We start from the raw sequence: 54,396 nt of genomic DNA on the forward strand, positions 1-54,396 counted from the left end.
GAGGAAGCCTTCGACATGCTGCAGGCCATGAACACCGGCCACGAAGGCTCGATGACGACCATCCACGCCAACAATCCACGCGACGCGATCTCGCGCCTGGAGCAGATGGTCGGCATGGCCGGAATGCCAATGAGCCAGATGAGCATCCGTGGGCAGATCGCCTCGGCGATCACGCTGATCGTTCAGGTGGAGCGCTTACATGACGGGTCGCGCAAGCTGGTGTCGGTGTCTGAAATCACCGGCATGGAAGGCGACGTGGTCCAGATGCAGGAGCTCATGAAGTTCCAGAAGATGGGCGTGGACGAGCATGGCCGGGTCAAGGGGCTGTTCCGGTCCACCGGCATCCGGCCCCGCTTCCTGGAGCGGATCGCGGAGCTCGGCTTCGAGATACCAGGCGAGATCTTCGACCCCTCGCGACCCCTGGCATAGGCTTGTCCGATGGACCTCTTCCTGCTCTATGCCGCTGTGTTCATGGCTGGGCTGATCCTGTTCGATCGGCTGATCCGCTCTGTCTTCTCGTTTTCCAGCCGCGGCCGGTCGCTGAACCGCAGACTGCGCCTCCTCGAAGCCAGCGACGACCAGCGCGCCGTCTATCAGGCGATGCTGCGCGAGCGCGCGATCACCTCCGTCGCGCAGTCGCCGGGAATGACCGGGTGGCTCAGGCGCAGCTTCTCCCAGTCGGGGATCCGATGGGACCCGCTGCGCATGGCGCTCTACGCAGCCGTCGGCGCGATCGTGCTCTGGTTTCTGCTGGGCTTTGTCATCTCCTCTTCCCTCATCCGGCTGCTGACGAACCTGCTCCTGGCGGGGGTCGTTCCCTTCTTTGTGGTCATGCGGGCGCGCTCACAGCGGATGTCCAAATACATGATGCAGCTTCCCAATGCGCTCGACGTGATCAATCGCAGCCTGTCGTCCGGCCATCCGCTGCCGACTGCGATCGCGCTCGTCTCGCGCGAGATGCCGGACCCGGTCGGCACCGAGTTCGGCATCCTCAGCGATGAGTTGACCTACGGCACCGATCTGGACCACGCCATGCTCAACATGGTCGAGCGGGTCGGCGCCGAGGACCTCAAGCTGCTCGCCGTCTCCATGAGCGTGCAGCGCGGCACGGGCGGGAACTTCGTGGAGATCCTCGAAAACCTGTCCAATGTCATTCGCGAACGGGCGATGCTGAAGGCCAAGGTGAGGGCGCTTTCCGCCGAAGGGCGCATCACGGCGCTGGTGATGTCCGCCTTCCCCTTCGGGCTCTTCTTCATGATCAACGCGCTTTCGCCGACCTATTTCGACCCGGTCTGGGACAGCGGCTACGCAAACCACGTCGTTGCCGCCGCCATCGTCATCATGCTGATCGGCAACTACGTCCTCTACAAGCTGGTCCATTTCGACTTCTAGGTGGAGAACATGGGCGAAAACCTCATCCTTGCAGCCACGTTCGTTGCTGTCCTTCTGGTCTCGACGATTTCGCTCAGCTTCGTCGTAAGCCGCCGCGAGATCAGTTCCAGGTTGGCCGAGGCCGGGGGCAAGCTGACCGAAAGCGGCCTGTTCGTGGACCAGGACCTCTCCGGGCTGTCGAAGCGCGACAGCGCGCGCATCAAGCATTATTTCGACGTCATCCGGAACGACACCAATTCGGACTCGCTGCCCAACCGCCTCTTGCGCGCGGGGTTCTTCTCTCCGAATAGCCTGTCCTATTTCCAGATCGTCAGAGCCGGCATCGGCTTCGGCGTGAGCGTGCTCGCCTATTTCCTGCTGCAGACTTATGTGCCTTCGGCTTCGAATGTGCTGGCTCTCGTCATCGCGCTGATGGCCGGCGCCTTCTCCTTCTTCATCGCCAATATCGTGCTGGAGCGGATGGGGGTCAGCAAGGAGAGGCAGTATCGCAGGCTGTTCCCCGACTATATGGACATGATGATCGTCTGCGTCGATGCGGGCCTCAGCATCGAGGCGGCTGCCGACCGCGTGGCGCGGGAGTTCTCCCCCACCCATCCGGGCTTCGGCATCCACCTCTCCATCATGATGCTCGAGGTGCGCGGCGGACGGCGGCTGCGCGAGGCGCTGGCGAACCTTGCAGATCGTCTGCGCATCGACGAAGCCCGCACGCTGGCCGTGCTCTTCCGCCAGTCGGAGGAACTGGGCTCGAGCGTGACGAAGAGTCTGCGCGTCTATAGCAGGGAGATGCGCCAGCACCGCATCCTGAAGGCCGAGGAGAAGGCCAACGCTTTGCCGATCAAGATGCTGTTTCCGCTCGCGACCTTCCTGTTCCCGATGAGCCTTCTCATCGTGCTGGTGCCGATCGTGATGCGGGTGGTGTCGATGCTGACCGGCCTGTCTCCGGGGGGATGACTGCCGGCTCGGAAGGGAATGTCCAGGCAGATTTCTTTGACGTTGGAAATGCGGGGGCGCCGCGGGAGAGAGGCGCATCATTGTGAAGGGACAAAGCCTTGGTTCGACCCTGTTCGCTCTGCTTGCCGCCACCGAACTCGCCCTGTCGAAGCCGCCGGACGACTTCGCACGGCCGCCGCCCGCTGCCTGCCTGGCCACGCTTGCCACGTCCGGGGATTACCGCGGAGCGGCCAAATGCGAGGCCCGTCGACAAGGCCTGCCGCCGGAGGTCGCACTGGCGGTCATGGAGATCGAAAGTAATTTCGATCCGGGCGCCAAGGGGGCGGCAGGCGAGGTTGGCTTGATGCAGATTATGCCGGCCACGGCGCGGATGCTGGGCTTTGCAGGAGACGACGCACTGCTTGCCGATCCAGCGGTCAACATTCGGCTTGGGTTGCAGTATCTCGCCAAGGCGCACAGGCTCGCTGACGGCGATCTCTGCACAACGCTCATGAAGTACCGCGCAGGCCACAGTCAGACGCGCTTTTCCGCCCGCTCTGTCGAGTATTGCAAGCGGGCGAGAAAAATCCTTTCGAGCGCAGGCTATAGGGTGACGGGCGGGATTCCGACCCTGGCTCCTGCCTCGGCAGATCCCTCACCCAAAGCGCCCGCCCGCGCAGGACCGGACGGCACGGACCGGAACTGCGTTAGCAGGAGCTTCGAGTCCGGCCCGAGATTTCGTCACTGCATCACGTTCGGGAAGATCACGGTGACGCGGCTCAAGGTGACGCCCGCCGAACAATAGCGGTGTAAGACTACGCTCCGAGACAGCGAAGATGGCCGGAGGGCGGCAGCGACCGGTTAGAATTGTCGCCGCGAGATCACGGCTTTGATGGCGCGCTACTGTTCCGACGGTACCACGTAGCCGCGTGTGACCGTCTTGTGCCGGTCATGTCGCGTGACCTGGACCATGCGGTTGGCGGTCGGGCGGCCCTGGCTATCGTAGAGAACCGCGCCCCTTTCATCCCTGCCGGCCGGCTTAATCTGGCCCGGCACGACACTGCCAGTTGCCATCAGATCCAGTTCAACGGTTTCGCAGTGCCCGGTGACATGACGCTGCGGCGTCTGCAGGCGCGCGAGCACGGACTTTAACCCGTCACGGCACTCCTCGATCGAGGCAAAGCCGTTGACGCTGCGAACTTCGCGGCACGTGCTGGAATCCTGGGCGCAGACGAGCAGCACGATGACGGCGGCGGTTGCGGAATCCACAGCTTGGGCTCCCTTTCGCCAGACAACCCGACCCGGCCGGTTCGGTTCCACGCTATCGCACGGCTGTTCGACACTCCCGCCGACCGGGGGCGAGCGTACACGATCCAGTACCCGAAACGGAGTTCCAAGAGCACCGTCGCGTGGCGGCCGAAAACCCAAATCCAGGGCTTTTGAGGCCGCTAATTCGAAGCCGAGGCGATTTGGCGGGTGGGATGCCCCTGATGGCGCGTCGCCGCGCGTGGATGAAGCCGAACTCGACTGGCGCCAAGCGGGATCGTCCGGGTGAAGCACGATACCGCGTTCTTCCAGAGCCCCGATCAAGGGTCAGATGAAGCGTTTCTCCGCCGCGCATCTTGGCCGCCTCGGAGCGGCTGAGGTCATCGAGGACGGCAATCGCCCTTTGATAGAGCCCCAGATCATCGTCGCTCATGCCGAGCCCGTCCGGCCCCACGATGCCACGAGAACCCGCTCAGCAGTTTCAAAGGGTTGATCTGAGAGTGGCACGCCCAAGGGGAATCGAACCCCTGTTTGCGCCGTGAGAGGGCGCCGTCCTGACCGCTAGACGATGGGCGCTGACCAGTGGCCCGTACTTAGGATGCCTCGATTCAAAAAGCAACCGGGTTTGATCAGGTTTGCGATCGTTCGTGTTCGATGGCGCTGACCGCGGCTTTTGTGCAACCGAATCCAGTATCGGTGCCGGGCGGGCCCTCAGACGGCAAACTCGCGAGTCGTCGTGCGCGGCGCGGCCGAGTCGTCGTGCGCGGCGCGGCAAAGTGCGCCTTACGGTCCTTACGAGCACCTAAACTTTCGAAGGGCAGGCTTGCCGGGCGGGTTCAATCAGATCCCACAGATTGCCGTAAAGGTCGGAGAATACGGCGACCGTGCCATAGGGTTCCTGACGCGGGGCTTCGTGAAAGCGGACGCCCGAGCCTAGCAGTGCCGCATGGTCGCGTGCGAAATCGTCGGTCTCGAGGAACAGGAAGACGCGCCCGCCGGCCTGGTCGCCGATCCGCGTCTCCTGGTGCGCGTCGGCGGCCCGGGCCAGCAAGAGGCGCGTGCCGCCGCCTGGCGGCGAAACGGTCACCCAGCGCTTGCCGCCGCCAAGGTCCGTATTCTCCACGAGTTCGAAGCCGAGCGATCCTGTGTACCATTCGATTGCCTCGTCATAGTCGCGCACGACCAACGCGACCGTGGCGATGGAGCGGGCAGGACGACGCGGACGTTGGGCCGTCACTGTGCGACGACGGAAAAGCGCGCCACCACGCGCCGCTCGGCAATATCGTAGACGTGAATGGCGCGGCCGCCGCTCGTCAGTTCGATTTCCAGGGCCAGGCGATTGCCCGAGAGCGACTGCGAGACGATGCGCGCGCCGGCCGGAAGCGGGATTTCGCCCTCCAGCACCGCGCCGGGCGGCACCGGAATTTCGCTGATGGGCAGTTCGGCAGCGGGAGGCGCCGCGCTGCGGGTCTTGTAGACAATCGCCCCCACCACCGCCATAAGCGCCACCAGAAGGATGCCGAGATTGATGGCGACGAACCGGACAAGTTTTTTCCGCACATTCTCGACCGCGGGGTCGAGCGGCTTGTCTTCCTCGTCTTCGAAGGTCGGCCTTGCCATGTATCCATTTCCGGGCTGTAGCGATGGGCGACCCTGATAACGGAGCGGGCGGCACCTGGAAAGAGTTGACAGCCGGGCCGGAATCCGCCGGGCAGCGGCTCGACCATTGGCTGGCTGGCGCATTCAACGGGGAATTCTCCCGCAGCCGCATCCAGACGCTCATCCGCACTGGCGCGGTGCGCGTCCGCGGCAAGGCCGTGGTCGAGCCCAAGCGGAAGCTTTCCGGCGGCGAGCGGATCGAGATGGAAGTCCCGGAGGCGCAACCCGCCGAGCCGAAGGGCGAGAACATTCCGCTCGACATCCTCTACGAGGACGCCGAACTGATCGTCATCAACAAGCCGCCTGGATTGGTCGTGCATCCCGCCGCCGGGAACTGGACGGGTACGCTTGTGAACGCGCTGATCCATCATTGTGGCGACAGCCTCTCCGGGATCGGCGGCGTGCGCAGGCCCGGCATCGTGCACAGGCTCGACAAGGACACCAGCGGCGTGCTGGTGGTGGCCAAGACCGATCGGGCCCATATGGGGCTGTCGGAGGCCTTTGCCGACCATGGCCGCAGCGGCGACCTGGAGCGCGGTTACTTGGCGCTCGTCTGGAACATTCCGTCGCGCCTGAGCGGAACGGTCGAGGCGCATCTGGGAAGGGCGGCCGACCGCGTGCGCCGGGCCGTCGTGCCCGAAGGGCGCGAGGATGCAAGGCATGCGGTGACGCATTACAAGGTGCTGGAACGGTTCGGTGAGGGACGCGTTGACGTCGCGCAGGCCGCCTTGTTGGAGTGCCGCCTGGAGACCGGACGGACGCATCAGATCCGGGTGCACATGGCCCATATCGGCCACTCGCTGATCGGCGATCGCGACTACGGACAGGCGTTCCGGACCAAGGCCAAGCGGCTGCCCGAGCCGCTTCGTTCAACCGTCGAGCACTTTCCGCGGCAGGCGCTGCACGCTTGGCTGCTCGGGTTCCAACACCCGACCACGGGCGAACAGATGCGTTTCGAGGCTCCGGCTCCTGCCGATTTTGCTGGACTCCTGGAGTCGTTTCGCGGTATCTAATGGATACCTACTCACCGACGTTCACTTTCAGGTGACAAGCGGTGTTCGGCCGAACAAATCGTGTTCTTTCTCGATTTGTTCCTATATATGAGAGTTCGGCGCGGTCGGGCGAAATGCAGCCGCGTCAAATGCCCGCCTTGTTCAGGGGGCAGACTGAAGAGAGGAGGGTGCTTCAATGGCCCAGACACTACCAAGCATTGTTTCCGGAGAAGGGGGGCTTTCCCGCTATCTGGAGGAAATCCGCCGTTTCCCGATGCTCGAGCCGCAGGAAGAGTACATGCTCGCCAAGCGGTATCACGAGCATGAGGATACTGGCGCCGCCCACAAGCTCGTCACCAGCCATCTCAGGCTCGTCGCCAAGATCGCGATGGGATATCGCGGCTACGGCCTGCCGATCGGCGAGGTGATCTCGGAGGGCAATGTCGGCCTGATGCAGGCCGTAAAGAAGTTCGAGCCGGAGCGCGGCTTCCGGCTGGCCACCTACGCCATGTGGTGGATCAAGGCCTCGATCCAGGAATACATCCTGCGCTCCTGGAGCCTGGTGAAGATGGGAACGACCGCCAACCAGAAGCGGCTGTTCTTCAATCTGCGCAAGGTCAAGGGCAAGATCCAGGCGCTGGACGATGGCGACCTCAGGCCGGAGCAGATCGCCGAGATCGCCACCCGACTGAACGTCAGCGAGGAAGAGGTGGTTTCCATGAACCGCCGCCTGTCAGGCGACGCTTCGCTGAACGCGCCGATCCGCGCGACGGAAGGCGAGTCCGGCGAATGGCAGGACTGGCTCGTGGACGAGCATGAGAGCCAGGAACAGGTGCTGATGGAGCAGGATGAACTGGAGAGCCGCCGCGCTCTGCTCAGCGGCGCCATGTCGGTGCTGAACGATCGCGAGAAGCGCATCTTCGAGGCGCGCCGCCTGTCCGAGGATCCGCTGACGCTGGAGGATCTCTCCGGCGAGTTCGGCATCTCGCGCGAACGCGTGCGCCAGATCGAGGTTCGCGCCTTCGAGAAGGTGCAAGACGCCGTCAAGGCCGCGGCAAAGCGGCAGGCACAGTCTCTGCGCACCATAGAAGCTCAACCGGCGGCATAAGCCGCCGGTTCTTTTTTTGGAGTTTACTGTCCCTTTGGGGTGCGTCCTTCGAGGCTCGCCCACTCCTTACATTGCAGCAATATCATCTACATCGACGGGCGATCCTCGAAGGACGCACCTTCTGTCGCTCACGTGCGGTGTTTTCCGCTTCTCCGCGCTTCAATCTTCTCTATCCACTCGGCGCCGATACCCAGCTCGCGGATGATTGGCAGCGGGTCCTGCCAATCCAGCCGCGAGCAGAGTCGGTAAACTTCCAGTGTGTCGGCGCTCATGTCGCCGCGCATGTGGAAGAACATGGCTGCGGCATAGCGGGCTCGGCCGGACCAAGGCTCGCCAAGCGGTGCATCGACGAGAGCCCCTTGCTCGTTCAGCGCGTCGTCGCCGGACATCTCAGAACCGTCCCGGCGGGGTCGCTATACGACGGGGGAGCTTTATGAAGGGGCGCGGGACGATCTTCGCCCGCTTCATCATCTTGATGTATTGCAGTTCGCGCATGGCATAGATCTCCACCCAGAGATCGGCTGTGCCCGGCCGACCATAGCGCCTGTCCAGGCTGGCAATCGCTATGTTGCGCTTCGCCGTGGGCGACCATATGGCGGCGGAGACGAGGCCGACCTCGCGCTTGGCGTTGTGATAGACAATGGCATGCTCGGCTGGGACGTTGCCTTCGATCTCCAGTCCGACCAACAGCTGCGCCGGACCGCCATTCGCCCGCGACTTCTCGATCGCGCGGCGCCCGTTGAAGTAACCCTTCTTCAGATCGACCATGAAGCCCAGCCCGATCGCGTCGGGCATCCTGACGCGGTCGGACCGCAGGGCGTGCTCGGCCGTGACGAAGTCGGCATTGGCGACGATGAATCCCGCCTCGATGCGGGCCCGGTTCAGGGCGGCATAGCCGATGGCGCGGATGCCGAAGAGCTTTCCGGCCTCGAACAGCCGGTCCCAGAGCGACAAGGCGTGTCCTGCATTGACGAAGATCTCGTAGCCGAGGTCACCGGTAAAGCCGGTTCGGGAGATGGTGACCTCTTCGCCCTCGTGCGCGAAGGTGCCGATGTCGAATGGTTTCAGGCGTTCGGTGCCCGGACAGCCGGCAGCTTCGAGCACCGACCACGAGGTCGGCCCCTGCAGCGCGAGTGCGGCGATCTCTTCGGTCTCCTCCTCGATCTCGACCCCGAAGCCGATGGCGCTATCGAGAAGCCACGGCAGATGCCGCTCCTGGCAGCACAGGCGGAACCGGGTGTCGGAGAGCCGGAAGAGGGTGCCGTCGTCGAGCACATGCCCATCGTCGTCGCACCAGGCCGTGTAGTGCACGCGACCGGGGCGAAGCTTCGTGACGTCGCGCAAGGTGAGACGGTCGAGGAAGCCTTCCGCGTCCGGCCCCTCGATGCGGTATTTCACCATCGGCGAGATGTCGAAGACGGCGGCCTGGCTGCGAATCGCGAAATATTCCAATTCCTCGTCCCACAGTACGCTAGGTGCCTTATAGCCCGCCCAGTCGTACCATTCCTGGCGGCTGCTCAAGGCCTCGACGCGCGGCTGGAAGGGCGTGCCCAGCCGCAGCGTGCGGAAGTGGGGCTGGAGGGCGAGGCGATGGGCGATTTCTGTAGGTTTCGTACCCACGGTCATGTCGGCGTTCATTCGCGCCCCCCTCTGGCCTGCCGGCCATCTCCCCCACAAGGGGGGAGATCAGGCTGGCCGCGGGGCCTTCGCCATTCGCCAACGTGAGGGTTTGGTTGCCGAGATCGGGGCTGCCGATCTCTCCCCTCGTAGGGGAGATGGCCGGCAGGCCAGAGGGGGGCAACGTGGAGCGCGACCTTTGAGCGCTCAGAGGAACTATCTCGGACAAAGATCACGCTCTGCCTCCCAGCACCCTTCTCGCCGCGTTCATGCCGGGCACGCCGAAAATGCCGCCGCCGGGATGCGAGCCAGAGCCCGCCAGAAAGAGGCCGGGGAGAGGTGTGTGGTAACCCTCGGCCCCGAACACCGGGCGCGACATCAGCATCTGGTCGGCCTGGAGCTCGCCGTGATGCCAGTGGCCGCCTGGCATGCGGTACCGCGCCTCGATGTCGGCCGGCGTCAGCAGTTCGGAATGGAGGATGGTCTTGCGGATGCCGGGCGCGTGGCGCTCCAGGACCGAGAGTACCGCCTCCAGCAGCTTCGGCTTGCCGGCCACCCAGCCTTCCTTGAGCAAGTAGGGTGCATACTGGATCGTTGCGGATAGCACGGAGGCGCCTGTCGGCGCGAGCGACGGATCGCCGATCGACGGCAGCGTGATCTCCATCGCCGGTTCGGGGGAGAACTCGCCATGCTTCGCGGGGTTGAATGCCCGCTCCACGTAGTCGGTCGATGACGCGATCACGAGGCGCGCGTTACGGTACTGCTGAGGCAGGCCGTTGAATGCCGGGATACGCTCAAGAGCGAGGTGCAGCTTCGCGGCGTCGCCCTTCATGCGGATGTTGCTCACGCGCCGAACGAACCCGGTGTCGAGGTGTTGGGGGCCGACCAGTTCAAGAAACGTGGTCGCCGGGTTCAGCGCCGAGATCACCTTGCCCGCCCTGATATCCTCGCCGCTATCGAGCATCACCCCGGTGGCCCGGCCTTTCTCGACAAACACCTTCGCTGCCACGGCGCTGGTTCGGATCGTGACGCCCGCCGCTTCCGCCGCCTTGCGCACAGCCGCCATGACCGCGCCCGTCCCGCCTGCCGGAACGAGCTGCGCGCCGGGAGCGCCGCCCAGTTCGCCGGCCAGGCGATAATAAAGGCCGAGCAGCGAGGTTGGCGAACGCGGGCCGAGATGGCTGCCCAGCACCGCATCGAAGGCAAGCAGCCCCTTCAGCCGATCGTCTTGAAGGCCCTCGTCGCAGAAATCGGCGACGTTCATCAACAGCACGCGCAGGAAGTCGCGCATGTCCTCCCGACCGAGCCGCTTCAGCGACAGGCCCGTCATCGCCCAGGCGGAGGACGCCGCCAGATCCATGCCGTCGAGCGAAGGCGGGCGGCGCGCAAGCAGCGGCTTCAGGATGTCGGCGTAGCGGAAGAGCTGGGCGCGAACTTCGGCCCAGGCCTGCTTTTCGGATGCATCGGCGCCTTCAAGTCCCTCGCCATAGGCGCCGGTGAGGATCAGCGGCTTGCCTTCCGAAGAGAGCGCCACCGTCGGCACCTGGTGGGCGGGGGAGAGGTCGAGGCCGTGCTTCTCCAGCTCCAGCGCCTTGACCACTTCGGGGTGCAGCCGGTTCAGGAGGTGCGCCATCGACACGCGAAAACCGGGAGCGAATTCGTGCGTGCGGCCCGCGCCGCCTATTTGCTCTTCCGCTTCCAGCACCAGGACCTTGCGACCGACCCTGCCCAGGAAAGCGGCGCACACCAGTCCGTTATGGCCGCCGCCGATGACGACGGCATCCCATCTGGTTTCGTCAGATGACGTCATGGGCCGGGCTCATGTGGCTGGTGCCGCGTTTCAGGTCGCGCAGGATTTCGAGGGCGGCGTTGCGCCCGGGTGCGCCCATGACGCCGCCGCCGGGGTGCGTGGACGAGCCGCAGATGTAGAGGCCGCCGATCGGCGAACGGTATTGCGCGTAGCCGGGCACCGGGCGGTTGAAGAGAAGCTGGTCGAAGGTGAGCTCGCCCTGGAAGATATTGCCCTCGGTGAGGCCGACCTCGGCCTCCAACTCGCGTGGCGTCCTCACCTCCATGTGGACGATGCGATCGCGAAAGCCCGGCGAATAGTCGACGATCTGCGAGATCACGGTCTCGGCGAAGGCGTCGCGGTCGGCATCCGTCCACTCGCGGCCCTCCACCTTCGGCGGGCAGTACTGGACGAAGACGCTCATGAAGTGCTTGCCGGGCGGTGCCATGGTGGGATCGAGCGTGGTCGGAATGACCACGTCGAGGAACGGGTCGGCCGACCAGCGGCCCGCCTTCCAGTCGTCGTAGGCGCGTTCCATGCGCTCCACCGTATCGGTGAAATGCAGGTCGGCCCGCACGCAGGGCGAATCCGGCGGCAGGGCCGGGAACTCCGGCATGGAATCGAGCGCGATGTTCAGCTTGCCGGAGGAGCCGCGCATGCGGAAGTTGCGGACGCGGCGCAGGAAAATCTCCGGCAGCTCACGTTCATCTACGAGCTTCAGGAAGGTGCGCTTCACGTCGGCATTTGAGATCACCATCCTGCCGTGGATTTCCTCGCCGTCGCTGAGCACGACGCCGGCCGCCTGGCCCTTCTTCACCAGGATCTCTTCGACCTCGGCTTGCGTGCGGATCGTGCCGCCAGAGGCGCGGAACGAGTCGGCAAGTGCCTGCGTGACCGCGCCCATTCCACCGCGCGCATAGCCCCAGGCGCCGACTGACCCGTCGACCTCGCCCATATAGTGGTGCAGGAGCACGTAGGCCGTGCCCGGAGACATAGGCCCAAGAGCGGTGCCGATGATCCCGGAGAGCGAGAGGTTGGCCTTGATGACGTCCGTTTCGAAATACTCGTCCAGAAAGTCGGAGATGGACATGGTCCAGAAGCGCATCGTATCGGCCATCTCGCGCGCGCCGAGACCCGCGAATTTCCTGGCCAAGTAGACGAGTTCGCCGATGTCGCGCGGCTTCAGGCTGGTCGGATCGGGGGCGGTGCGCATCAGCAGCGGCTGGATGAACCGGCACTGGCGCGTCACGTCGCGCGCGTAGCGGTCGTAGGCCTCGGCGTCCTTCTTCGAGAAGCGCGCGAACTCGCGGCGGTGTGCATGGTGGTCGCGGTAGTTGGCGAGATAATCCCCGTCCCGCGTGAAGACGGCGCCGCCCTCGTACGAGATCACCTGCAGGCCGAAGCGCGGCAGATCGAGATCGCGCATGATCTCCGGCCGGAACAACGAGCAGACATAGGAGCAGTTCGAATAGAGGAAGCCCGGCGTCAGCGAGCGGCTGACCGCGGCGCCGCCGATCCACTTGTTCTTCTCGACCACGAGAACATCGAGGCCGGCCCGCTGCAGGTAGCAAGCGTTGACCAGGCCGTTGTGGCCCGCGCCGACGACGATGGCATCCCATGTCTTCATTGGCGGCAAACCCCTCCCTTGCCCGCCAGTCTGGCATGCCGATTCGAGGGCTGTCCAGCCGTATTGAATGAATGTTCAACAAGCGGCCTTGTGTTTCGCCAATGTTGTTATAGGCTTTCGCTTACATCCGGCGCTCTTGCTTCAGTTCGAGACGACGAACGCATGACGACAGTCGGCCACTCAGGCGAACCGGAATACGACGACACGGCGATCCGGTTCCTGGAGGCGCTGTGGGGGGAGGGGTATCTCTCGCCGGGCGGTCCGGACGAAGTCGACCGGGTTCTGGAGGGGATCTCCCTGCACGGTAAGTCGGCGCTGGACATCGGCTGCGGTTCGGGTGGCATTGCCCTGCATCTGCTGGAGCGCCATGGCGCCGCCCATGTGACCGGGTTCGACGTAGAGCAGCCCGTTGTCGAGCAGGCACGCAAGCGGGCGGCCGAGAGGGGCCTCTCCGTGCGTGCGGAATTCGTCCAGGCACCGCCCGGGCGACTGCCATTCAAGGACCGGTCCTTTGACGTGGTCTTCTCCAAGGACGCGCTCCTCCATGTCCCCGACAAGGACGCGCTTTTTGCGGACATCTTCCGGGTGCTCAGGCGGGGTGGCATATTCGCTGCAAGCGACTGGATGATCTCGCATGACGGGGAGCCGTCGGCGGACATGAAGGCCTATGTCGCGGCCGAGGGCCTGAGTTTCTCGATGGCCTCGCCGGAGCGCTATCGGCAGGCGATGGAGCGCGCGGGCTTCGAGGACGTGCGGATCGTCGATCGCAATCCCTGGTACAGGGAGGTGGCGCGCGGGGAACTCGCCCGGCTCAAAGGGCCGCTTTATGCGAAAGCGGCCGCCGCGGTCGGAAACGCTTATGTCGACAAGAACATACGGACCTGGGAGGCGATGCAGAAGGTGCTTGACTCGGGGGAGCACCGTCCCACTCATCTGCGTGGCAGGAAGCCGGACAAGGACTGACCGGCATGTGGAGCGTCGCATCCGCCATGAAGACCCCCGAAAAGGACGCTCCAGCGGATGAGAGGCGTGGCCGCAAGGCCTCGAAGGAGACGCGGCGCCAGCAGTTGATCGATGCGACGATCGATTCGCTCGCCAAGCGCGGCTATGCCGAAACCACGATGGCGGATGTAGCCGAGGGTGCGGGGCTGTCGCGCGGCATCGTCAATTTCCATTTCGAGAGTAAGGAAAAGCTCCTCGTCGCCACGCTTCAGTACATGGCCGACGAATATGCCGCGCACTGGCGTGCGGCGCTGGTGAAGGCGGGCGAGGACCCGGCGCGTCAACTCGGAGCGCTCGTCGCGGCCGATTTCGACCGGTCGATCTGCAACAAGCGCAAGCTCGCCGCCTGGTGCGCGTTCTGGGGCGAGGCGAAATCGCGGCCGACCTATCAGGTATTGTGTGGCGCGCGCGACGCAGCCTACCAAAACGTCATCGTCGACCTCTGCCGGCGTCTGAAGGAGGAGGGCGGATACGATTTCGAGCCGTTTTCGACGGCGCTCGGCGTGAGCGCCATGCTCGAAGGACTTTGGCTGAGATTGATGATGGGGCCCGACGAGGTGACGCGCGAGGCCGCGCATGCCTCGGCAAGGGACGTGCTCGCCTCTATCTTTCCCCGCCACTTCGAACGGGCCATGCGGCGGGACCGAAAAATCGCTTGAACAGGATGGGAGGGGAACGATGACTAATCTGAAACGCAGACTGATCACGGTGGCGGCTGCGGCCGCGCTCACCGCCTCGGCTTCGGCCATCGCGGTCGCCGACGACAGCGAGCTCACGATCTTCGAGTGGTCGGGCTACGAAGCACCCGAGTTCCATCCGCGCTACGTCGAAAAATACGGAACATCGCCGACATTCACCTTCTTTGGCGACGAGGATGAGGCATTCGAGAAGCTGCGGTCGGGATTCAAGGCCGACCTCGCCCATCCCTGCTCGCAGAGCGTGGTGAAATGGCGCGAGGCCGGGCTGCTGCAGCCGCTGGACACCTCGAAGATCGCTGGGTGGAACGACCTCCTTCCCGGCATCATGGCGATGAAGGATCTTGCCACCACCGAGGATGGAACTGCTTGGTTTATGCCCTGGGATTGGGGCAATACCCTGATGACCTACAACTCCGAGAAAGTGAAGGAGGAGGAGGTCCAGTCGCTCAAGGCCTTCGCCGACCCGAAGTTCAAGGACCGCGTTTCGATCGGCGACAATGTCGACGATGCCTATGCCCTGGCCTCGCTCGCCATCGGGCTGACGGACTGGACGAAGATGACCGACGATCAGTTCAAGGAAGCTTCGGACTTCCTGCGCGCCGTGCACAAAAACGTGCGTCTCTACTGGACCGACAACACCGACATCGTCCAGGCGATGAGCGGCGGAGAGGTGGATCTTGCCTGGGCCTGGAACGATGCCAGCGTCCAGGCCGCGCTCGCAGGCGCGCCGGTCAAGGCCAAGAAGGACACCGATGAAGGCCTGTCGACCTGGGTTTGCGGCTATGTGCGCCTGAAGGACGCTCCCGGCAGCGCGGAAAAGGCGTACGACTTCCTCGGCATGGTCAACGAAGATCCCAAGGTCGCGCAGTATCTGCTCGGCGACTGGGGCTATGGCCACGCCAACGCCAAGGCTCTGGCGAGCATCGATCAGAAGGTCCTGGATGAAAAGGGCTACGGTGACGTGACGAAGTTCGTCGACAAGACGCTCTTCCAGGCCCCGATTCCCGCCGAGCTCAAGCTGAAAATGATTGCGGAGTTCGAGAAGATCAAAGCCGGCTATTGATTCTTTCGACAGCCGCCTTCGGGCGGCCGCTCGTCCAGCGAAAACGTTCACAATCGGGATCCGGGCGCCACTTCCCGGGTCGCTCGGTCGGATGCGTGCTTCTTGGCGCGCTCGGCGGCGCGTTCGCAGGTCTTTCGCAGTTCCTCGACCTCCGCCTCGGTAAGGTGCTCGATCCCGATGAAAGCGTCCTTCGCTTTCGACACTCGGATCAGTTCATCCAGCTTGGCCTGGATTGCGACTCCGTCGCGATTCTGGGTGTTCTGGATCAGGAAGACCATCAGGAACGTGACGATCGTCGTTCCCGTGTTGATGATCAACTGCCACGTGTCCGAAAAACCGAATATCGGGCCGGTTACCGCCCACACCAGAATCAACAATACACAAAGCATGAAGGTGCTCGGTCTCCCGGATGCGCTGGAGACCTCGGTCGCTATCTTGGAAAACATTCGTTCCACTTGAACGCCTCCTCGCGGTGCTGCCACGACCGACTCCCAACTGTTGCGCGTGCCTCGCTGCATGCGCGGCAGTCTGTCTTCAACAAAGCACAATGCGGGAAGTTCCCGCAGTGTTCCTGTGGAAACGCTTACGGATGGGGCCGCGTTTCATCTCAGGCGAGGGGTAAGACCGTAAGCCGCACCTGCCCGGGCGCGTCCCTCAGTCGGCCATCGCCACGAGGGCGTCGGGATCATAGGCAAGCCGGATCGTAGCGCCGATCGGCAGGTCGTCGGCGCCGAAATCGTTGGTCTCGGTCACCGATAGCGGCTTCTCCATCCCGGGAACGTCCACGACCAGGTGGGTGATCTCGCCGAAATAGTGCCTTTCGATCACCGTGCCTGCCACCTCATGTTGCGCGGTCGCGCCATCCCATAGGACGCGCAGGCGCTCGGGGCGGATGCCGACCGTCGCGTGCAGACCCTTGCGGACCAAACCCTGCGGACGCTCGGTGGTCACGCGGCCGAATCCCTCCGTGTCGACGACGATCGACACGCCCGTCTCGTCGACGACCTCCGCCTTTACGAAATTCATTCCGCCAAGGAAGTCGGCGACTTGGCGATTGACCGGCCTCTGGTAGATCTCCTTGGGCGCGGCGACCTGCGCGATCCCGCCCCCGAACATCACTGCGATGCGATCGGACATGGCGAGCGCCTCGTACTGGTCATGCGTCACCAGCACGAAAGTGATGCCGACGGCCTGCTGAAGCCGGCGAAGCTCGACCTGCATCTGCTCGCGCAGCTTCTTGTCCAGCGCGGAAAGCGGCTCATCGAGCAGCAGAACCTTAGGCCGCATTACCAGGGCGCGGGCGAGGGCAACGCGCTGCCGTTGCCCGCCGGACAGTTCGTTCGCGCCGCGGCGGCCAAGCCCGGAAAGCGACACCATCGACAATGCTTCCTCGACCCGCCGCTTCTCCTCTTCGGCGCCGAGCCTTAGGCGCTTCAGGCCATAGGCGACGTTCTGCTCGACATTGAGATGTGGAAAGATCGCATAGCTCTGGAAGACCATGTTGGTCGGACGCCGGTTCGCGGGGATTCCGTCCATCGACTGGCCGTCGAGGAAAATCGAGCCGCTGGTCGGCGTGTCGAGGCCCCCGATCATGCGCAGCAGCGTGGTCTTGCCGCAGCCTGAGGGGCCGAGAAGCGAGAAGAACTCGCCCTCTTTGATCGAGAGCGACACGTCGTCCAGTGCCCGGAACGCGCCGTAGCTGCGGCCGACATTGCGGATGTCGATCATGGAGTCAGGCAAGTGTCACCCCGGCGCTCTGCACCCGCTGCTCGGCTCGCCGCCGGATCATCTCGGCGAGCGTGAGAAGCAGGAAGGACCCGACGAGAAGCAGCGTGCCCAGCGCAAGCACACCCGGAAGCTTGGCGGCGAAGCGAAGCTGGCCCCAGATGTAGATCGGCAGGGTCGCCTGGGTGCCGCCGAGGAAGAAGGCGATGATGAAGTCGTCCAGCGAGATGGTGAAGCAGACGAGCAGCGAGGAGATGATCGCTGGCGTCACCATCGGCAGCGTGACCCGCCGGAACGTGCCGAAGGCGGTTTCCCCGAGATCGGCCGACGCCTCTTCCAGGCTGCGATCAAAGCCCTCGAAGCCGGAGGTGAGGACGCTCATGGAATAGGGCAGGCAGATGAGAACGTGGCCGAGAACGATGGTGAACAGCGACAGGTCCAGGCCGAGGCGCAGCAGCACGAGCAGCAGCGACACCGCCAGGATGATCTCGGGGAGAACCAGCGGGGCCATGATCAGCCCGTTGATCGGCCGCCGCCCCGGGAAGCGGTAGCGGGTGATGGCACGCGCAGCGCAGATTCCGAGCAATGTCGAAAGCAGCGCGGCTGCGACGCCCACAAGGAGGCTGTTCCGTGCCGCGTCGATGAGAGCGGCGTTGCGGGGAAGCTCCTCGTACCATCTGAGCGTGTAGCCCGAGAGCGGGAATTGCGGGGTGGGCGCGGTGTTGATCGAGAAGATCGGCAGGAACAGGACAGGCAGATAGAGGAAGGCGATGTAGAGCGCCGCGTAGGCTGGCAGCCAGCGGCCAGGCATGCGCTTCATCGGGCCCACCTCACCGCCAGGCGGAGCAGCAGAACCGAAGCCGCGGCCATCGCCGAGACGACCAGCATCGTCGAGACGGAGAGCGCGGCGCCGAGCGGCCAATTTGCGGCCTTTCCGAATTGCGCCTGGATCGCAGTGGCGATCATCACGCCGTACTTGCCGCCAACCAGCTTCGGCGTAACGTAATCGCCAACGGTCGGGATCATCACGATGAGCAGCGCGGAGATCACGCCGGGCATTGAGAGCGGGAGCGTCACGCGCAGGAAGCGCCGGACCGGCCCGTCGCCGAGGTCGGCCGCCGCCTCGATCAGCGTGCGATCGACCTTCTGCAGGGAAACGTAGATCGGCAGGATGGCGAAGGCCGCCCAGGCATGCGTGAGCGTGATGACGACCGCGCTGGAATTGTAGAGGAAGGCGGTCGACGGCTCGTCGATGATGCCCAGCGCCAGCAGCCCGGAATTCAGGACGCCATTGTAGCCGAGGATGACCTTCCACGACATCACCCGCAGCAGATAGCTGGTCCAGAAGGGGATCGTGATCAGGAACAGCCAGAGGTTCTTGCGGTCGCCGCCGTGAAACGAAATGAAGTAGGCGACCGGATAGGCGAGCACGACTGTGGCGACACTGACCGCGAACGAGATCAACAGCGAGCGGAGAAGCAGGTCCCGGAAGATGGGCTCGGTCAGCGCGATCCGGTACTGCTCGAACGTAAAGGTCCGATCGATCGTCAGGTAGTTCTGCGTCCAGAAGCTGTGCGCCAGAACCACGAGGATCGGTAGGACGAGCAGGACGAGCGCGAAGAGGAAGGTGGGGCTTACCAGCGCAAAACCTTGCGCGGCTTCCGATTGCAGAAGGGGCTTGGCGCCCGTGCGCGCCTGGCGGATAGCCTGCGACCCTTCCACGGCGGCCGTCATCGCGGCGGCGCGCCTTTCGTCGGATCGACCTTGCGTCCCATTTCCGCTCCGGTCGGCCTTTGACTGGCCGGTTGTTCTGTTCCCGCCGACATCATGCGCAACAGGCGATTGAAATCAAGCGAAATTTCCGGCTATATTGATTGAACGAACATTCAAAATGCGGACGATTTAGTTAGCTTTTTCAGTGGCTTGTAGCGCTACGGATCGTGCATCTGAGGAGAGAATAAAATGGCGTCGATCAGGAAGGCAAGTGCAGGGCCCTCCAAGTATGAGGTCTCGGCCGAGGCCGCGGTCGACCTCGCGAAGCGACACCTCATCCAGCCTTGGCCCTATTCCGGCTCGATCGGCACCGAGGCGCGCAGCCTGATCGGCAGCGGCGACGGCATCTACATCCATGACGGCGAAGGGCGGCGGCTGATCGACGGGCCAGCCGGCATGTGGTGCGTGAACGCCGGCCATCGCCGCGAGGAACTGGCGCGCGTCATGTACGACCAGGCGATGGAACTCTCCTACAACACGCCCTGGTACACGATGAACTCGCCGTCCGCCGTACTCGCCGAGCGGATCGCCGGCCATGCGCCGGGGGACTTGCGGCACGTTTTCTTCACCACGGGAGGCTCGTCTGCGGTCGAGAGCGCGCTGCGCTTCATGCAGTTCTACAACAATGTGCGCGGGCGCTCGGAGAAGAAGCTAATCATATCGCGCGGCGGCGCCTATCATGGCTCGACCTATCTTTCCGCCTCGCTGAACGGCCGTCCCCGCGATCGTGACTGGATGGACATCGCCGGCGGCCTGGTCGTCAAGCTGACGTCGCCCGATCCGTTCCGGCGCCCGGCAGCGATGACGATCGAGGCCTTCTCGGACTTCCTGGTCTCAGAATTCGAGGAAACGGTCGAGCGTCTCGGCGCCGACAAGATCGGGGCTTTCGTGGCCGAGCCGATCCAGGCTTCCGGCGGCGTGATCGTCTCGCCGCCGAACTATCTGCCGCGCATCAGGCAGATCTGCAGGGCGAACGACATCCTTTACATCTCGGACGAGGTGGTGACCGGCTTCGGGCGGCTCGGCGAAATCTTCGCTTCGGAAAGCGTGTTCGGCCTTTCGCCCGACATCATCACCTTCGCCAAGGGAGTCACGTCGGGCTATTTTCCGCTCGGCGGGATGATCGTCTCGGATCGCCTGCTCGCGGACTTGCGCCGCTCGAACCATCCGGACGCCATGTATGCACATGGACTGACCTACAGCAGCCACCCGGTCGGATGCGCCGTCGCACTGGCCAATCTCGATCTGCTCGAGAACGGCATCCTCGACCACGCCCGAGATGTGGCGCCCTACTTCATCGAGGAGATGAAGACGCTCGAAGACCTCCCGCTGGTCGGCGAGGTACGTGGTATCGGGCTCATGGCCTGCGTCGAATGTGTCGCTGACCGGGAAAGCAACAATCCGCTGCAACTCGACATCGAGGTCGGCAAGCGCATCGACGCGCACTGCTATGCGCTCGGCCTGCTTGTGAGGCCGTTGATCCACATGTGCGTCATGTCGCCCCCGCTGATCATCACGCGCGAGCAGATCGACGACATGGTCGCGATCCTGCGTGAGGGCATTTCCCGCACCATGGAGGATCTCCGGCGCGAGGGCGTGTGGCGGAATTAATGCGGCCGACCGCCGGCGGCGATGCCTGCCGCAGCGGCGGTGCCGATCATGCCCGCGACAGCAGGGCCTCGTTAAGGTTCGACATCTCCTTCTCATCGGGCACGGTCTCGAGACGGAGGACCGGAAGAACCCGGCGCAGATGGTCGTGGTGCGTTCGCACCCCGTATTCCAGGTCCGAAAGAAAGAAGCCCGAGAAGGCGTCCGACAGCATGGATTCGTTCGACCAGATGGTCAGTTGGATGTCCTCGGACGTGGTTTCCCGGTCGATGCGGCGCGCCAGATAGCGAGCCGCTCGCTGGCGGCGGTTCTCGTTGGGGTAGCGATAGATCGCACCGCGCAGCAGGGTCTCCCCGGTGGAGAGCGGAAATTCCTGATAGAACTGCGCGCTCTCAGGCGTCGCGGCGATGACCATATTCGGAAAGATGCCGTAATAGACCCACGCCTTCTTCAGATCGTCGGGAAGGTGATCCGCCTCCGTTGCAATCCGTACGTAGTTGCGCACGCTCCAGCGGCGGCCGGCGTGGGGACTGTAGGTCGAGAAGGAGCGCGACACGCCCTTCACATACGGCTCGTCGAAATAGTCGGCGCCATAGAGGTCCTGCAGCGCCGGATGGGCCATGGCGACGTGATAGCCCTCATTGTCGACGTCCCGCACCGATTTCCAGTTCACCGGGATCTTCTGCGACCAGAAGCCGTCGGAGAGAACCATCTCGCCGATCCGGTAGTGGGCGATCTCGTCGGTCATGGGCCGCATCAGTTCCGCGACGGAGGGCTGAGGGCCCTTCCGGAACCGCACGAAGATCAGGCCCATCCAGATCTCCAGGTCGAGAGGGATCAGCCCGAAATCGACCTTGTCGAGTTCCGGGAAGGAGCGGGGGCGGGCGGCGCCTCGAAGCGTCCCGTCGAGATTGTAGACCCATCCGTGGAAGGGACAGACGAGCGCGTTCTTGCAATGGCCCCTGTCGTCGGCCACCACGCGCGAGCCGCGATGCCGGCACAGATTGTGGAAGGCCCTGACGACGCCGTCCTGTCCCCGGACGACCAGAGCTCGCTCTCCCACGATGTCGATGGCCAGATAGTCGCCCGGGCTCGGCATGTCGGAGACATGTCCGACGATCTGCCAATGGGTTCGGAAGACGTGCTCCTTCTCGAGGTCAAGAAGCGCCTGGCTGTGATAGCTCCAGCCCGGCAGTCCCCGCCTGTCCCATCCCTCCGGCACGGTCACGTCATGGCGGTGCAGGTTCATGGCGGCGCTCGCTGGATATTGAACGGGCATTCAATATAGCTCGTTTTCTCGATTACAAGCAATCTTTTACCTGAAACGGTGGCTCTCGTTACGCTGTTTGCAGGACGCGGCAGAGGCCGAAACATCCGTGATCTCCGATGCTTAGGAGAGTGTTGCGGCCAGCGCTGGACAGGACTGAAAGCGCCCCGGAGGAGAAAGCTGTGAGCTATGGGGGTACCATCAACTGCCCCATGGGGCGCTCAGGCTTTGTGGCGCGGCGAAGAGAGTGCGTGTGCTCGATGCCCGATTCTGTTGCGCTTTGCTGATACGAATCTCAAAACGTGCAGCATCGGTCAGATACGGAGCCGAGCTACTACGTCTCGATCAACCAAACATTCAACCAAGATCGGGCCGACGACGATGTTCCGCTCCGCCGTGAATGCCAATTCCAGTCAGCCGAAATCGAGCTTTTTGAAACTGCCCCGCCTTGTGCTTCGCCGGCGATCGGCAGAGCACCCGATGGCGATGTTCGCGATCGCGGTCGGCATCTGCTTCCTGTCGATGGCGCTGGTGCCAAATGTGGGCTCCGCACTTGCCAACCGCGACGAGCCGCTGCGGGTGAGCGGGAATGGCGGCACTTTCACCGACACAACCCGGCAGGAGTTGAGCGAGACCGAGATCGCCTGCAGGGGGCAGGCCTGGGGCTCGGAGAGCGACCAATGCCTTATCGAGATCGCGCAGCACTCAGGCCTCGGTGAGCGCAAGGTCCGCAGGCTTAAGGCCGCCGCTCCCAATGCCTCGACGCCGAACGTGTTCTAGATATCCTCCCAGCGCCCGTCTCAGGCGCATGGGCTCCTGCGGCTGGTCTCAGTTGCAGGAGCCGTCCGACTATCGCGGGACCGCGAGTTTCTCGTTGACCGCAGCCAGGACGCTACGGACATCGAGCGTGCTGAACGGCTTCTCGAGGATGTGCGGACGATGTTCGGCCGGCAGTTGCTCGACCTGTGCGCGTGCCCCGATCATGTCACCTGTCACCAGAACGAAGCGATTGGCGAGTTCTGGCCGCTTCTGCGTGAGTTCCTCAAAGATCATCAGACCGTCTGCGCCGGGCATCCTGAGATCGCTGAAGACGATGTCGATCTCCTCACCGCCCAGCACCTCCTCGGCTGACGTCCAGGCCGGAACGGTGCGGGACTTGACGCCCATCAGCAGGAGGAGGTCTGCCAGCGCCCCGGCCACATCGGGCTCGTCGTCGATGATCAGGGCATGACCGATGCCGGTCGCCTGGGCGGGACCGACCGCAAAGCTGTCGGCGCCGCCGTTCATGGCGGGAAGCTCCACCACGAAGCGAGCGCCGTTCGGAAGGGCTGGCTCATGCCAGACGCGACCCTTGCAGCGCTCTATGATGGATTTTGAGATCGATAAGCCGATGCCAGTGCCGACACCAACCGGCTTGGTGGTAAAATAGGATTCGAAGATCCGGTGCCGGACATGCATCGGAACGCCAGGCCCGTTGTCTTCCACGGTGAAACCGCATTTGCCGTCGTCGCGCCGGAAGGTGCGTACCTTTATGCGCTTTTCGCCATTGATCGCAGCAAGCGCGTGCTGGCTGTTGACCAGCAGGTTGGCAACGACCTGGGTGATGTGATCCGGATCGGCAAGCACCGAGAGCGATCCCTTGACGAAGTCTGTCTCGATCTGGATGCCGCTGGAACGGGCGCCGTAGGCGGTCACCTCCAGTGCGGCCCGCACGGCGTTGTTCAAGTCCATCTCGCCCTGGCTCGGCGGATGCAGCCTCACCATTCCGAGGAAGCTCTTAACGATGCGGCCACAACGTTCGGCCGCTGCCCGCACCTTTTCTGCCCTAAGCTTGGTCTGTGGATCGGGGGCGAACTCGTGGAGCAGGGTCGATTGGGCGACGACGACCGCCAGCGGATTGTTGAGCTCGTGCGAAACGCCCGCCAGCAGCGAGCCCATAGCCGCCATCTTCTCGTTCTGGTGGAGGCGCTCGCGCTGCCGGTTGATCTCTTCCTCGGCGCGATGCTTCTCGCGCAGGTCGCGGACCGAGCCGAAGATCAGCCGGCGGTCGGCCACCTTGATCTCGGTGGCCGTTAACTCGATCGGAAAGACCTCGCCGGCAGAGTTCTGGGTGATGGTCTCCATGCGCTGGCCGATCATTGGTGCGCCGCGGCCGGCCATGTATTCCGCCCCATTGGAGTAGCCTTGGCGGAACTTGGCGGGGACGACCGTGTCGAGCAGGTCGTGGCCGAGAATCTCGTTACGCGTGTAGCCGAACATCTTCTCGGCGGCCGGATTGAACTCGATGATGCTGCCGGTCTCGTCCATGACGATGATGGCATCGAGCGAGGCTTGGATCATCGTCCGCCGGACGATATCGCTGACATGCGCCTCGGTGAAGGAGCGCTCGATGGCATCGCCGATCGCCAGCGCGACCATCTCCATCGCCGCGATCTCGTTCTCCGCCCAGCCGCGCTCGCGGCAGCAGTCGTTGACGGCGAGGCTGCCCCACAGATGTCCGTGCGCGAAGACGGACACCGAGAGGAAGGATTTGATGTGCTGCTGTTCGAAGTCGTCGCGGAGGAAACCGTTCAGGTTGCTCGTCAATCCCGCGAAAATCTTGCCTTGGCGAAGCTCCGTCGACAGCCGGGCAAGGAAGGGATCGGACTCCATGACGTCCTGGGAGATGGTCGTCGGCGACGCGGCAACTCCCGCGACCGTCGCATCGACCCAATAAGAGGCGATCGATTGCGCGAAGCCCTTGCCGGGCAGTTCACGCAAGCGGAACAGGACGGCGCGGTGGCAGTCGAGCTTGCGGCCGAGGGTCTCCAGCACCTCCGGCACGGTCTGCTGCCAGTCGGGCGCCTGGCGCAGCAGGCGCATCATGCGCAACGCCGCCACCGCCGAGCCGCCCCGTGCGAACTCGGCCACCGAGGCCATGATCATGTCCTGCGTCATTGCGTGTCCCCGCGACGCTTGTCGGTCAGGTTGAGTTCGTCAGTGGTTCAGTTTGCTTCGTCAGGCAGCGCGAAGATGTAGCCTTCGCCACGCACGGTGCGCAGGAAGCGCGGATTTGCCGGGTCCGCTTCGATCTTCTTGCGCAGCCGCATGATCCTGATGTCGACGGCCCGCGAGGTCTCAGGCTCCTCGCTCAAACCTATCGCCTCCGAGAGTGCCATGCGCGTGAGCAGGCGATTCGGCCTTGTCAGGAACGCCTCCAGCACGTCGAACTCGCTCTTGGCCATGTCGATGACGGTGCCATCCGAACGGGTAAGAATTCGTCCGTCGAGATCGGCGTTGAAATCGGCGAAGGAGACGCAACGGCGACTGTCCTCGTGCCGCCCGTTGCGTTGAGCATGCGTTTCTTCGGGCGAGGGCACGCGGCGCAGCACGCTGCGCACCCGGGCGAGCAACTCTCGAAGCTCGTAGGGCTTCACCAGATAATCGTCGGCGCCCAGTTCCAGGCCGACGATCCGGTCGATGGCCGTTCCGGCCGCGGTGGCATAGATGAGGCCGACCGGCATTTGCGATCGCAGCCAGCGCCCGAGCGAAAGGCCGTCCTCGCCGGGCATGGCGATATCGAGAATCACGAGATTGAACGGCGTCCTCTCCGCCGCCTCCCGCATAGCCTCCGCGCTGTCCAGCGCAGTCACGTCATAGCCGTTCGCGCCGAGATACTCGGCGACGGCCTCCCTAAGGTCGGGCTCGTCCTCGACGATGGCAATCCTGGCGCGCAGTGTGATCCAGTCTCCAAATTCGCTGGAAAGTAGATTAGGAAGAAACATGATGTCCAGACCATTCGAATAGGGGTTGGAACGGCAATGGCTCGAAGACCAATGATTGGACTTGCCTGCCTCGCCGACGCTGATCATGTGGCGGACTATCTCGAGCGGCGCGGATACGACGTCGCCCGCGCCGACGAGGACTGGGAACTTCGCCCTCTGCTGACAAGTTCTCTCGACGTCATCGTGCTTGGCGAGAGGCTGCCAACTGTTGCTACCCAGGTGCTTTTGCGCCGGCTACAGGGGGAGAACGCCCCGAGCGTCGTGGTTCTGCGCCCCAGGACCGAACTGGTGGAGACCGTGCTCGCCCTCGAACTCGGCGCAGCCGACGTCGTGGATGCCCCGGTGAATACCCGCGAACTGGCGGCGCGGATCGCCGGCCTGCTCGCGCGGAAGGGCAAGGCGGCTCCGGAACTCGTCACACTCGAGAATTCCACGATTGACCTCAGATCGGCTCTGGTGATGCACAAATCGGGCGAGGAGGAGCAGCTTTCGCCGGGGCAGGTGGCTCTGCTCAGACTTTTCCTCGCTCACCCGCGCAAGGTTCTGACGCGGGACAACATCATTGCGGCTGCACCGGCGGAGAGTACGGAAGCGTTCGACCGGTCGATCGACTCACGAATCGTCAGGCTGCGACGAAAACTCGACACCGAGTCGATCGTGACCATCCGCGGTGCCGGCTACCGGTTCGATCCGCCGGAACGCCAGCACGACTGAGCCGCGGCTTACAGCCGGACGCCAGCCTCGGACGACGAGGGTACGCTGGTCCCGATCGCCACGCTCTGCGGCTCGTCACGGTCGCGGATGAAGACCGTGGCCGCTCCGGCGAAGCACAGGAGGACCTGGGCATAGACCAGGACTCTCAAGATGCCTGCTGCGAAATCGGACTTCATGACTTATCCCCGTAACCTCATCCCACCAGCACCGGCCGACTTGGTCAGCCGGCGTTCGCGCCGCGTCCCCGGACGCGATGGAGCATCGATGCTGCCCTAACGCGCCGGGGCGGAGAAGGTTCGATGCGGAAACGCCAGCCTCCCTTCCGTGGCCGGATGCGGCCGCTCGACAGGGTCCGGGGCAGAGCGAACAACATGGCCGCATGGGTTGCAAACTGCACATCCGCGGATGCTGCGCGCCCGCTATCGGCCAGCAGTGCGACGGCCGCCAATGCCGTCGTCGCAATGAAGACCTTGGTGAGCCAGTTCATCATGCCCATGCTTTCGTTTTCATTTTCGCAAGGCGACATATTCTCCTCCCGCGTATCCGAACGATGACGTTCGGCTTCCGCTTTGTTGCGTTGCTGTTTCCGGCCCGGAAAGCCCAGGAATCCGGTGATCAACTACTTCCGATGTCAGGCAAATGCGCATACGGGTCGAACTGACATGCGACTGGTCGCGCCCGTATGTTTCGGCGAATTAATACAACATCGGGCACAAACGGTCAAGAGAAGTTGGGAAAACGAAACATATCGATCCAATAACGAAATCGAGACGAAACATGCCTCTGCGATGTGGCACTCACCGCCAATGAGCGACCGAATGGAGGGGGCAATGAAAAGGGTACTTGCCGCCACGTTGATCGATATCGCGGTTGCCGCCGTGCTCACGGCGTCCTCGTTCCTGCAGGCCGTCTCTGTGCATGCATCCGGCGACGAACGGATATCTATCGTCGAGGCATGGGGCAGAAGCTCAGAAATGCACCGCGTTTAGGTTGCATCGTAGCTATGCAACAACCGCATTGCCGGCATGCGCGAGTGGCTATTCAAATCGGTTTGAGACACCCCTATCTGAGCGGGGTAAGAAGAACATCGGCACTAGCAAGAACAAAGAGAGAGTACCATGAACCTGCTGCGTAACTATCGGAATTGGCGCCGTTATCGCGAGACCGTGAACGAGCTGAGCCGCCTTTCCAACCGTGAGCTCGCCGACCTCGGCATCAGCCGCGCCGACATCTACCTCGTGGCCGCCAAGGGCCGCCAGTAATCCGTTTCCCGCCGCGGCCTTCCTCCTCCCAGCTGCGGCGGCACGGACCGGCATCCCCTCCTCCCGAAGCCGGTCCACCTATGAAGCCCGTCGGCTCAGCCGACGGGCTTTTTTTCATTTCAGTCGTCGTTGGTCGCGTTGAGCTCTTCGGGCCTTTTCCCCGGGTCGTCCATGCCGGCCGCCTTCACCATCTCGCGCAATGCCGAGTTGATGCGCTCCTGCCAGCCGGGCCCTTCTGCCTGGAAGTGATCGAGTACGTCACGGTCCAGCTTGAGGGTCACAGTCTCCCGCGCGGCCGCCAAGATTGGCTCTCGCCTGGCTTCGGCCGCCGGCTTCGGCGCTGGCCTGAACACGGCCTCGGCCGCGGCAAAGGGGTCGCCGGGGCGTCGGGTCGAACTTGCCATCACATGCTCCTTTGTTCGCCAGCGTTTGCTGGCTCGGCGGTAGATCCGTCACCATTAGAAGTAGTTCTGCGCCCCAAAGTTGCCGAGATGTCGGCGGGGGTGATCACCCTTCCGCGACAGGGGTCCAGATCACGTCCTCGATCTTGGACGCCCCGCTGGCCAGCATGACCAGCCGGTCGAAGCCGAGCGCAATGCCGCTCGCCTCCGGCATCAGGGAGAGGGCGTTCAGGAAGTCTTCGTCGATCGGGTAGCGCTCGCCGTAGATCCTTTCCTTCTCCTCCATCTCGGCGGCGAAGCGGCGGCGCTGCTCGGCGACATCCGTCAGTTCGCCGAAGGCGTTTGCGAGCTCAACCCCGCAGCAATAAAGCTCGAAACGTTCGGAAACGCGCGAATCACGCGGGCTCGGCCGGGCGAGAGCCGCCATCGAAATGGGGTATTCGCACAGGATCGTCGATCGTCCATGCCCAAGCTCCGGCTCGACCTTCTCCACGATCACCTTGCTAAAGATGTCGGCCCAACTGTCGTCCGGCGCGGTGACGATGCCCGCGGAAACGGCGGCGGCGTTCAGCTGCTCGCGATCGGTGCTGCCATCGCGCCCGACGCTGGCCAGAAGGTCGATGCCGGCGTACCGCTCGAATGCCTCGGCCACAGTGAGGCGTTCAGGCTCGGCGAGAGGATCGGCGGTCCGGCCACGGAACGAGAACTGGCGACAATCCGCCGTCTTGGCGGCCAGGGACAGCAGTGCGGCACAGTCGGCCATCAGGCTCTCATATGTCTCCCCGACGCGGTACCACTCGACCATCCTGAACTCGGGGTGGTGCAGCGGACCGCGTTCGCGGTTGCGCCAGACGGGCCCGAAGCTGAAGATCCGCTTCTCGCCGGCCGCCAGCAGCTTCTTGCAGGCGAATTCGGGGGAGGTGTGGAGATAGCGCGGCCAGTGCGAGCCGTCGGAGCCGATCTCCTGCGTCGCAAAGGCGGAGATGTGCGTCTCGTTGCCCGGCGAGACCTGCAGGCTGGCGGTCTCGACTTCGATGAAGTCGCGCTCGGCGAACCAGGCGCGGATGGCGGCGCTGATCCTGCTGCGCGCAATGAGCCGCGGGCGGCGGTCGGCATGGACGTGAGGAGTCCACCAGGGGGAGGCTTCGGTCATGACTGATCTGCTGATGTTCGAAAGATGGTGGCAACAAAGGCCGGAATGCTGTAGGGGCCCCAGCGAGGCTCTTCAGCCGAATGCCACAACTTACATCGCAGGATTGACCCCGTGAAGGTGATCGCCAGCTCTCTCCGCAAGGGAAATGTCGTCGATAAGGACGGAAAGCTCTACGTCATTCTGTTCGCGGAAAACATACACCCCGGCAAGGGTACGCCGGTGACGCAGCTCGACATGCGTCGCATCTCCGACGGCGTGAAGGTGTCCGAGCGCTACCGCACCACTGAGCAGGTCGAGAGGGCGCATGTCGAGGAGCGCGAGCACACCTTCCTCTACAGCGACGGCGAGGGCTTCCACTTCATGAACCCGGAGAGCTTCGAGCAGGTGGCGGTCTCGGACAGCGTCATCGGCGACCAGGCGCCCTACCTGCAGGAAGGCATGGCAGTGCAACTCGCCCTGCACGAAGGCAGCGCGATCTCGATCGTCCTGCCGCAGCGGGCGGTCTTCGAGGTGGTCGAGACCGAGCCGGTCACCAAGGGCCAGACGGCGTCCTCGTCCTACAAGCCGGCCACCCTGTCCAACGGCGTCCGTACCGCCGTGCCGCCGCACATCACCACCGGCACCCGCATCGTGGTGATGACGGCCGACGGCTCCTACGTCGAGCGCGCGAAGGATTGAGGCGAACTAGGGCGGCGTGGTTACCGGGTCCCGGCGCCTTGAAACGCGTCGCTGGAAGCCGTCTAACAGAGCGGGCCGCGCGCCTTTTGTTGCCGAACCCTCTATGCGTTGCCCGCGTCGGCACTTCCGACGCGGGGCAATCCCCCTCTTATCGGCCATTCGGATCGCCTGTCGTTTTCATCGCGGGATTCCAGTGATAAGCGCGGTTTCCTCATTGACAGGCGGCGGCGTTTCCAGTCGGCTGCTGCAAAAACCAGACGAGAGAGGGGCAATTTATGCGTGACGTGACAAGGCGCGAGTTCCTGCGCTATTCCGGCGCGGGCGGTGTCGCGCTTGGCGTTGGCGGCCTGCCCGGCCTCGCCGCTGCCGAGGAAAAGCTGAAGATCGGCGTCGTCTACGTCTCGCCCATTGCGGAGATTGGTTGGACCAAGCAGCACAGCCTCGGCGTCGAGGCCATCAAGGCCGAACTGGGCGATAAGGTCGAGATCACGGTTCTCGACAATATCTTCATGCCGCAGGATGCCGAGCGCGTTTTTCGTGAGCTCGCCGCCTCAGGCAACAAGCTGATCTTCGGCACCAGCTTCTCGCACGGCACGCCGATGCAGAAGGTCGCGCCCCGCTTCCCCGAGACGGCGTTCGAGCACTGCTCGGGAATCGTGCACCTAGCCAATCTGGGCACTTTCGAGGCGAAGTATTATGAGGGCACTTTCGTCGCCGGCGCTGCCGCCGGTCACATGACCAAGACCGGCAAGATCGGCTTCATCGGCGGCTTCCCGATCCCGGACATCGTCGGCCCGGCCAATGCGCTGCTGCTCGGCGCTCAGAGCGTGAAGCCGGAGATCACCTGCAACGCGATCTTCCTCAATTCGTGGTTCGATCCGGGCAAGGAGAAGGAAGCCGCAAACACGCTGGTCAGCCAGGGCTGCGATGTCATCTGCTCGATGACGGATACTCCTACCGGCGTCCAGGTCGCCGGCGAGAAGGGCGCCTGGTCGATCGGCTACGCCAGCGACATGTCGAAGTTCGGCTCGGGCAAGCACCTGACCGCCTTTATGCTCGACTGGTCGCGCGACTATGTCGGCGCGGCGAAGGCCGTCGCGGCGGGGACCTGGAAGCCGGAGGTGCGCTGGGACGGACTGGCCGCAGGGGTGGTCAAGATGGCGCCCTACAACGAAGCGATCCCGGCGGATGTCCGCGAGAAGCTGAAGCAGCTTGAGACCGACATCGGCTCCGGCAAGGTCCACCCCTATACCGGCGAGCTCAAGGATCAGGACGGCAACGTCAAGGTCGCGGCGGGTTCTGTGCTTTCGGATCCCGACATCCGCGGCATGAACTGGTTCGTCCAGGGCATGATCGGCAACCTGGGGTAAGCATGGCCGCAGTGTTCTCTCCCCCCTTGAGGGGGAGATGGCCGCGAAGCGGTCAGAGGGGGTCGGAAGAGGCCGCGCGCAACCGTGGCAACGAATGTCCAGCACGGCCGCAGCGACCCCACCCCGCCTCGCGCCCCTCGCTTCGCTCGGCTCGCTCGTCGACCCTCCCCTCAAGGGGGAGGGGTTCGCTGGCCGCGGCGCCCCGCTCGTCCGTGGTCAAGAGGAAGCCAGAACCCAGCCGATGACCCCCCGCCTCGAACTGCGCAACATCTCGAAGCGTTATCCTGGCGTCCTCGCCAACGACGATATCTCGCTGGCAATCATGCCCGGCGAGATCCACGCCGTGCTGGGGGAGAATGGAGCCGGCAAATCCACCCTGATGAAGATCATCTACGGCGCGGCGCAGGCTGATTCCGGCGAGATCTACTGCGACGGCAAGCTGATCCAGGATCACAATCCGGCGGTGTCTCGCGCGCTGGGCGTCGAGATGGTCTACCAGCATTTCGCGCTGTTCGAATCCGTCACCGTTGCCGAAAACATCGCGCTCTGCTTGCGCGGGCCGTTCGACCGCAGGGCGCTGTCCTCCCGCATTGTCGAGCTCTCGCAGCGCTACGGCATGCCGATCGACCCGGCGCGAAAGGTGCACGAGCTTTCGGTCGGCGAGCGCCAGCGGGTCGAGATCGTGCGCTGCCTCCTGCAGAACCCAAAACTTCTCATCCTCGACGAGCCGACATCGGTCCTCACGCCGCAGGCCGTGTCAAAACTCTTCGAGACCTTGCGCCAGCTTGCCGCCGAAGGCTGCAGCATTCTCTACATCAGCCACAAGCTGGACGAGGTGCAGCAGCTTTGCGACTCGGCGACCGTGCTGCGCAACGGCCGGGTGACCGGCACGGCCAAGCCGAAGGAGACGACCTCGCTCGAACTCGCCCGCATGATGGTCGGCTCCAACCTGCCGCACATGAACGTGACGCCCTCGAATCTGAGCGACGGGCCGGTGCTTGAAGTGCGCGACTTGTCGGCCGAATCCCGCAGCCACCACGGCGTGAACCTGCGCGACGTTTCGTTCGAAGTTTTTGGCGGCGAGATCGTCGGCATCGCCGGGGTTTCCGGCAATGGCCAGGCGGAACTGATATCGCTGCTCAGCGGCGAGCGCACCCACAAAAGGGTGGAAGCAATTCGCATCGGGGGCAAGGATGCAGGGCGTCTCCACGCCAACGCGCGGCGAAGGCTCGGCATGACCTTCGTGCCGGAAGAGCGGCTCGGCCGTGGCGCTGTTCCCTCGCACACGCTTTGGGAGAACGCGCTGCTCACTGGCAATCGCGCTGGCCTGGTCCGCAGCGGTTTTGTCGACCGGGGCAGGGCAGTGGCCTTCGCCAAGAACATCATCGAGCGCTTCGGCGTTAAGGCGAACGGGCCGGAAGCCGCCGCCCAGAGCCTCTCCGGCGGCAATCTGCAGAAATACATCGTCGGCCGGGAGATCGTGCTCGCTCCAAAACTCCTGCTGGTTTCGCAGCCGACATGGGGTGTCGACGTTGGAGCGGCAGCCTTCATCCGCCAGACCTTGGTCGATCTCAGCCGCGCCGGCGCTGCGGTGCTGGTGGTCTCGGAGGAACTCGACGAGTTGTTCGAGATCTGCGACCGGCTGCTGGTCATCTGCCAGGGGCGCGTTTCGCCTCCGCTGATGCGGGCCGAGACCAACCGCGAGGAAGTGGGGCTGCTGATGACCAGATTGGGCACCGCGACATCGGAGAAGAGCGGTCTTGCGCTACAGGATTGAACGGCGGCCCGAACCGTCTGCGCTCATGCGGGTCGCAGCCCCGGCAATCGCGACGCTCCTCACCATCATCGTGGGTTCCGTGTTCTTCGCGGTCCTCGGCTATGACCCGCTCGCGACGCTCAACGCCTTCTTCGTGGAGCCGGTGAGTTCGCTGAACGGCCTTTCCGAACTGCTGTTGAAGGCCTCGCCGCTAATCTTGATCGCCTGCGGTCTCGCGGTCGGCTTTCGCGCCAACGTCTGGAACATTGGCGCCGAAGGACAGCTCATCATTGGCGCCATCGCGGCATGCGGCGTCGGCCTGTTCTATCCCGATCCTGAGAGTTTTCTGCTCCTGCCGCTGATGCTTATAGCCGGTGCCGTGGCCGGCATGGCCTGGGCGGCGATTCCCGCCTTCCTGCGGGCGCGCATGAACACCAACGAGATCCTCGTCACGCTCATGCTGACCTATATCGCCACGCTGCTCTTGTCGTGGCTGGTTCACGGGCCGTGGCGCGATCCGGCCGGCTTCAACTATCCGCAGACGGCGCTGCTGCCCGGCGCCGCCATGTTCGAGCCCTTCGACTACTCCTACCGGCTCAACTCCTCGATCTTCATCACGGTCATCGCAGTGGTCGCGATGTGGCTGTTCGCCGACCGCAGCTTTCTCGGTTACAAACTGTCGGTGAGCGGAGCCGCGCCGCTTGCCGCCCGCTATGCCGGCTTCCGCGAGTCCTCGGCCGTGTGGACGGGCCTGCTCGCCGGCGGCGCGGCAGCGGGACTCGCCGGGATGGCCGAGCTTTCGGGACCGCTGGGGCAGCTCTCGCCGCAGATCTCGCCCGGCTACGGTTTCGCAGCGATCATCGTCGCCTTCGTCGGGAGATTGAACGCCTTCGGCATCGTGCTCGGCGGCCTGCTTCTGTCATTGCTGTTCTTGGGCGGAGAGGCGGTGCAGATGAGCCTCGGCCTGCCTTCGGCGCTGACGCGCATTTTTCAAGGAATCCTGCTTTTTTTCCTGCTCGCCGCCGACTTCTTCATCTTCTACCGCCTGCGGCGGCTTGCGGAGCACGCCTGATGGACCTTTTCGTCGCCATCTTCACGGGAACGGTCATCGCCGCCACGCCGCTGATCTTCGCCGCTCTCGGGGAACTGGTCGTGGAGAAATCAGGTGTCTTAAACCTCGGCATCGAGGGCATGATGCTGGTGGGCGCGGCCTTCGCCTTCTGGGCGGTCGTCGCGGGCCTGCCGATGCCGCTGGCGATCCTCGCCGGGGCGCTCGCCGGCGCTGCGGCGTCGCTGCTGTTCGGGGTGCTGGCGCTGACATTCCTGACCAACCAGTACGCCGCCGGACTGGCGCTCGCGATCTTCGGCTCGGGCGTATCGGCCTTTCTCGGCCGCAACTTCGGCAGCGAACCGATAGACGGACTGAAGCCTCTCGCCATCCCGCTGCTATCAGATATCCCGGTGCTCGGGCCGCTGCTCTTCCGCTACGATCCGCTGGTCTATCTGGCGATTCTGTCCTTCGTCGCCATCGCCTGGTTTCTCAGCCGCACCAAGGGCGGGCTGATCTTGCGAACGATCGGCGAGTCTCCCGAGATCGCCCACGCGATCGGCTATCCGGTGGTGAAGATCCGCTACTGGGCCGTGCTGTTCGGCGGGCTGATGGCCGGGCTCGGCGGCGCCTACCTATCCGTAGCCTACACGCCGCTGTGGGTCGAGAACATGACCGCCGGCAAGGGCTGGATCGCCTTGGCGCTGGTGGTCTTCGCGACATGGCGGGCCTACAGGGTCCTGCTCGGAGCATGGCTGTTCGGCGGTATGACGATCCTGCAATTGCAGGGGCAGGCGCTGGGCCTCGCGGTGCCGTCCGAATTGCTTTCAGCGCTGCCCTATCTCGCGACGATCGTGGTGCTGGTGATCATCTCGCAGAACCGGCAGATGCTCGCCGAACATTTCCCGGCGTCACTGGCGAAACCATTCCGACCGACGGTGTGAGGGGCCAGTCAGGACTTCTGTTGAGATATCGGCTCACCGCTTCCTGTTGAGGCCTGCTTCTCGCCTGGACCTTGTTCCGGATCCGGCCGTGCCTCCCACCCAAACACACTCCGGCCGCCGAGCAGGTGCGATTGGTCCATCTCGCCTGCGACAAGTTCTTTTAGACTCGGCCCGGTCGCGTAGCGCTCCATAGCGCGGGAGCGATCGTCGAGCCGCTTCAGCGCCGCGAGTTCCTCCTCGCGACCGAGATTCGCCTTCGACACCGCCGATTTCAGTACCTGAATGGTCTCGTCATAGACCTTAAGGGGAACGGGGAAGGGGTGCCGGTCCTTGCCGCCATGGGCAATCGAATAGCGGGCCGGATCGGAGAAGCGGCAGGGCGCGCCGTGCACCACTTCGGAGACCAGCGCCAGCGCGCGTACCGTACGCGCGCCGACGCCGGGCACGAGCAGCAGTTCGGCGAAATCCGCCGGACCGCGTTCCGCCGCCGCGGCGATGTTGCCGTGCAGACGCCGCATGACGACGTCGCTCTCGCGCACGTCGTGATGCGCGGGCATGACGAGATGCGGCAGCGTGAGTTGGTCCGCGCCGTTGTCCGGCAGACCCTCGATTACCGAAAGCTCGCGAACGATCCTGTCCGGACCCAAGGAGGCCAGGAGATCGAGCTGACCCTGCCGGGACTGTTTTGCGCGATGGTCGGTGAGGTTGATGATTTCGCCGCGGCCGCGGCCCTCGATCGCGCTGTGGGGCTCGTCGACAAAACTCTCCAGCCCTTCCGACAGCCAATGGTAGCGGCGTGCCTGCCGCTGCTCGCCGTTCATGCCCTGTTGGACCACCACCCAATGCCCATCGTCAGTGACGATGAAACCATGCAGGTAGAGGTCGAAGCCGTCCTGGACCGCGGCGCTGTCCACCTTCGCCACCAGCCGGCTTGCGGTCGCCAACTGACTGCCGTCGATCCCTGTGCGCTCGCCGATTGCCAGCAACTCCTGCGGCGTCTTGCGCGACTGCGCGCCGCGGCCGCCGCAGACATGGATGCCGAGTTCGTTCGAGAGCGGAGTTAAGCCGCGCTTCAGCGCGCCGATGACGCTGGTCGTGATCCCCGACGAGTGCCAGTCCATGCCCATCACCGCGCCGAAGGACTGGAACCAGTAGGGATGGGCGACGCGCCGCAGGAACTCGTCGCGGCCGTAATGGTGCACGATCGCCTCGGTGATGACCGCGCCGAGGCGCGTCATGCGTTCGCCCAACCATCTGGGCACTCGCCCGCCGTGAAGCGGCAGATCGGCGCTGCCTGCGCGTTGTGCCAATGTGTTCCTCGTGCCTTCCGACGCTCACCCAAAGTGGCGCGGTCATCCAGTTGCCTCTCTTACACGATCCCGGCTGAAAACGGGGGCGTGGAATGAGATTTGATCGCGCAGCGGAGGGCACGGCCTTCGTTTGTCGGAGGTGGAGCCGGTGTCAGCTGCCCGGCACGCGTCGCGATGCGTCGGCCTTCCGCTTCCACGGAACGTTCCGAAGCAGCCGTGCGTTCGAACCTTTGCCGGGGGCGAGAGTTGCCGCGCGTTTGCCCCGCACTTGGGAGTCGGATCTGCCATGAACAACCTTCCAGGCAAAGTCGGAAGTTGCTGGGTCGCGAGTGCTCCGCCCACGAACTATCCGGTTCTGGACGCCTCCCTGCATGCCGAGACTGTGGTGGTCGGCGCCGGGATCGTCGGCCTCACCACGGCGCTGCGCCTCTGCGAGATGGGCCACTCGGTGATTGTCGTCGAAGGTCTGCGCGTCGGCGGTCAGGTGACCGGCGGCTCCACGGCCAAGATCACGACGCAGCATGCCCTGATCTATCGCCACCTCATCGAGACAAAAGGGCGCGAGGCGGCGCAGAGTTATGCGGACGCCAACAGCGCCGGCGTACGCCAGATCAGGAACTGGATCGGTCAGTACGCTATCAACTGCGATCTGGACGACAAGGACGCCTACAGCTACACGCTGAACTCGGGCCGGCGGGGTGAACTGGAGGCGGAGGCCGCCGCCGCGCGCGAGCTTGGGTTCAGGGCCGAGGCGTTGGACCGCAGCTCCGCTGCCGTTCGAGACCGCTGGGGCGCTTCGCTTCCCTGGGCAGGGGCAGTTCAATCCCGCGAGCTATCTCGTTGGCCTGGCGGCTGCGGTTACTGATCTCGGCGGCAAGATCTTCGAGAACAGTCGGGCGAGGCTGATCGACGAGGCAAGCCGCTGGCGCGTGGTCACCGACGGCGGCAATGTCCATGCCGAGCACGTCGTCGTCGCCACCAACATGACGGTCAAAAGCCCGGTCGGCATGGCAAGGCGCACGCAGCCGCGTATGCACACGGCGATCGCGTTCCGGATCAACGATCCTGGCGTTGTCGACGGAATGTTCATCGGCATCGACGAACCGACGCATTCGATCCGGACCGGCCGTGATGCCGAAGGGCCATTGCTCGTGGTGCTCGGACCGAAATTCAATACCGGCCACGACGGCGACGTCGCCCGGCGGTTCGTCGAACTGGAGGCCTGGGCGCGGCGGCAACTTCCGGTCGGCGAGGCGGTCTGGCGCTGGTGCAACGAGGACTATGACACGCCGGACCGGGTCGCCTATGTCGGGACGCCGGACCGCGAGAAGGCGCCGGGATTCCACATCGCGACCGGCTTCAACGCCTGGGGCATCAGCAACGGCTCAGCCGCCGGCCTGATGATCGCCGGACTTGTTGCCGGTCAATCGAGCCCTTGGGAAAACCTCTACGATCCTGCCCGGCCATATCCCGAGGATTTTCACAAGGATGGCGACAGCCAGACCATCGTTTCCGGCTTCGACACGATCCCGCCGGGCGGAGGGGGCGTGGTCGTCTCAGGCGACAAGAAGATCGCGGCCTGGCGTGACGGGGGCGGCGCGCTCCATGCCGTCTCCGCGACCTGCACGCACAAGGGCTGCACGGTGACCTGGAACAATGCGGATCGCACCTGGGACTGCCCCTGCCACGGCTCGATCTTCGCTGCAGACGGCTCCGTCCTTCACGGCCCGGCGCGCAAGCCGCTGCAGCGAATTGACGTCTGACAAAGTAGTCTCGGGAAGTGTGGCTTCGAGAATTGTGATTGTGAGTTGATATCCGCCGTTGGTGGGACGAGCACCGGGCGGAGTAGCCCTGCGTCGCTTGCACTTTTGTTGAGACGACGGTTTCAGTTCTTGTGGTCCTTTCGCCTTAAAACTATCCCGTATACCCGCCGCAGAAAGAGAGCGGTCAGGGCAGGGCGATGCGGCTCCCCCGGAGAGCTCCGCGATCGACTGTTCCTTGATTCTCTCCACTTTCTCGTCGATCGCCGAAGGCGGAACCAGGAATGTTCGTTCGTGATTGATTTCATCTTCATGCTGACGCGCGATGATCGCACGATCGAAGACAGCCTCGACCTGATGAGGCTCATCGAGCCGGTCGGTCTGAAACATGTGGGCTTCAAGGATGTCGGCGTGCCGCGCGCGGCGCTGAAGACGCTTGTCGCCGACATCCATCGGGCCGGCGCGATCTCCTACATGGAAGTGGTCTCGACCATGCCGGAGGTGTGCCTGCAGTCGGCGCGCATCGCCCGCGATCTCGGCGTACGGCGGCTGCTCGGCGGCACGCAGGTCGACGAGATCCTCGGCATCCTCGACGGTAGCGATACGGCCTATTTCCCGTTTGCTGGCAAGCCGGTCGGGCATCCGACGAAGCTCGGCGGCACGGCCGCCGATGCCGAGGCGGATTGCCGGGCCTTTGTCCGCAAGGGCTGTGCCGGTTGCGACGTACTTGCCTATCGCGCGACTGAGGCCGATCCGATCGACCTGGTGCGCGCCGCACGCAAGGGACTGGGGCCGGACAAATACCTGATCGTCGCCGGGGCCGTTACTTCGGCAGCGCAAATCAGGGCGATCAAGGCTGCGGGCGCGAACGCCTTCACCATCGGCACTGCGGTGTTGAACGGCTCCTATTCGCCGTCGAAGGGCTCGATCCTATCGCAGCTTCGGGATGTTCTCGCCGACTGTGAAGGGGACTGAGCTGGCGGTCAAAGGGAGCGTTGGCGCTTGTCCATAAGCGATCAAGCCAACGGGGCTTCAGAAGCAGCGGCATCAGGCGAAATAGTCGGCTGGGGGTGGCCAGCCCGCGCGAAGTTTGGATTCCGTGGTATAATTTGGGGCGACGGGAGAGCGCAAATCGGGGCGGGCAAGTGCATCGCCTTACACGTCGATTCATGGAGATAAACCATGCGCAAATATATCGACTGCCGAGAGTTCCCGAGCGAAATGAAATGCACTGTCGCGATCGTGGCGGACAGCGAAGAAGAGCTGATCAACGCCGCGGTGCAGCATGCCGTCGCCGTCCACGGCGAGCACGACACGCCGGAATTCCGCTCCGAGATCAAGAAAGCCATTCATGAAGGGTCGCCGCAGGCCTGACGGTGGCGGCGCAGCGCATCGGCGAAGCGTCGACGCAAGCGGCTATTGGCGAAGCTGCTTGGGCCGCTCGGGAGTGGCGGTGATGATCACGGAAACCGGGTCGCTGCCGGGAAATGTGTCTTCAAGCTCTTCTTGAAGCTGGTGCTCAAGGGTTGCTCCTTCCGTACGCTGGCATTCGAAGCCTGCTTCTCCTGTTGATGTCGCGAGCGTGAAGGCACTGAAAGGCTAGACTAACCCCCTGTCGTTGAAGTGACGCCCGGTGGGGAATTCAAAACAACAAAGGCAACATCGAGTTAGGCGAGCTTGCTACCAACGCTAGCCAATAGGGCAGAGGTTAGAAATTTCATTCACAGCCTTGAACGAAAGTTTCGAATTATAATGAGATAACGCTTCATCATAGAGTTTTGCGTCGACGCCGTACTTGTCTTTGAGATGGAAGTGCGCCATTTCGATCAGAAATATCGTTTCAATGTGATTCCTAAACGTTGATTTGATGAGATCACAATCCGTTGAGGCCGGGTTGGCATTTGTACTACCGTTCGATATTGCGATAGCCAAAAAGATGGCAAAGACGGATGTTCTAACAATTCTCATTTTATTGACTCTATTGCGTCGTATATATTCAGATTTATACCCAAAGAAAGATCAACAGGCGCTATAACGCTTGGACGTACTGCGGCCGATTCCACATCGACCAATTCGGATTTTGTCCATCCGATAAGTCCACTTGCTTTATCGATGCGATGCTCTCTGAAGATGGCAATCAGGCGGGCGTACGCGGAACCATTCTGCATTATCTGCAGAGCCGCTCTGCCGTGCGTGGCCGCAAGGTGATTTTCTGCCGTGCGCAGGGCCTCGATGGGAGGCTTTAGCGGCTCCAGTCTGCCTGTCGTCTTCGCATCTCCGCCAGATGGTGTCCGGCCAAATGCAGATAAGAAACGAAAGGCACAGCAATAAATAGAGTCAGCGCCAATCCAAGGGCCAACAGTGGTAAAAGTCGGGGCAAGGGAGGCGATCATCCCGCACACAGCGCGTTTGTGACAGCCGCAAAAAAACCTTCACCTGTTAACAGGGCATTATGGAGTAAGGTGGCATTTTACGTTAACGATGATTTAATCGGAATGTTGGGAGCGAGTGGGCCGTCGCCCAACTATCGATACCTCGCGCCAGAACGATAGCAGCAAGCCAAAAATAGCAACCATCGATTCGGGCGAGATTGGTATAGAGTTGGTATAAACTGGAAGCTGCGACAGACTGCGACATGACAGCTGATTTTTAGCGGCTTGATTTATCTGGCGATTCAAGGGGGTTAGCTGGTGATCCCGGCAGGAATCGAACCTGCGACCTACAGATTAGGAATCTGCCGCTCTATCCTACTGAGCTACGGGACCACTGGACCGACACATAGACGCTTCGGCCGGTTTCGCCAACTGTTTCCGCATGGCATTTGAGTCGCGGAGACCGGCCGGAGCGGCGGAATAGCCCTCCGAGGCAGGAAGCCTTGCGGAATGGCAGCGATTTGGTTAAGAGCGCCCGCATTGGCGCCGGGCCAGCGCGGCGGCCGCAAACTGCAATCATTCCAAGGCTTGCCTGAGCCCGGGACAGTCGAACGGGGCATCCGCTTAATCCATGGCGCGTATCGTGATGAAATTCGGCGGAACTTCCGTCGCCGATATCAATCGCATCCGTAATGTCGCGCGTCATGTGAAACGCGAGGTCGATGCCGGGCATCAGGTCGCTGTCGTCGTCTCCGCCATGGCGGGCAAGACCAACGAGTTGGTCGCCTGGACGCGCGAAGCGTCGCCCATGCACGACGCGCGCGAATATGATGCCGTGGTCGCTTCCGGCGAGCAAGTCACCTCGGGGCTGCTTGCCATCGTGCTGCAGTCGATGGGCGTCCACGCACGCTCCTGGCACGGCTGGCAGATCCCGATCCGCACCGACGGCGCACATGGCGCCGCGCGCATCACGGATATCGACGGTTCTGTCCTGATCAAGCGCTTCGAGGAAGGGCAGGTCGCCGTGATCGCTGGCTTCCAGGGGATCGCGCCCGACAACCGGATCTCCACGCTCGGCCGCGGCGGCTCGGACACCAGCGCGGTCGCCATTGCCGCCGCCGTCAAGGCCGACCGCTGCGATATCTACACCGACGTAGACGGCGTCTACACGACCGATCCGCGCATCGAGCCCAAGGCGCGTCGCCTCGACCGGATCACCTTCGAGGAGATGCTGGAGATGGCCTCGCTCGGCTCGAAGGTCCTGCAGGTGCGCTCGGTCGAACTCGCCATGGTCCACCGGGTGCGGACCTTCGTTCGATCGTCATTCGCGGACCCGGATGCGCCGGGTATGGGCGACCTTCACAATCCGCCCGGAACGCTGATTTGCGACGAGGAAGAAATCGTGGAACAGGAAGTCGTCACCGGTATCGCCTACGCCAAGGACGAAGCCCAGATTTCGCTCAGGCGCGTTTCCGACCGCCCGGGAGTCGCGGCGGGCATCTTCGGGCCGCTCGCCGAGGCCAACATCAATGTGGACATGATCGTCCAGAACATCTCGGAGGACGGCAAGTTCACCGACATGACCTTCACCGTGCCGTCCGGCGACATCGCCAAGGCGCTCGCGGTGCTCGAGAAGGTCAAGGCGACGGTCGGCTTCGACGTCCTCCAGCATGACGAGGGCATGTCGAAAGTGTCCGTCATCGGCATCGGCATGAGAAGTCATGCCGGCGTCGCCGCGACCGCCTTCAAGGCACTCTCCGAAAAGGGGATCAATATTCGCGCGATAACGACGTCCGAGATCAAAATCTCGATCCTGATCGACGGCGCCTATACGGAATTGGCTGTTCGCACTTTGCATTCCGTCTACGGTCTCGATAAGCATTAGGGTAAACACCCGGCTAGGGATGGCGGCACGCCGGCCGGCGGCGCCGCCGCATTCCTTGCCGCCTGGAGGCTGGATGCGGGATTAGGCCGTGGGACCGCGCGTACTACTCAGACGCCTGCGTGAGATCATGGCCGAGCCGCTCGACCCGCAGGCCCGGCTCGACCGGATTGTGCGCGAAATCGCCGCCAACATGGTGGCCGAAGTGTGCTCGCTCTACGTGCTTCGCGCCGACTCCGTGCTGGAGCTCTACGCCACCGAAGGCCTCAACCCCGGCGCCGTCCACTTGGCACAACTGCGGCTGGGGCAGGGTCTCGTCGGCACGATCGCGGCAAGCGCACGGCCGTTGAACCTGTCCAACGCACAGGAGCATCCGGCATTTGCGTACCTGCCTGAGACGGGTGAGGAGATCTACCACTCCTTCCTCGGCGTGCCGGTGCTGCGCGCCGGCCGCACCCTGGGCGTACTGGTTGTCCAGAACCGGACGATGCGCACCTACCGCGAGGATGAGGTCGAGGCGCTCGAAACCACGGCCATGGTGATGGCCGAAATGATCGCGACAGGCGATCTCGCGCGGCTGACGCGGCCTGGCATCGAGCTCGATTTGCGACGACCGGTCTCCTTCACCGGACAGGCGTTCAACGACGGGGTCGGCCTGGGCCATGTCGTGCTGCACGAGCCTCGTATCGTGGTGACCAACCTGTTCAATGAGGACTCCGATGCGGAGATCAGGCGGCTCGACAACGCGCTTGGTTCGCTGCGGCTGTCGATCGACGACATGCTGTCGCGCGGCGAGGTTAATTTCGAGGGCGAGCACCGGGATGTGCTGGAAGCCTACCGCATGTTCGCCAACGACCGCGGCTGGGTTCGCCGGCTGGAGGAGGCGATCAGCAACGGGCTGACGGCGGAGGCTGCGGTCGAGAAGGTGCAGAGCGACATGCGTGCGCGCATGATGCACATGACCGACCCGTACATGCGCGAGCGCATGAGCGATTTCGACGATCTGGCGAACCGGCTGCTGCGCCAACTGATGGGCCGCTCGCCGGACGACATCGCTGCGGCCCTACCGAAGGATTCGATTATCGTCGCCCGCTCGATGGGGGCGGCCGAACTGCTCGACTATCCGCGCGACAAGCTCAGGGGGCTGGTGCTGGAGGACGGAACGATCACCAGCCATGTCGTGATCGTCGCGCGGGCCATGGGCATCCCCGTGGTCGGCCAGCTCAAGGGCGCCGTGTCGATGTCGGAGAACGGCGACGCCGTCATCGTCGACGGCGAGGAAGGCGCGGTTCACCTGCGCCCGCAATCCGATGTGGAATCCGCCTATGCCGTGAAGGCGAGGTTCCGCGCCAGAAGGCAGCAGCTCTACCGCGAACTCCGCGACAAGCCTGCCGTCTCGAAGGACGGAGTGGCGGTCGACCTGCTGATGAATGCAGGGCTGGCGGTCGACCTGCCGCAGCTCGCCGATTCGGGCGCCGCGGGGATCGGGCTGTTCCGCACCGAACTCCAGTTCATGGTGGCTTCGACTTTCCCGCGTGCCGAGACGCAGGAGCGTTTCTATCGCGACGTGCTCGATGCCACACGCGGCAAGCCGGTCACCTTCCGCACGATCGACATCGGCGGCGACAAGGTGCTGCCTTATTTCAAGACTGTTGCTCACGAGGAGAATCCGGCGCTCGGCTGGCGCGCGGTTCGGCTGACGCTCGACAGGCCCGGGCTGCTGCGCTCGCAGATGCGTGCGCTGCTGCGCGCCGCCGCCGGGCGCGAACTGCGGGTGATGCTGCCGATGGTGACTGAGCTCGGCGAGATCGAGCGGTCGCGCGAAATCATCGACAAGGAGGTGACACACCTGTCGCGCTTCGGCCACCTGCTTCCCACCAGCCTCAAGGTGGGCGCGATGCTGGAGGTCCCTTCGCTGCTTTTCCAACTCGACGAGTTGATGCAGGCAGTCGACTTCGTCTCGGTCGGCTCCAACGATCTCTTCCAGTTCGTGATGGCGACCGATCGCGGCAACAGCCAGCTAGCCGACCGCTTCGATCCGCTGTCTGTGCCGTTCATGCGGGTGCTGAAGCAGATCGCGGAGGCAGGCGCTCGTAGCGACACGCCCGTCACGCTGTGCGGCGAGTTGGCGGGCAAGCCGATCACGGCAATGGCATTGATCGGGCTCGGCTACCGCTCTATCTCCATGTCGTCGGCCTCCATCGGGCCGGTCAAGGCCATGCTTGCCGAACTGCCGGTGCGGGCCTTGGCCTCTTTCATAGACGAGAACCTGGCTGGGGTGAGCGCCCGTTTGCCGATGCGGGCGCTGCTGCAGACCTTCGCCGACGATTGCGGAATACCCCTCTGAAGACACGGATGACGAAATTACCGCAAGACCGCATGGACCAGGTCGTGAAGCGTTTCGACCTGCTCGAAGCGCAGATGTCGGCCGGGCCCGAGCCGGAGGCCTATGTGCGCATGGCCGGCGAATATGCCGAACTGCAGCCCATGGTCGCCAAGATCAGGGAATTGCGGGACGCTGAGCGCGAACGCCGAGACCTTGCCGGTCTTCTCGCCGACAAGGCAACCGACGCCGAAATGCGTGAGCTCGCCGAAGCCGAGGCGGATGATGTGGAGGAGCGCATAGAAGCGCTGGAGCGAGACATCCAGATCCTCCTCCTGCCCAAGGATGCGGCGGACGACAGAAGCGTCATCCTGGAAATCCGCGCCGGCACCGGCGGCGACGAGGCCGCGCTGTTCGCCGGCGATCTCTTTCGCATGTACGAGCGCTATGCGGCATCCCAGGGATGGAAGGTCGAAGTCGCTTCGGCAAACGAGGGTGAGGTCGGCGGCTTCAAGGAAATCATTGCGTCCGTCTCGGGCCGGGGCGTGTACGCGCATTTGAAGTTCGAATCGGGCGTACATCGCGTCCAGCGGGTGCCGGAGACCGAGGGCAGCGGGCGCATCCACACCTCGGCGGCAACGGTCGCGGTCCTACCGGCGGCGGAGGAAGTCGACATCGAGATCCGGCCCGAAGATGTCCGGGTCGACACCATGCGCGCGTCGGGTGCGGGCGGACAGCATGTGAACACTACCGACTCGGCCGTGCGAATCACCCACCTGCCGACCGGCATCATGGTGGTGCAGGCGGAGAAGTCGCAGCACCAGAACCGCGCCCGCGCCATGCAGATCCTGCGGGCAAGACTCTACGACATGGAACGCACGAAGGCGGCGGAGGAACGATCCGAATCACGCCGTCTGCAGGTCGGTTCGGGCGACCGCTCGGAGCGAATCCGCACCTACAACTTCCCTCAGGGGCGGGTGACGGACCACCGAATCAACCTCACGCTCTACAAGCTCGACCGTGTCATGATGGGCGAACTCGACGAGATCGTGTCTGCCCTCATCGCGGATCATCAGTCGAAACTGCTCGCCGAGGTCGGAGCGGATGGCTGAAGGCGGCCCGGTTACGCTGGAGGTCCTTCTCCGGCTTGGCCGCGACATGTTGCTGAAGGCTGGTATCCCGGATGCGGCGCTGGATGCGCGGCTGCTGGTCGAACGTTTCACCGGGACGACGCGCACGGATGCGATCATCGACCCACTGCGGCCGGTCGACTCCGAGACGAGCCGCAAGATCCTGAAGGCGTTCGAGCGGCGGACGGCAGGCGAGCCGCTGCACCGGATCACAGGTTCGCGACAGTTCTATGGGCTGGAACTGTCGCTCTCGCCAGCCACCCTCGAGCCCAGGCCGGATACGGAAACACTGGTAGACGCAATGCTTCCCCTGGTGAGGAAGACGGTCGCGAGACGCGGAAGCTGCCGCATCCTCGACCTCGGCACCGGAACAGGGGCGATCGCATTGGCCCTGCTGTCGCAATTCCCCGAGGCCACGGCCACAGGGGTCGATGTTTCGGCCGAGGCGCTGGCGACGGCTTGCGCGAACGCGGAGAGACTGGGGCTTAGCGTTCGCTTTTCGGCCACTTGTTCGGACTGGTTCCAAAATGTCGCGGGTCTCTATGATGTAATCGTATCGAACCCTCCCTATATACCCAGGGACGATATTGCCGGTTTGGCGCGTGATGTGCGGGAACATGATCCCCGTGCGGCGCTCGACGGCGGAGGCGACGGGCTCGATGCATACAGGCGCATCGCCGCGGAAGCCGCAAGATTTCTCGATGACGACGGCACAATCGGTCTTGAGATCGGTTTTGACCAGAGGCAGGCGGTGACCTCGATCTTCGAGGGACAAGGCTTTGAGCTGCTGGGTTCGGCAAAGGACCTGGGCGGCGATGATCGCGTGGTGATCTTCGGCTTGCCTGTCCGTTCGCAGGCTTGAGAAAGACAGCGGAAATATCTCTTGGCAATCCGGTAGAATATGGATAGGGTCCGAGTACCGGATGGACGAAGCAGGCAGTGCTCTGAACAATTCGGTTCCCTGAGAAAAAGCTGCCTTTCACGCAAGTTGATGCTTGCGCTTCGCACGGGGATCGTCCGGTGTCGTGACATCGACAACAAACGGGATCGCATGTGACGCCAACGCAACCGATGCGGGCGAACATCGTCGGAGGACTACGAACCGGCTCGCCGCCCGGCGCGTCCGTTCGTGATTAAGATTTCAAAACGAAGAGAGTCTGATGAGGCCACAACAGCAGAACAGGCGCATGCGCGGCCGCGGGGGCGGTGGTGGCGGCGGCAACAACAACATGGGCGGCCGCAAGGGACCGAATCCGCTTTCCCGCAACTATGAGAGCAACGGGCCTGACGTGAAGATTCGCGGCTCTGCGCAGCAGATCGCCGAGAAGTACGCAGCTCTCGCCCGCGATGCGCAGAGCTCGGGCGATCGGGTGATGGCCGAGAACTATCTCCAGCACGCCGAGCACTACAACCGAATCATCGCCGCCGCACAGGCCCAGTTCGCGCCGCAGCAAACGCAGGCGCCGCGCGAGGAATTCGAGGACGATTTCGAAGCTGGATATGGTCCGGAGTCGGGCGGCGAATCGCATGCCCCGGCTCAGCCGCAGCATCACCATGGTCAGCCCGCCCAGCAAAACGTGCAGCCGATGCAGGTGAACGGGTCGGGTCCGCAGCCGGTCATCGAAGGCATGCCGGCGGAAGTGGCGCTGAACAACGAGAATGTCGGCCAGCAGCAGACGGGCGGTGGCCGTTATCGCCGTCGCTTCGAGAATCGCCATCAGGCGAACGGAGCCGGGCAGGAACGCGGTGAGGGCGAGCAGCCCTCGGCGCAGCCTGAAGGCAGTGATCAGCCTGCTGAAGTGCCTGCGCCGGCAGAGGCCCAGGCACAGGGAGCCGAAGAGCCGGCACAGGAGCAACCCAAGCGGGCTAGGCGCCCTCGGCGTAGCCGCAAGAGTGAAACCGGCGAGCAACAGGAAGCTGCGGCGGGTGCTTCCGCCGGCGACGCTTCTACGGATGCCGGCGGAGAGACGACCGCGGTCGCGGCGGAAGCCTGATCGAAAGTTTGTAATGCAACGCGGCGGGAGCGGAGACGCTCCCGCCGCTTTCTTTTCGGGGTGCTGGTCGGCGCGCCTTGAGAGCTTTGTACCCGCTTCCCATATTCGCTCCAATTGGACCCGCCGTGACTGAATGGGGGTTCGTCACATTGGCCAAACCGGTGCCGCGAGCGGGCCGGGGTCGGAATGGAGACAGATATGGATATTGAAAAGTATTCCGAGCGCGTGCGCGGTTTCATACAGGCTGCGCAAACCATGGCGCTCTCGCGCAACAACCAACAATTCACACCGGAACACCTGCTGAAGGTTCTCGTCGATGACGACGAGGGCCTTGCGTCCTCTTTGATCGAGCGGGCCGGCGGGCGTCCTCGCGACGTGAAGCTCGGGGTCGAAGCCGCCCTGGAGAAGCTGCCGCGCGTCGAAGGCGGCAACGGCCAGCTTTATCTCGCGCAGCCCCTCGCAAAAGTGTTCTCGACGGCCGAGGAGCTTGCGAAGAAGGCCGGCGACAGCTTCGTCACAGTCGAGCGCCTTCTGCAGGCTCTCTCGATGGAGAAGTCGGCGAAGACCTCCGAAATCCTGGCGAATGCCGGCGTCACCCCGCAGGCCCTCAATGCCGCGATCAACGATATCCGCAAGGGGCGCACTGCCGACACGGCATCGGCCGAGCAGGGCTATGACGCTCTGAAGCGGTACGCCCGCGACCTGACCGCCGACGCACGCTCGGGCAAGCTCGATCCGGTCATCGGCCGCGACGACGAGATCCGGCGCACCATCCAGGTTCTGTCACGGCGCACCAAGAATAACCCGGTCCTGATCGGCGAACCCGGCGTCGGCAAGACCGCGATCGCCGAAGGCCTGGCGCTTCGCATCGTCAATGGCGACGTGCCCGAATCGCTCAAGGACAAGCGCCTGATGGCGCTGGACATGGGCGCGCTGATCGCAGGCGCCAAATATCGCGGCGAATTCGAAGAGCGCCTGAAAGCCGTGCTTTCGGAGGTGACCTCATCGAATGGCGAGATCATCCTGTTCATCGACGAGATGCATACGCTGGTCGGCGCCGGTAAGGCTGACGGCGCGATGGACGCCTCGAACCTGCTGAAGCCCGCCCTGGCGCGTGGCGAGTTGCACTGCGTCGGCGCCACCACGCTCGACGAGTACCGCAAGCATGTCGAGAAGGACGCAGCGCTCGCCCGCCGCTTCCAGCCGGTGTTTGTCAACGAGCCGAGCGTCGAGGACACGATCTCGATCCTGCGCGGGCTGAAGGAGAAGTACGAGCAGCACCACAAGGTGCGCATCTCGGACTCGGCTCTTGTCTCGGCCGCGACGCTGTCCAACCGCTACATCACCGACCGCTTCCTGCCGGACAAGGCCATCGACCTTGTCGACGAGGCGGCGTCGCGTCTGCGGATGCAGGTCGACTCCAAGCCCGAAGCGCTGGACGAGATCGACCGCCGCATCATGCAACTGAAGATCGAGAGCGAGGCGCTGAAGCTCGAAACCGACGAGGCTTCGAAGGACCGGCTGGAGCGCATCGAAAAGGAACTTGCCGGACTGGAAGAAGAGTCCGACGCCCTGACGGCGAAGTGGCAGTCAGAGAAGCAGAAACTCGGGCTCGCAGCCGACCTCAAGGGACAGATCGACGAGGCCCGCAACGAACTGGCGATCGCCCAGCGTCGCGGTGAATTCCAGCGCGCCGGCGAACTGGCCTACGGCGTCATTCCCGAACTGGAGCGGCGGCTCAAGGAAGCCGAGGAGCACGACGGCAAGGGCGGCATGGTCGAGGAGACCGTCACGCCCGATCATGTCGCGCATATCGTGTCGCGCTGGACCGGCATACCGGTCGACAAGATGCTCGAAGGCGAGCGCGAAAAACTGCTGCGCATGGAGGACGAGATCGGAAGGCGGGTCGTCGGCCAGGGCGAGGCGGTCCAGGCCGTCTCCAAGGCGGTGCGGCGCGCCCGCGCCGGCCTGCAGGACCCGAACCGGCCGATTGGCTCGTTCATGTTCCTCGGGCCGACCGGCGTCGGCAAGACCGAGCTTACCAAGGCGCTGGCCGACTTCCTGTTCGATGACGAGCACGCAATGGTGCGCATCGACATGTCGGAGTACATGGAGAAGCATTCCGTGGCCCGGCTGATCGGCGCTCCTCCCGGCTATGTCGGCTATGAGGAGGGCGGCGCGCTGACGGAAGCGGTGCGGCGCCGGCCCTATCAGGTCGTGCTTTTCGACGAGATCGAGAAGGCCCATCCGGACGTCTTCAACGTGCTCCTGCAGGTGCTCGACGACGGCCGGCTGACCGATGGCCAGGGCCGGACGGTCGACTTCCGCAACACGCTGATCGTCATGACCTCGAACCTTGGTTCGGAATACCTGGTCGCGCTTCGCGAAGACGAGGATGTCGACGTCGCGCGTGACGACGTCATGGGCGTGGTAAGGGCGTCTTTCCGGCCGGAGTTCCTCAACCGGGTGGACGAGATCATTCTGTTCCACCGACTGCGCCGCCAGGACATGGGCAGGATCGTCGAAATCCAGCTCAAGCGCCTCGAGAAGCTTCTGGAGGACCGCAAGATCAAGCTCGACCTCGACAAGGAAGCCATCGATTGGCTCGCGACCCGCGGCTACGATGCGGCCTACGGCGCACGTCCGCTCAAGCGGGTGATGCAGAGGGAACTGCAGGACCCGCTCGCCGAGCGGATCCTGGCGGGCGACATCCGCGACGGCTCGACGGTGAAGGTGACGGCTGGCTCCGACCGGCTGAATTTCCGGGCGCGGCCCACAGCCGTCGAGCCTGACTCTGGCGATCACTCCGACCAGGCCGTCTGACGATACCGAGCCGCGGAGGGGAACAGATCTCCTCCGCGGCTTGCGTTTTGCCGCGAACGAGGCCATCCCGCGCACAACACCCTGACGCGGATCAGCTAATGCCAGGTGGCATTTCACCGACCTTGTCATCTTCATGCCCGGTTCATGTTGGAACCACTAGGCCTGCTAAGGGATTGCGGGATCGCGCTGGTCGATTCGTCGAGGGCATCGAGGGAAGATGAAAAGGAACGTGCTGCGCAGCTTCATGCTCATTCCGGCGATCGGGGCGCTGATGACCGCCGCCACGGCGGTGGATGCTGCCCAGACGCCGCCGCCCTCGTTGATCGGTGATACGCCTAGGCAAGTGCGTCCTTCCGAGGGCTCGATCCAACTGGCGCAGTACCGGGAAGCGGAGGTCTATTACGACCGGAACGGCAATCGGGTGATCGTCGATTCGATGACGGGCGAGATCATTGCGGTGCAGCCGCGGGGCTTCGAAGGCCGGCCCGCACGACGGGAGCGGCGCGACGACCGCTACTATCTCGACGATCCGGATGACATGGCGCGGCTGAGACGCGACCAGATGCAGGAACGGCGTTTGCGCGCCCTGCCTCCGCCCGACGATTTCGTCTATGCCGATCCGGATTACCCCCGGCCCGATTATGACTATGTCGAGCCGGAGTACGACTACGGCAGGCGCGGCAACGGTTCCGATGCATTCCCGGAAGCGCCGCCTCGCGGGACAGTAGAGCGCGCACCCCTCGATCCAGCCGAGCCCTGGATCGAGAGCCCAGACCAAACCACCACGATCACTTCTCCGTCCGAGCTCGATTCTTCCGAGCCAACCAGGCCGCCGGCGTTGAATTTCACGGCCCGGGAGGACGTGGCCGCGCTGCAGATCCTTCTCGACAGGGCAGGGGCGTCGCCGGGCGTCATTGACGGCAAGTTCGGCTCGAATGTCGACAAGGCGCTTGCCGCCTATCGGGAGATCACCGGGAAGAACCTTAGGTCCACCGACACGGCGCTCATCAAATCCGAGCTTCAGGCGACCGGCGGCGATCCCTTTGCCTTGTACGAGATCACGCCGACCGACGCGGCCGGCCCCTTCGTGGCTTCCGTGCCGGAGGACTACGGCGAGAAGGCCAGGCTCGAACACATGAGCTACACCTCGGTCACCGAGATGCTGGCCGAGCGGTTCCACATGGACGAGGGTTTCCTGAAGGCGCTCAATCCCGACGCGAACTTCTCGCGCCCCGGCACGCGGGTGAGGGTCGCCAATTTCGGCCAGACAGTTTCGAAGAAGGTGACCCGGCTTGTCGCGGACAAGTCGCAGAAGCAACTGCTCGCCTATGGCGAGGACGGCAGGCTGGTCGCAGCCTATCCGGCAACGATCGGCTCGTCCGACACGCCCTCGCCGACGGGCATCCACAACGTCTCTCGCGTGGCGTTCGATCCGAACTACACGTACAATCCCAAGGTCAATTTCAAGCAGGGCAACAACCACCAGATTCTAACGATCCCGCCGGGCCCGAACGGACCAGTCGGCTCGATCTGGATCGCCCTCGACAAGCCGACCTACGGGATCCATGGTACGCCCGAGCCGTCCAAGATCGGCAAGACCGAGAGCCACGGCTGCGTTCGCCTGACCAATTGGGATGCCCAGGAACTGGCGAAGCTGGTTTCGCCCGGCGTTCCGGTCGAGTTCATCGAATAGCGGGAGCATCTCGCCGGCGGCAGACGTTTGTCGGCATCCGCCGCCCTCAGTTCCTATCCCGGAAATCCGCAATCGGCTGGGGCTTCGGAGCCTCGAAGGACGCACCTGAACCCAGCGGGCGTTATTCCTGTTCGGCGGCCTTCACGCTGGCGACCTTCAGCGGCCCGCCTTCTTCTTCCTTGAGAAGCTTGTCGATGCGCTCGCGCTCGGCATTGAAGCGCGCGAGATCGCTCCCCTTGAGGACGCGGCCGCTCGGCAATCGCACCCGCATCGGGTCCACCTTACGGTCGTTGACGATCAGTTCGTAGTGCAGATGCGGTCCCGTCGACAGGCCGGTATTGCCGACGAAGCCGATCACCTGACCTTGCCTGACGCGCGTACCAGGCTTGACGCCGGCGGCGATGCCGCTCTGGTGGCTGTACGAGGTCTCATATCCGTTGGCGTGGCGAATCACCGTCTGGCGGCCGTAGCCGCCGGACCAGCCGGATTTCTGGACCACGCCATTGCCAGCAGCGAGGATCGGCGTTCCGCGGGGCGCCGCCCAGTCGACGCCGGTATGCATGCGGGTATAGCCCAGCAGCGGATGGCGGCGACTGCCGAAGCCGGAGCGGAACTGCCCGGTCGGCACGGGCTTACGCAGGAGGAACTGCTGCGAACTGCGGCCTTCCTCATCGAAATATTCCACCGACCCGTCCGCGAAGGCGAAGCGGTAGTATGTCCGCAAGGTGCCGCCGAAATTGGCCGCCACATAGAGCAACTCGGAATCCTTCGAGACCTGGTCGTTCTCATCGGGCTGCGAGAAGAACACCTCGATCTGGTCGGTCGGGCTCAGCCGCGACTGGAAGTCGACCTCCGAAGCGAGCAGCTTGATCAACTGGCGCGTCATGGAGCGCGACATGCCGTAGGAATAAGCGGCCTGATAGATGCCGTCATATACCGTGGGCAGCGCGCCGCGGGTGGTGATGATCGGCGTATCGTCGAAGGCAGTCTGGAGGCCGGGATTGGGCTCGGGCTCCGGGGCGGCGACGATCACGCTGCGATCGTCCACGGCAACGGTAAGGATGTGCTGGGTCTTGGCATAGACGCCCAGCCGCACCATGCGCGCCCGCTCCCCACGCACCTCAAGGCCGACCGTGAGCACGGTTCCAGGTTTCAGCGCCGTCGCATGCAGCCGCATCGCGACAGCTTCCGCGAGCGACTTCGCATCGTCGCCGGCATAGCCTGCGTCGGCCAGGGCCTCGATGAGCTCGCGCTCCCTGGCGAGGGGAATGAGATCCTCGGCATAGGCGAGTTCCGATGCGGTTTCTTCCACGCGCGGAAAGACCGAAACGTTCTCAGGCACGATGCGCACGCCGAGCGAGGCGGTGAGCGCCTGGGCAGCAAGAGAATCGCCGAAACGCTGCGGATCGACATAGTGCAGAGCGGCGACCTGGATCGCCCCGTCGGTCAGGTCGGCACCGGTGGCGCGTACGACCTCCTCAACTTCCGCTGCGGTAAGTCCGCTCTTCTCGTCGAATACGGCCGTGTCCATGGGAAAGTCGACCGTCTTCAGACTCATCTCGCTTTCCACCTTGGATCCGTAGATCTGCCCGCCGGCAATGGTGGAAGCGGTCTCGGCGGCGGCTCCGTCCTCGGCGAAGACCTCGAGGGGATCGAAGGGGGGGTAGGGACGGCTCGTCTTGTAACCGGCCGCCAGCGGCATTTTGATCTGGACGAAGGGGATCGTGCGCACCAGGTTGCGGTCGCCGACCTGCGTCATCATCGAGACTTCCATGCGCCGCTTGTTGCGGGCGCGGGCGACCTGGCGCGGCGGAACCAGCCGCGCAGTCTTTGCCTCTTCGCCGCCGCCATATTCGCGCGCCACCGTACCGATATCCGCGATCTCGGGCGGGGTTGCGAGCTGCTCGCGGCCGTCGAGCGCGACCACCAGAGCCACCCCCATGAGAACGGTCGAGGTGAGCCCGGTCAGAAACGTGCCGGTCAGCCAGCGAGCGGAAACCTCGCGCCGGTCGGGGGGGCCACTGCGCCCGTCCGCGATCAGCGGCGGGTCGTTGCCGAGTTCGGCTATGGTCAACTCGGTCTCGTGCATTCCGTTGGGAGTTTCTTCCCGATGAATGATTTGATGGTTCGTTTGCGCTGACAATTGCCCGCGGGCGGGGCCCAAGTCAACGAATCCGCCTCAGTTCGGACCGCGGCATCTGATCCTGCCCCGGCCTCGTCCACATAGGCGTCTTATACAGAGACCTTTCGGTCCATTGCGGCAGCAGTGCGGCTGGGGCTCTCTCGAGACCCTTTATCCCCTGGTTTGGGGAGCCGGCGGATTGAATTTCGCGGGGTGACGCAGGGGTTTTAAGGGGTGGGGTTTGGGTGTCGCAAAAACTTCAAAAAACTTGGGCGGCGGTGTTGACAGTTTGTCGGGGTGGCGACTATATACGCCTCACCAACGACGGCGGCGACGCTGCTGGCGGCCAAGAAGTTCGCTTCCAGGTACCGCGACGTTGGT

Annotated in this window: 48 protein-coding genes, 2 tRNA genes and 1 pseudogene; 29 read left to right on the forward strand and 22 right to left on the reverse strand. The window is 63.8% G+C overall.

What is annotated here, in order from left to right; all coding sequences use genetic code 11:
* From HUI96_RS29300 to HUI96_RS05635, 4 genes are all read left to right on the forward strand, one after another.
* The coding region (locus HUI96_RS29300) for an ATPase, T2SS/T4P/T4SS family (protein ID WP_237683966.1) at positions 1 to 429 on the forward strand (429 nt) is incomplete at its 5' end.
* 9 nt (positions 430 to 438) lie between these two features.
* Positions 439 to 1,392, forward strand: a complete 954-nt coding sequence (locus HUI96_RS05625) for a type II secretion system F family protein (RefSeq protein WP_188253653.1) — start codon at positions 439 to 441, stop codon at positions 1,390 to 1,392.
* Positions 1,393 to 1,401: 9 nt separating this feature from the next.
* Positions 1,402 to 2,343: a type II secretion system F family protein gene (locus HUI96_RS05630; RefSeq protein WP_188253654.1), complete on the forward strand. Its 942-nt coding sequence runs from the start codon at positions 1,402 to 1,404 to the stop codon at positions 2,341 to 2,343.
* Positions 2,344 to 2,425: 82 nt separating this feature from the next.
* Complete coding sequence (locus HUI96_RS05635) at positions 2,426 to 3,127, forward strand: lytic transglycosylase domain-containing protein (protein WP_337917996.1); 702 nt, start codon at positions 2,426 to 2,428, stop codon at positions 3,125 to 3,127.
* A gap of 95 nt (positions 3,128 to 3,222) precedes the next feature.
* Here the strand turns inward: HUI96_RS05635 and HUI96_RS05640 are convergent, their stop codons facing one another.
* The 4 genes from HUI96_RS05640 to HUI96_RS05655 all read right to left on the reverse strand — a co-directional run bounded on the left by HUI96_RS05640 (position 3,223) and on the right by HUI96_RS05655 (position 5,208).
* On the reverse strand, positions 3,223 to 3,591 hold the full coding sequence (locus tag HUI96_RS05640) for a hypothetical protein (RefSeq protein ID WP_188253655.1): 369 nt from the start codon (positions 3,589 to 3,591) through the stop codon (positions 3,223 to 3,225).
* Between the two features lie 498 nt (positions 3,592 to 4,089).
* Positions 4,090 to 4,164: transfer RNA gene (locus HUI96_RS05645), tRNA-Glu, on the reverse strand.
* A gap of 226 nt (positions 4,165 to 4,390) precedes the next feature.
* Positions 4,391 to 4,825 carry a VOC family protein gene (locus HUI96_RS05650; RefSeq protein WP_188253656.1) on the reverse strand — a complete coding sequence of 145 codons (435 nt, stop codon included), beginning with the start codon at positions 4,823 to 4,825 and terminating at the stop codon, positions 4,391 to 4,393.
* Positions 4,822 to 5,208: a fimbrial protein gene (locus HUI96_RS05655; RefSeq protein WP_188253657.1), complete on the reverse strand. Its 387-nt coding sequence runs from the start codon at positions 5,206 to 5,208 to the stop codon at positions 4,822 to 4,824. Before HUI96_RS05655 ends, HUI96_RS05650 begins: the two co-directional genes overlap by 4 nt.
* Before the next feature lie 23 nt (positions 5,209 to 5,231).
* Between HUI96_RS05655 and HUI96_RS05660 the strand changes: the two genes are divergently transcribed.
* Both HUI96_RS05660 and rpoH read left to right on the forward strand, forming a co-directional pair.
* Positions 5,232 to 6,260, forward strand: coding sequence for an RluA family pseudouridine synthase (locus tag HUI96_RS05660; RefSeq protein ID WP_188253658.1), 1,029 nt, complete (start codon positions 5,232 to 5,234; stop codon positions 6,258 to 6,260).
* 175 nt (positions 6,261 to 6,435) lie between these two features.
* On the forward strand, positions 6,436 to 7,347 hold the full coding sequence (gene rpoH / locus HUI96_RS05665) for an RNA polymerase sigma factor RpoH (protein WP_188253659.1): 912 nt from the start codon (positions 6,436 to 6,438) through the stop codon (positions 7,345 to 7,347).
* Between the two features lie 128 nt (positions 7,348 to 7,475).
* On the opposite strand, the gene HUI96_RS05670 is transcribed toward rpoH, so the two are convergent.
* The 4 genes from HUI96_RS05670 to HUI96_RS05685 all read right to left on the reverse strand — a co-directional run bounded on the left by HUI96_RS05670 (position 7,476) and on the right by HUI96_RS05685 (position 12,380).
* Positions 7,476 to 7,736, reverse strand: a complete 261-nt coding sequence (locus HUI96_RS05670; RefSeq protein WP_188253660.1) for a hypothetical protein — start codon at positions 7,734 to 7,736, stop codon at positions 7,476 to 7,478.
* Between the two features lies 1 nt (position 7,737).
* Entirely contained in the window at positions 7,738 to 8,985 is a 1,248-nt protein-coding gene (locus tag HUI96_RS05675; RefSeq protein ID WP_188253661.1) for an aminomethyltransferase family protein, read from the reverse strand.
* A gap of 211 nt (positions 8,986 to 9,196) precedes the next feature.
* Positions 9,197 to 10,774, reverse strand: coding sequence for a phytoene desaturase family protein (locus HUI96_RS05680; RefSeq protein WP_188253662.1), 1,578 nt, complete (start codon positions 10,772 to 10,774; stop codon positions 9,197 to 9,199).
* Positions 10,761 to 12,380: a phytoene desaturase family protein gene (locus tag HUI96_RS05685; protein ID WP_188253663.1), complete on the reverse strand. Its 1,620-nt coding sequence runs from the start codon at positions 12,378 to 12,380 to the stop codon at positions 10,761 to 10,763. Before HUI96_RS05685 ends, HUI96_RS05680 begins: the two co-directional genes overlap by 14 nt.
* 162 nt (positions 12,381 to 12,542) lie before the next feature.
* Here HUI96_RS05685 and HUI96_RS05690 point away from each other — a divergent pair, with 162 nt between their 5' ends.
* The 3 genes from HUI96_RS05690 to HUI96_RS05700 are packed head-to-tail and all read left to right on the forward strand — an operon-like array spanning position 12,543 to position 15,143.
* Positions 12,543 to 13,343 (forward strand): class I SAM-dependent methyltransferase, encoded by an 801-nt coding sequence (locus HUI96_RS05690; protein ID WP_188253664.1) that lies wholly within the window; start codon positions 12,543 to 12,545, stop codon positions 13,341 to 13,343.
* A gap of 5 nt (positions 13,344 to 13,348) precedes the next feature.
* Complete coding sequence (gene betI / locus HUI96_RS05695) at positions 13,349 to 14,041, forward strand: transcriptional regulator BetI (RefSeq protein ID WP_425299198.1); 693 nt, start codon at positions 13,349 to 13,351, stop codon at positions 14,039 to 14,041.
* A 19-nt stretch (positions 14,042 to 14,060) separates the two neighbouring features.
* Complete coding sequence (locus tag HUI96_RS05700) at positions 14,061 to 15,143, forward strand: extracellular solute-binding protein (RefSeq protein WP_188253666.1); 1,083 nt, start codon at positions 14,061 to 14,063, stop codon at positions 15,141 to 15,143.
* A 47-nt stretch (positions 15,144 to 15,190) separates the two neighbouring features.
* Here the strand turns inward: HUI96_RS05700 and HUI96_RS05705 are convergent, their stop codons facing one another.
* The 4 genes from HUI96_RS05705 to HUI96_RS05720 form a co-directional block, all read right to left on the reverse strand.
* Positions 15,191 to 15,589: a low affinity iron permease family protein gene (locus tag HUI96_RS05705; protein ID WP_237683987.1), complete on the reverse strand. Its 399-nt coding sequence runs from the start codon at positions 15,587 to 15,589 to the stop codon at positions 15,191 to 15,193.
* Positions 15,590 to 15,797: 208 nt separating this feature from the next.
* The gene (locus tag HUI96_RS05710) at positions 15,798 to 16,871 is read right to left on the reverse strand and encodes an ABC transporter ATP-binding protein (protein ID WP_188253720.1); all 1,074 of its coding nucleotides are present in this window, start codon (positions 16,869 to 16,871) and stop codon (positions 15,798 to 15,800) included.
* Positions 16,872 to 16,875: 4 nt separating this feature from the next.
* Positions 16,876 to 17,688 carry an ABC transporter permease gene (locus tag HUI96_RS05715; RefSeq protein WP_188253668.1) on the reverse strand — a complete coding sequence of 271 codons (813 nt, stop codon included), beginning with the start codon at positions 17,686 to 17,688 and terminating at the stop codon, positions 16,876 to 16,878.
* A complete protein-coding gene (locus tag HUI96_RS05720) occupies positions 17,685 to 18,602 on the reverse strand; it encodes an ABC transporter permease (protein ID WP_188253669.1) in 918 nt (305 codons plus the stop codon). The genes HUI96_RS05715 and HUI96_RS05720 overlap by 4 nt, the downstream gene beginning before the upstream one ends.
* Positions 18,603 to 18,830: 228 nt before the next feature.
* Between HUI96_RS05720 and HUI96_RS05725 the strand changes: the two genes are divergently transcribed.
* Complete coding sequence (locus tag HUI96_RS05725) at positions 18,831 to 20,252, forward strand: aminotransferase (RefSeq protein ID WP_188253670.1); 1,422 nt, start codon at positions 18,831 to 18,833, stop codon at positions 20,250 to 20,252.
* A 46-nt stretch (positions 20,253 to 20,298) separates the two neighbouring features.
* Here the strand turns inward: HUI96_RS05725 and HUI96_RS05730 are convergent, their stop codons facing one another.
* Positions 20,299 to 21,498: an aromatic ring-hydroxylating oxygenase subunit alpha gene (locus HUI96_RS05730; protein WP_188253671.1), complete on the reverse strand. Its 1,200-nt coding sequence runs from the start codon at positions 21,496 to 21,498 to the stop codon at positions 20,299 to 20,301.
* Positions 21,499 to 21,996: 498 nt separating this feature from the next.
* On the opposite strand from HUI96_RS05730, the gene HUI96_RS05735 reads away from it, so the two are divergent.
* Positions 21,997 to 22,296, forward strand: a complete 300-nt coding sequence (locus HUI96_RS05735; RefSeq protein ID WP_188253672.1) for a hypothetical protein — start codon at positions 21,997 to 21,999, stop codon at positions 22,294 to 22,296.
* Between the two features lie 69 nt (positions 22,297 to 22,365).
* Here HUI96_RS05735 and HUI96_RS05740 read toward each other — a convergent pair whose 3' ends face one another.
* Together HUI96_RS05740 and HUI96_RS05745 are read right to left on the reverse strand one after the other, a co-directional pair.
* On the reverse strand, positions 22,366 to 24,453 hold the full coding sequence (locus tag HUI96_RS05740; RefSeq protein ID WP_237683967.1) for a PAS domain S-box protein: 2,088 nt from the start codon (positions 24,451 to 24,453) through the stop codon (positions 22,366 to 22,368).
* 47 nt (positions 24,454 to 24,500) lie between these two features.
* A complete protein-coding gene (locus HUI96_RS05745; RefSeq protein ID WP_188253673.1) occupies positions 24,501 to 25,280 on the reverse strand; it encodes a response regulator in 780 nt (259 codons plus the stop codon).
* 36 nt (positions 25,281 to 25,316) lie between these two features.
* Between HUI96_RS05745 and HUI96_RS05750 the strand changes: the two genes are divergently transcribed.
* On the forward strand, positions 25,317 to 25,994 hold the full coding sequence (locus tag HUI96_RS05750; protein ID WP_188253674.1) for a winged helix-turn-helix domain-containing protein: 678 nt from the start codon (positions 25,317 to 25,319) through the stop codon (positions 25,992 to 25,994).
* A gap of 8 nt (positions 25,995 to 26,002) precedes the next feature.
* On the opposite strand, the gene HUI96_RS05755 is transcribed toward HUI96_RS05750, so the two are convergent.
* Positions 26,003 to 26,170, reverse strand: coding sequence for a hypothetical protein (locus tag HUI96_RS05755; RefSeq protein WP_188253675.1), 168 nt, complete (start codon positions 26,168 to 26,170; stop codon positions 26,003 to 26,005).
* A 44-nt stretch (positions 26,171 to 26,214) separates the two neighbouring features.
* On the reverse strand, positions 26,215 to 26,613 hold the full coding sequence (locus HUI96_RS05760) for a hypothetical protein (RefSeq protein ID WP_188253676.1): 399 nt from the start codon (positions 26,611 to 26,613) through the stop codon (positions 26,215 to 26,217).
* Positions 26,614 to 26,824: 211 nt separating this feature from the next.
* Between HUI96_RS05760 and HUI96_RS05765 the strand changes: the two genes are divergently transcribed.
* Together HUI96_RS05765 and HUI96_RS05770 are read left to right on the forward strand one after the other, a co-directional pair.
* Complete coding sequence (locus tag HUI96_RS05765) at positions 26,825 to 26,983, forward strand: hypothetical protein (protein WP_188253677.1); 159 nt, start codon at positions 26,825 to 26,827, stop codon at positions 26,981 to 26,983.
* A 129-nt stretch (positions 26,984 to 27,112) separates the two neighbouring features.
* Positions 27,113 to 27,256, forward strand: a complete 144-nt coding sequence (locus tag HUI96_RS05770; protein ID WP_188253678.1) for a DUF1127 domain-containing protein — start codon at positions 27,113 to 27,115, stop codon at positions 27,254 to 27,256.
* Between the two features lie 119 nt (positions 27,257 to 27,375).
* Here HUI96_RS05770 and HUI96_RS05775 read toward each other — a convergent pair whose 3' ends face one another.
* On the reverse strand, positions 27,376 to 27,660 hold the full coding sequence (locus tag HUI96_RS05775; protein WP_188253679.1) for a BrnA antitoxin family protein: 285 nt from the start codon (positions 27,658 to 27,660) through the stop codon (positions 27,376 to 27,378).
* Positions 27,661 to 27,763: 103 nt separating this feature from the next.
* Positions 27,764 to 28,810, reverse strand: a complete 1,047-nt coding sequence (gene epmA / locus HUI96_RS05780; protein WP_188253680.1) for an EF-P lysine aminoacylase EpmA — start codon at positions 28,808 to 28,810, stop codon at positions 27,764 to 27,766.
* Between the two features lie 111 nt (positions 28,811 to 28,921).
* On the opposite strand from epmA, the gene efp reads away from it, so the two are divergent.
* The 5 genes from efp to HUI96_RS05805 all read left to right on the forward strand — a co-directional run bounded on the left by efp (position 28,922) and on the right by HUI96_RS05805 (position 34,606).
* Complete coding sequence (gene efp / locus HUI96_RS05785) at positions 28,922 to 29,488, forward strand: elongation factor P (RefSeq protein WP_188253681.1); 567 nt, start codon at positions 28,922 to 28,924, stop codon at positions 29,486 to 29,488.
* A gap of 275 nt (positions 29,489 to 29,763) precedes the next feature.
* Positions 29,764 to 30,858 (forward strand): BMP family ABC transporter substrate-binding protein, encoded by a 1,095-nt coding sequence (locus tag HUI96_RS05790; protein ID WP_188253682.1) that lies wholly within the window; start codon positions 29,764 to 29,766, stop codon positions 30,856 to 30,858.
* Between the two features lie 241 nt (positions 30,859 to 31,099).
* Positions 31,100 to 32,635, forward strand: a complete 1,536-nt coding sequence (locus HUI96_RS05795; RefSeq protein WP_188253683.1) for an ABC transporter ATP-binding protein — start codon at positions 31,100 to 31,102, stop codon at positions 32,633 to 32,635.
* Positions 32,619 to 33,686 (forward strand): ABC transporter permease, encoded by a 1,068-nt coding sequence (locus tag HUI96_RS05800; protein ID WP_188253684.1) that lies wholly within the window; start codon positions 32,619 to 32,621, stop codon positions 33,684 to 33,686. Before HUI96_RS05795 ends, HUI96_RS05800 begins: the two co-directional genes overlap by 17 nt.
* A complete protein-coding gene (locus HUI96_RS05805) occupies positions 33,686 to 34,606 on the forward strand; it encodes an ABC transporter permease (protein ID WP_188253685.1) in 921 nt (306 codons plus the stop codon). Before HUI96_RS05800 ends, HUI96_RS05805 begins: the two co-directional genes overlap by 1 nt.
* A gap of 8 nt (positions 34,607 to 34,614) precedes the next feature.
* Here HUI96_RS05805 and HUI96_RS05810 read toward each other — a convergent pair whose 3' ends face one another.
* A complete protein-coding gene (locus tag HUI96_RS05810) occupies positions 34,615 to 35,916 on the reverse strand; it encodes a DUF763 domain-containing protein (protein WP_188253686.1) in 1,302 nt (433 codons plus the stop codon).
* Positions 35,917 to 36,202: 286 nt separating this feature from the next.
* Here HUI96_RS05810 and HUI96_RS05815 point away from each other — a divergent pair.
* The 3 genes and pseudogenes from HUI96_RS05815 to HUI96_RS05825 all read left to right on the forward strand — a co-directional run bounded on the left by HUI96_RS05815 (position 36,203) and on the right by HUI96_RS05825 (position 39,050).
* A pseudogene (locus tag HUI96_RS05815) lies at positions 36,203 to 37,679 on the forward strand (FAD-dependent oxidoreductase).
* 291 nt (positions 37,680 to 37,970) lie between these two features.
* A complete protein-coding gene (locus HUI96_RS05820) occupies positions 37,971 to 38,651 on the forward strand; it encodes a 4-hydroxythreonine-4-phosphate dehydrogenase (RefSeq protein ID WP_210320039.1) in 681 nt (226 codons plus the stop codon).
* A gap of 207 nt (positions 38,652 to 38,858) precedes the next feature.
* Positions 38,859 to 39,050, forward strand: a complete 192-nt coding sequence (locus HUI96_RS05825; protein ID WP_188253687.1) for a DUF1059 domain-containing protein — start codon at positions 38,859 to 38,861, stop codon at positions 39,048 to 39,050.
* 1,314 nt (positions 39,051 to 40,364) lie between these two features.
* Here HUI96_RS05825 and HUI96_RS05830 read toward each other — a convergent pair.
* Positions 40,365 to 40,441 (reverse strand) — tRNA-Arg (locus tag HUI96_RS05830).
* Between the two features lie 238 nt (positions 40,442 to 40,679).
* On the opposite strand from HUI96_RS05830, the gene HUI96_RS05835 reads away from it, so the two are divergent.
* The 7 genes from HUI96_RS05835 to HUI96_RS05865 all read left to right on the forward strand — a co-directional run bounded on the left by HUI96_RS05835 (position 40,680) and on the right by HUI96_RS05865 (position 51,893).
* Positions 40,680 to 41,933 carry an aspartate kinase gene (locus HUI96_RS05835; RefSeq protein ID WP_188253688.1) on the forward strand — a complete coding sequence of 418 codons (1,254 nt, stop codon included), beginning with the start codon at positions 40,680 to 40,682 and terminating at the stop codon, positions 41,931 to 41,933.
* Positions 41,934 to 42,060: 127 nt separating this feature from the next.
* Positions 42,061 to 44,277, forward strand: coding sequence for a phosphoenolpyruvate--protein phosphotransferase (gene ptsP, locus HUI96_RS05840; RefSeq protein ID WP_188253723.1), 2,217 nt, complete (start codon positions 42,061 to 42,063; stop codon positions 44,275 to 44,277).
* An 8-nt stretch (positions 44,278 to 44,285) separates the two neighbouring features.
* Positions 44,286 to 45,365 carry a peptide chain release factor 1 gene (gene prfA, locus HUI96_RS05845; protein ID WP_188253689.1) on the forward strand — a complete coding sequence of 360 codons (1,080 nt, stop codon included), beginning with the start codon at positions 44,286 to 44,288 and terminating at the stop codon, positions 45,363 to 45,365.
* The gene (gene prmC, locus HUI96_RS05850) at positions 45,358 to 46,245 is read left to right on the forward strand and encodes a peptide chain release factor N(5)-glutamine methyltransferase (RefSeq protein ID WP_188253690.1); all 888 of its coding nucleotides are present in this window, start codon (positions 45,358 to 45,360) and stop codon (positions 46,243 to 46,245) included. The genes prfA and prmC overlap by 8 nt, the downstream gene beginning before the upstream one ends.
* Positions 46,246 to 46,543: 298 nt before the next feature.
* A complete protein-coding gene (locus HUI96_RS30030) occupies positions 46,544 to 47,377 on the forward strand; it encodes a DUF4167 domain-containing protein (protein ID WP_337917998.1) in 834 nt (277 codons plus the stop codon).
* Positions 47,378 to 47,575: 198 nt separating this feature from the next.
* Positions 47,576 to 50,200, forward strand: a complete 2,625-nt coding sequence (clpB, locus tag HUI96_RS05860) for an ATP-dependent chaperone ClpB (RefSeq protein WP_188253691.1) — start codon at positions 47,576 to 47,578, stop codon at positions 50,198 to 50,200.
* Between the two features lie 217 nt (positions 50,201 to 50,417).
* Positions 50,418 to 51,893, forward strand: coding sequence for a L,D-transpeptidase family protein (locus tag HUI96_RS05865; protein WP_237683968.1), 1,476 nt, complete (start codon positions 50,418 to 50,420; stop codon positions 51,891 to 51,893).
* A 121-nt stretch (positions 51,894 to 52,014) separates the two neighbouring features.
* Here the strand turns inward: HUI96_RS05865 and HUI96_RS05870 are convergent, their stop codons facing one another.
* Positions 52,015 to 53,982, reverse strand: coding sequence for a M23 family metallopeptidase (locus tag HUI96_RS05870; protein WP_188253692.1), 1,968 nt, complete (start codon positions 53,980 to 53,982; stop codon positions 52,015 to 52,017).
* Positions 53,983 to 54,396 lie beyond the last annotated feature (414 nt).

Origin of the sequence: Pseudaminobacter soli (ex Zhang et al. 2022) (assembly GCF_014595955.1) — a bacterium.
In the GTDB taxonomy this organism is placed as follows: Bacteria; Pseudomonadota; Alphaproteobacteria; order Rhizobiales; family Rhizobiaceae; genus Kumtagia; species Kumtagia pseudosoli.

Coding starts and splice junctions, on each gene's coding strand:
- HUI96_RS05675 (WP_188253661.1), bottom strand. CDS start 8,985: ATGAACGCCGACATGACCGTGGGTACGAAACCTACAGAAATCGCCCAT.
- HUI96_RS05710 (WP_188253720.1), bottom strand. CDS start 16,871: ATGATCGACATCCGCAATGTCGGCCGCAGCTACGGCGCGTTCCGGGCA.
- HUI96_RS05770 (WP_188253678.1), top strand. CDS start 27,113: ATGAACCTGCTGCGTAACTATCGGAATTGGCGCCGTTATCGCGAGACC.
- ptsP (WP_188253723.1), top strand. CDS start 42,061: ATGGCCGAGCCGCTCGACCCGCAGGCCCGGCTCGACCGGATTGTGCGC.
- prmC (WP_188253690.1), top strand. CDS start 45,358: ATGGCTGAAGGCGGCCCGGTTACGCTGGAGGTCCTTCTCCGGCTTGGC.
- HUI96_RS05775 (WP_188253679.1), bottom strand. CDS start 27,660: ATGGCAAGTTCGACCCGACGCCCCGGCGACCCCTTTGCCGCGGCCGAG.
- HUI96_RS05720 (WP_188253669.1), bottom strand. CDS start 18,602: ATGACGGCCGCCGTGGAAGGGTCGCAGGCTATCCGCCAGGCGCGCACG.
- HUI96_RS05715 (WP_188253668.1), bottom strand. CDS start 17,688: ATGAAGCGCATGCCTGGCCGCTGGCTGCCAGCCTACGCGGCGCTCTAC.
- epmA (WP_188253680.1), bottom strand. CDS start 28,810: ATGACCGAAGCCTCCCCCTGGTGGACTCCTCACGTCCATGCCGACCGC.
- HUI96_RS05730 (WP_188253671.1), bottom strand. CDS start 21,498: ATGAACCTGCACCGCCATGACGTGACCGTGCCGGAGGGATGGGACAGG.
- HUI96_RS05795 (WP_188253683.1), top strand. CDS start 31,100: ATGACCCCCCGCCTCGAACTGCGCAACATCTCGAAGCGTTATCCTGGC.
- HUI96_RS05690 (WP_188253664.1), top strand. CDS start 12,543: ATGACGACAGTCGGCCACTCAGGCGAACCGGAATACGACGACACGGCG.
- HUI96_RS05805 (WP_188253685.1), top strand. CDS start 33,686: ATGGACCTTTTCGTCGCCATCTTCACGGGAACGGTCATCGCCGCCACG.
- HUI96_RS05735 (WP_188253672.1), top strand. CDS start 21,997: ATGGCGATGTTCGCGATCGCGGTCGGCATCTGCTTCCTGTCGATGGCG.
- HUI96_RS05655 (WP_188253657.1), bottom strand. CDS start 5,208: ATGGCAAGGCCGACCTTCGAAGACGAGGAAGACAAGCCGCTCGACCCC.
- HUI96_RS30030 (WP_337917998.1), top strand. CDS start 46,544: ATGAGGCCACAACAGCAGAACAGGCGCATGCGCGGCCGCGGGGGCGGT.
- HUI96_RS05745 (WP_188253673.1), bottom strand. CDS start 25,280: ATGTTTCTTCCTAATCTACTTTCCAGCGAATTTGGAGACTGGATCACA.
- HUI96_RS05725 (WP_188253670.1), top strand. CDS start 18,831: ATGGCGTCGATCAGGAAGGCAAGTGCAGGGCCCTCCAAGTATGAGGTC.
- HUI96_RS05825 (WP_188253687.1), top strand. CDS start 38,859: ATGCGCAAATATATCGACTGCCGAGAGTTCCCGAGCGAAATGAAATGC.
- HUI96_RS05755 (WP_188253675.1), bottom strand. CDS start 26,170: ATGAAGTCCGATTTCGCAGCAGGCATCTTGAGAGTCCTGGTCTATGCC.
- HUI96_RS05750 (WP_188253674.1), top strand. CDS start 25,317: ATGGCTCGAAGACCAATGATTGGACTTGCCTGCCTCGCCGACGCTGAT.
- HUI96_RS05705 (WP_237683987.1), bottom strand. CDS start 15,589: ATGTTTTCCAAGATAGCGACCGAGGTCTCCAGCGCATCCGGGAGACCG.
- HUI96_RS05765 (WP_188253677.1), top strand. CDS start 26,825: ATGAAAAGGGTACTTGCCGCCACGTTGATCGATATCGCGGTTGCCGCC.
- HUI96_RS05670 (WP_188253660.1), bottom strand. CDS start 7,736: ATGTCCGGCGACGACGCGCTGAACGAGCAAGGGGCTCTCGTCGATGCA.
- HUI96_RS05870 (WP_188253692.1), bottom strand. CDS start 53,982: ATGCACGAGACCGAGTTGACCATAGCCGAACTCGGCAACGACCCGCCG.
- rpoH (WP_188253659.1), top strand. CDS start 6,436: ATGGCCCAGACACTACCAAGCATTGTTTCCGGAGAAGGGGGGCTTTCC.
- betI (WP_425299198.1), top strand. CDS start 13,349: ATGTGGAGCGTCGCATCCGCCATGAAGACCCCCGAAAAGGACGCTCCA.
- HUI96_RS05680 (WP_188253662.1), bottom strand. CDS start 10,774: ATGACGTCATCTGACGAAACCAGATGGGATGCCGTCGTCATCGGCGGC.
- HUI96_RS05865 (WP_237683968.1), top strand. CDS start 50,418: ATGAAAAGGAACGTGCTGCGCAGCTTCATGCTCATTCCGGCGATCGGG.
- HUI96_RS05740 (WP_237683967.1), bottom strand. CDS start 24,453: ATGACGCAGGACATGATCATGGCCTCGGTGGCCGAGTTCGCACGGGGC.
- HUI96_RS05835 (WP_188253688.1), top strand. CDS start 40,680: ATGGCGCGTATCGTGATGAAATTCGGCGGAACTTCCGTCGCCGATATC.
- HUI96_RS05660 (WP_188253658.1), top strand. CDS start 5,232: ATGGGCGACCCTGATAACGGAGCGGGCGGCACCTGGAAAGAGTTGACA.
- HUI96_RS05790 (WP_188253682.1), top strand. CDS start 29,764: ATGCGTGACGTGACAAGGCGCGAGTTCCTGCGCTATTCCGGCGCGGGC.
- HUI96_RS05685 (WP_188253663.1), bottom strand. CDS start 12,380: ATGAAGACATGGGATGCCATCGTCGTCGGCGCGGGCCACAACGGCCTG.
- HUI96_RS05625 (WP_188253653.1), top strand. CDS start 439: ATGGACCTCTTCCTGCTCTATGCCGCTGTGTTCATGGCTGGGCTGATC.
- HUI96_RS05630 (WP_188253654.1), top strand. CDS start 1,402: ATGGGCGAAAACCTCATCCTTGCAGCCACGTTCGTTGCTGTCCTTCTG.
- HUI96_RS05700 (WP_188253666.1), top strand. CDS start 14,061: ATGACTAATCTGAAACGCAGACTGATCACGGTGGCGGCTGCGGCCGCG.
- clpB (WP_188253691.1), top strand. CDS start 47,576: ATGGATATTGAAAAGTATTCCGAGCGCGTGCGCGGTTTCATACAGGCT.
- prfA (WP_188253689.1), top strand. CDS start 44,286: ATGACGAAATTACCGCAAGACCGCATGGACCAGGTCGTGAAGCGTTTC.